The 57,671-nt window shown below is 39.4% G+C and carries 46 protein-coding genes (1 of these 46 running past the window's edge); 25 read left to right on the top strand and 21 right to left on the bottom strand.

Annotated elements, in window-relative coordinates; translation table 11 throughout:
- Positions 1 to 391 precede the first annotated feature (391 nt).
- The 5 genes from H5116_RS14695 to H5116_RS14715 all read left to right on the top strand — a co-directional run bounded on the left by H5116_RS14695 (position 392) and on the right by H5116_RS14715 (position 7,323).
- Positions 392 to 1,186 carry a VOC family protein gene (locus tag H5116_RS14695; protein ID WP_096792329.1) on the top strand — a complete coding sequence of 265 codons (795 nt, stop codon included), beginning with the start codon at positions 392 to 394 and terminating at the stop codon, positions 1,184 to 1,186.
- Positions 1,187 to 1,274: 88 nt separating this feature from the next.
- Positions 1,275 to 1,640 carry a hypothetical protein gene (locus H5116_RS14700; protein ID WP_002959878.1) on the top strand — a complete coding sequence of 122 codons (366 nt, stop codon included), beginning with the start codon at positions 1,275 to 1,277 and terminating at the stop codon, positions 1,638 to 1,640.
- The gene (locus tag H5116_RS14705) at positions 1,637 to 3,970 is read left to right on the top strand and encodes a fatty acid cis/trans isomerase (protein ID WP_182716513.1); all 2,334 of its coding nucleotides are present in this window, start codon (positions 1,637 to 1,639) and stop codon (positions 3,968 to 3,970) included. Before H5116_RS14700 ends, H5116_RS14705 begins: the two co-directional genes overlap by 4 nt.
- Positions 3,971 to 4,103: 133 nt before the next feature.
- Positions 4,104 to 5,834, top strand: coding sequence for a response regulator (locus H5116_RS14710; RefSeq protein ID WP_182716514.1), 1,731 nt, complete (start codon positions 4,104 to 4,106; stop codon positions 5,832 to 5,834).
- Positions 5,835 to 5,910: 76 nt separating this feature from the next.
- Positions 5,911 to 7,323, top strand: a complete 1,413-nt coding sequence (locus H5116_RS14715) for an ATP-binding cassette domain-containing protein (RefSeq protein WP_182716515.1) — start codon at positions 5,911 to 5,913, stop codon at positions 7,321 to 7,323.
- On the opposite strand, the gene H5116_RS14720 is transcribed toward H5116_RS14715, so the two are convergent.
- The 7 genes from H5116_RS14720 to H5116_RS14750 all read right to left on the bottom strand — a co-directional run bounded on the left by H5116_RS14720 (position 7,313) and on the right by H5116_RS14750 (position 14,634).
- Positions 7,313 to 7,504: a hypothetical protein gene (locus H5116_RS14720; RefSeq protein ID WP_182716516.1), complete on the bottom strand. Its 192-nt coding sequence runs from the start codon at positions 7,502 to 7,504 to the stop codon at positions 7,313 to 7,315. The two genes, H5116_RS14715 and H5116_RS14720, sit on opposite strands and share 11 nt — an antisense overlap.
- Before the next feature lie 70 nt (positions 7,505 to 7,574).
- Complete coding sequence (locus H5116_RS14725; RefSeq protein WP_182716517.1) at positions 7,575 to 8,453, bottom strand: TraB/GumN family protein; 879 nt, start codon at positions 8,451 to 8,453, stop codon at positions 7,575 to 7,577.
- Positions 8,454 to 8,503: 50 nt separating this feature from the next.
- Positions 8,504 to 9,940, bottom strand: a complete 1,437-nt coding sequence (locus H5116_RS14730) for a sensor histidine kinase KdpD (protein ID WP_182716518.1) — start codon at positions 9,938 to 9,940, stop codon at positions 8,504 to 8,506.
- The gene (locus H5116_RS14735) at positions 9,921 to 10,595 is read right to left on the bottom strand and encodes a response regulator transcription factor (protein WP_182712166.1); all 675 of its coding nucleotides are present in this window, start codon (positions 10,593 to 10,595) and stop codon (positions 9,921 to 9,923) included. The genes H5116_RS14730 and H5116_RS14735 overlap by 20 nt, the downstream gene beginning before the upstream one ends.
- 63 nt (positions 10,596 to 10,658) lie before the next feature.
- The gene (locus tag H5116_RS14740) at positions 10,659 to 12,605 is read right to left on the bottom strand and encodes an LTA synthase family protein (protein WP_182712165.1); all 1,947 of its coding nucleotides are present in this window, start codon (positions 12,603 to 12,605) and stop codon (positions 10,659 to 10,661) included.
- Positions 12,596 to 12,967: a diacylglycerol kinase gene (locus H5116_RS14745; protein WP_007582120.1), complete on the bottom strand. Its 372-nt coding sequence runs from the start codon at positions 12,965 to 12,967 to the stop codon at positions 12,596 to 12,598. Before H5116_RS14745 ends, H5116_RS14740 begins: the two co-directional genes overlap by 10 nt.
- A complete protein-coding gene (locus tag H5116_RS14750; protein WP_182716519.1) occupies positions 12,964 to 14,634 on the bottom strand; it encodes a phosphoethanolamine transferase in 1,671 nt (556 codons plus the stop codon). The genes H5116_RS14745 and H5116_RS14750 overlap by 4 nt, the downstream gene beginning before the upstream one ends.
- A 540-nt stretch (positions 14,635 to 15,174) precedes the next feature.
- Here H5116_RS14750 and ilvG point away from each other — a divergent pair.
- The 8 genes from ilvG (at position 15,175) to H5116_RS14790 (ending at position 24,292) form a co-directional block, all read left to right on the top strand.
- The gene (gene ilvG / locus H5116_RS14755) at positions 15,175 to 16,824 is read left to right on the top strand and encodes an acetolactate synthase 2 catalytic subunit (RefSeq protein ID WP_002959891.1); all 1,650 of its coding nucleotides are present in this window, start codon (positions 15,175 to 15,177) and stop codon (positions 16,822 to 16,824) included.
- Positions 16,821 to 17,066 (top strand): acetolactate synthase 2 small subunit, encoded by a 246-nt coding sequence (gene ilvM / locus H5116_RS14760; protein ID WP_002959893.1) that lies wholly within the window; start codon positions 16,821 to 16,823, stop codon positions 17,064 to 17,066. Before ilvG ends, ilvM begins: the two co-directional genes overlap by 4 nt.
- Before the next feature lie 103 nt (positions 17,067 to 17,169).
- Positions 17,170 to 19,026: a dihydroxy-acid dehydratase gene (gene ilvD, locus H5116_RS14765; protein ID WP_024596945.1), complete on the top strand. Its 1,857-nt coding sequence runs from the start codon at positions 17,170 to 17,172 to the stop codon at positions 19,024 to 19,026.
- Positions 19,027 to 19,028: 2 nt separating this feature from the next.
- On the top strand, positions 19,029 to 20,582 hold the full coding sequence (gene ilvA, locus H5116_RS14770; protein ID WP_039485942.1) for a threonine ammonia-lyase, biosynthetic: 1,554 nt from the start codon (positions 19,029 to 19,031) through the stop codon (positions 20,580 to 20,582).
- 97 nt (positions 20,583 to 20,679) lie between these two features.
- The gene (locus tag H5116_RS14775; RefSeq protein ID WP_182696389.1) at positions 20,680 to 21,714 is read left to right on the top strand and encodes an ABC transporter substrate-binding protein; all 1,035 of its coding nucleotides are present in this window, start codon (positions 20,680 to 20,682) and stop codon (positions 21,712 to 21,714) included.
- A 60-nt stretch (positions 21,715 to 21,774) separates the two neighbouring features.
- Positions 21,775 to 22,950, top strand: coding sequence for a methyltransferase (locus tag H5116_RS14780; protein WP_182716520.1), 1,176 nt, complete (start codon positions 21,775 to 21,777; stop codon positions 22,948 to 22,950).
- Between the two features lie 30 nt (positions 22,951 to 22,980).
- Positions 22,981 to 23,643: a carbonate dehydratase gene (gene can, locus H5116_RS14785; RefSeq protein WP_002959903.1), complete on the top strand. Its 663-nt coding sequence runs from the start codon at positions 22,981 to 22,983 to the stop codon at positions 23,641 to 23,643.
- 4 nt (positions 23,644 to 23,647) lie between these two features.
- A complete protein-coding gene (locus tag H5116_RS14790) occupies positions 23,648 to 24,292 on the top strand; it encodes an NAD(P)H-binding protein (protein WP_182716521.1) in 645 nt (214 codons plus the stop codon).
- Between the two features lie 218 nt (positions 24,293 to 24,510).
- On the opposite strand, the gene ubiK is transcribed toward H5116_RS14790, so the two are convergent.
- Entirely contained in the window at positions 24,511 to 24,774 is a 264-nt protein-coding gene (ubiK, locus tag H5116_RS14795; RefSeq protein ID WP_002959905.1) for a ubiquinone biosynthesis accessory factor UbiK, read from the bottom strand.
- A 161-nt stretch (positions 24,775 to 24,935) separates the two neighbouring features.
- Here ubiK and rep point away from each other — a divergent pair, with 161 nt between their 5' ends.
- Positions 24,936 to 26,954, top strand: coding sequence for a DNA helicase Rep (gene rep, locus H5116_RS14800; RefSeq protein ID WP_024605304.1), 2,019 nt, complete (start codon positions 24,936 to 24,938; stop codon positions 26,952 to 26,954).
- 15 nt (positions 26,955 to 26,969) lie between these two features.
- Here the strand turns inward: rep and H5116_RS14805 are convergent, their stop codons facing one another.
- The 3 genes from H5116_RS14805 to elbB form a co-directional block, all read right to left on the bottom strand.
- Positions 26,970 to 29,534 (bottom strand): diguanylate cyclase domain-containing protein, encoded by a 2,565-nt coding sequence (locus H5116_RS14805; protein ID WP_182716522.1) that lies wholly within the window; start codon positions 29,532 to 29,534, stop codon positions 26,970 to 26,972.
- Between the two features lie 161 nt (positions 29,535 to 29,695).
- Positions 29,696 to 30,091, bottom strand: a complete 396-nt coding sequence (locus H5116_RS14810; protein ID WP_002959908.1) for a cytochrome c5 family protein — start codon at positions 30,089 to 30,091, stop codon at positions 29,696 to 29,698.
- A gap of 233 nt (positions 30,092 to 30,324) precedes the next feature.
- Entirely contained in the window at positions 30,325 to 30,972 is a 648-nt protein-coding gene (elbB, locus tag H5116_RS14815) for an isoprenoid biosynthesis glyoxalase ElbB (RefSeq protein ID WP_182716523.1), read from the bottom strand.
- A gap of 524 nt (positions 30,973 to 31,496) precedes the next feature.
- Between elbB and polA the strand changes: the two genes are divergently transcribed.
- The 3 genes from polA to H5116_RS14830 all read left to right on the top strand — a co-directional run bounded on the left by polA (position 31,497) and on the right by H5116_RS14830 (position 35,824).
- Entirely contained in the window at positions 31,497 to 34,232 is a 2,736-nt protein-coding gene (gene polA / locus H5116_RS14820) for a DNA polymerase I (protein WP_138488411.1), read from the top strand.
- Positions 34,233 to 34,721: 489 nt separating this feature from the next.
- Positions 34,722 to 35,309, top strand: coding sequence for a YceI family protein (locus H5116_RS14825; RefSeq protein ID WP_182694000.1), 588 nt, complete (start codon positions 34,722 to 34,724; stop codon positions 35,307 to 35,309).
- Entirely contained in the window at positions 35,306 to 35,824 is a 519-nt protein-coding gene (locus H5116_RS14830; protein WP_182716524.1) for a DUF1285 domain-containing protein, read from the top strand. Before H5116_RS14825 ends, H5116_RS14830 begins: the two co-directional genes overlap by 4 nt.
- Positions 35,825 to 35,833: 9 nt before the next feature.
- Here H5116_RS14830 and yihA read toward each other — a convergent pair whose 3' ends face one another.
- Positions 35,834 to 36,502, bottom strand: coding sequence for a ribosome biogenesis GTP-binding protein YihA/YsxC (gene yihA / locus H5116_RS14835; protein WP_002959920.1), 669 nt, complete (start codon positions 36,500 to 36,502; stop codon positions 35,834 to 35,836).
- Between the two features lie 281 nt (positions 36,503 to 36,783).
- Here yihA and H5116_RS14840 point away from each other — a divergent pair, with 281 nt between their 5' ends.
- The 3 genes from H5116_RS14840 (at position 36,784) to H5116_RS14850 (ending at position 39,282) form a co-directional block, all read left to right on the top strand.
- Complete coding sequence (locus H5116_RS14840) at positions 36,784 to 37,416, top strand: cytochrome c (RefSeq protein ID WP_182682808.1); 633 nt, start codon at positions 36,784 to 36,786, stop codon at positions 37,414 to 37,416.
- A gap of 753 nt (positions 37,417 to 38,169) precedes the next feature.
- A complete protein-coding gene (gene yihI, locus H5116_RS14845) occupies positions 38,170 to 38,754 on the top strand; it encodes a Der GTPase-activating protein YihI (RefSeq protein WP_002959924.1) in 585 nt (194 codons plus the stop codon).
- A 12-nt stretch (positions 38,755 to 38,766) separates the two neighbouring features.
- Positions 38,767 to 39,282: a DUF2489 domain-containing protein gene (locus H5116_RS14850; RefSeq protein WP_002959926.1), complete on the top strand. Its 516-nt coding sequence runs from the start codon at positions 38,767 to 38,769 to the stop codon at positions 39,280 to 39,282.
- Between the two features lie 76 nt (positions 39,283 to 39,358).
- Here the strand turns inward: H5116_RS14850 and hemN are convergent, their stop codons facing one another.
- Complete coding sequence (hemN, locus tag H5116_RS14855) at positions 39,359 to 40,732, bottom strand: oxygen-independent coproporphyrinogen III oxidase (RefSeq protein ID WP_182716525.1); 1,374 nt, start codon at positions 40,730 to 40,732, stop codon at positions 39,359 to 39,361.
- Positions 40,733 to 40,855: 123 nt separating this feature from the next.
- Positions 40,856 to 41,389: a ribosome biogenesis factor YjgA gene (gene yjgA, locus H5116_RS14860; protein WP_002959930.1), complete on the bottom strand. Its 534-nt coding sequence runs from the start codon at positions 41,387 to 41,389 to the stop codon at positions 40,856 to 40,858.
- Between the two features lie 144 nt (positions 41,390 to 41,533).
- Here yjgA and pmbA point away from each other — a divergent pair, with 144 nt between their 5' ends.
- The 3 genes from pmbA to H5116_RS14875 all read left to right on the top strand — a co-directional run bounded on the left by pmbA (position 41,534) and on the right by H5116_RS14875 (position 45,933).
- A complete protein-coding gene (gene pmbA, locus H5116_RS14865; RefSeq protein ID WP_002959932.1) occupies positions 41,534 to 42,883 on the top strand; it encodes a metalloprotease PmbA in 1,350 nt (449 codons plus the stop codon).
- 72 nt (positions 42,884 to 42,955) lie between these two features.
- A complete protein-coding gene (locus H5116_RS14870; protein ID WP_002959934.1) occupies positions 42,956 to 43,435 on the top strand; it encodes a DUF721 domain-containing protein in 480 nt (159 codons plus the stop codon).
- A gap of 422 nt (positions 43,436 to 43,857) precedes the next feature.
- A complete protein-coding gene (locus H5116_RS14875) occupies positions 43,858 to 45,933 on the top strand; it encodes a M13 family metallopeptidase (protein ID WP_154903909.1) in 2,076 nt (691 codons plus the stop codon).
- 36 nt (positions 45,934 to 45,969) lie between these two features.
- Here the strand turns inward: H5116_RS14875 and H5116_RS14880 are convergent, their stop codons facing one another.
- From H5116_RS14880 to H5116_RS14895, 4 genes are all read right to left on the bottom strand, one after another.
- Positions 45,970 to 47,070: a phosphotransferase enzyme family protein gene (locus H5116_RS14880; RefSeq protein ID WP_182716526.1), complete on the bottom strand. Its 1,101-nt coding sequence runs from the start codon at positions 47,068 to 47,070 to the stop codon at positions 45,970 to 45,972.
- Positions 47,071 to 47,092: 22 nt separating this feature from the next.
- A complete protein-coding gene (mutT, locus tag H5116_RS14885; protein WP_007377262.1) occupies positions 47,093 to 47,491 on the bottom strand; it encodes an 8-oxo-dGTP diphosphatase MutT in 399 nt (132 codons plus the stop codon).
- Positions 47,492 to 47,559: 68 nt separating this feature from the next.
- Complete coding sequence (secA, locus tag H5116_RS14890) at positions 47,560 to 50,268, bottom strand: preprotein translocase subunit SecA (RefSeq protein ID WP_039485905.1); 2,709 nt, start codon at positions 50,266 to 50,268, stop codon at positions 47,560 to 47,562.
- Positions 50,269 to 50,639: 371 nt separating this feature from the next.
- Positions 50,640 to 52,667 (bottom strand): methyl-accepting chemotaxis protein, encoded by a 2,028-nt coding sequence (locus H5116_RS14895; RefSeq protein WP_182682813.1) that lies wholly within the window; start codon positions 52,665 to 52,667, stop codon positions 50,640 to 50,642.
- A gap of 116 nt (positions 52,668 to 52,783) precedes the next feature.
- Here H5116_RS14895 and H5116_RS14900 point away from each other — a divergent pair, with 116 nt between their 5' ends.
- Positions 52,784 to 53,554 (top strand): NADP-binding protein, encoded by a 771-nt coding sequence (locus tag H5116_RS14900; protein ID WP_182716527.1) that lies wholly within the window; start codon positions 52,784 to 52,786, stop codon positions 53,552 to 53,554.
- Here H5116_RS14900 and hutH read toward each other — a convergent pair.
- The 3 genes from hutH to hutC all read right to left on the bottom strand — a co-directional run bounded on the left by hutH (position 53,551) and on the right by hutC (position 57,536).
- Entirely contained in the window at positions 53,551 to 55,086 is a 1,536-nt protein-coding gene (gene hutH, locus H5116_RS14905; protein ID WP_182716528.1) for a histidine ammonia-lyase, read from the bottom strand. The genes H5116_RS14900 and hutH overlap by 4 nt on opposite strands.
- A 2-nt stretch (positions 55,087 to 55,088) precedes the next feature.
- Positions 55,089 to 56,762 carry a urocanate hydratase gene (hutU, locus tag H5116_RS14910; protein WP_182682815.1) on the bottom strand — a complete coding sequence of 558 codons (1,674 nt, stop codon included), beginning with the start codon at positions 56,760 to 56,762 and terminating at the stop codon, positions 55,089 to 55,091.
- Positions 56,763 to 56,828: 66 nt separating this feature from the next.
- Entirely contained in the window at positions 56,829 to 57,536 is a 708-nt protein-coding gene (hutC, locus tag H5116_RS14915; protein WP_182682816.1) for a histidine utilization repressor, read from the bottom strand.
- 119 nt (positions 57,537 to 57,655) lie between these two features.
- On the opposite strand from hutC, the gene hutI reads away from it, so the two are divergent.
- Positions 57,656 to 57,671 carry the 5' end (the start) of an imidazolonepropionase gene (hutI, locus tag H5116_RS14920; protein ID WP_165742855.1) on the top strand. The gene runs 1,232 nt beyond the window's last position, so only the first 16 of its 1,248 coding nucleotides appear in the window; the start codon lies at positions 57,656 to 57,658; its stop codon lies off the right edge, out of view.

Here is a 57,671-nt window from a genome sequence, read left to right on the forward strand (position 1 = left end):
GTGAAACGAAACAGCGCCGATGATAGTGTAGCATTTGCTATGTGAAAGTAGGACATTACCAGGCTTCAAATTGTAGAGAGCCCGACTAGAAATAGTCGGGCTTTTTTACGTCTGCAGAAAAGTGATTTAGGTATTCCTCTAAGCGAAGCGCTTCTTGGCGAATAATTTGTATCAATCAGCAATAATATTTAATCCATTTGAGGGATTAAATCTGACCCTAACTGCGTTAAAAACCTCAAATATGAAACAACTGGATAACGAATTTTTGTCCTTCTTTTATCGACTCCGCTTAGTTATTGCTCTAATCTCAATTTATGATCTGTTCAATTATGTAGTTTATAAAATGTGACAGAGTTCGTTTAGGTAAAATTAGAATAATAAGGGCTTAATCATGAGTAAAGTTGAAAACCACCCGCATGGTGTTTTTTGTTGGTCAGAGCTTTGTACGCACAATTGGAAAGACGGTAAGGCGTTTTATACATCATTATTTGATTGGGGGCATGACGATCAACCTATTGGAGAGAACATATACTACACCATGCTACAAAAGCAAGGTGATGATATCGCTGCAATGTACGAAATGCCTAAAGAGCAAATTAGTGCAGGTATCCCAAGTCATTGGTTGGCTTACATTGCCGTCGATAATATTGATGATTGTGCGCTAAAAGCAAAAGAACTAGGTGCTGAGGTTATTGCCGGTCCTCATGATGTTATGAATGCAGGACGAATGTTGATGCTAAAAGATCCAGTAGGCGCAACTGTTGCACTATGGCAGGGGAATGAGCATAAAGGTTGTAAGCACTTAGGTGAATTAAATACGCCTTATTGGCATGAGTTAGCAACAAGAGATAGTAAAGTAAGTCGAGACTTTTACTGTGCTTTACTAGGCTGGGAAAGCGAAATAAAGCCTATGGAAGGGATGGACTACATTTTATTTTTAGTCGATGGACAACCAATTGCCGGTATGCTTGAAATGACAAGTGAATGGCCTGATGATACCCCTGCTCATTGGATGATTTATTTTGCAGTAGAGAGTTGCGATGTAATTGTTAGTAAAGCCGCTAGCTTAGGTGGACAAGTATGTGTTCCTGCAACAGATATCCCCGATGTTGGTCGTTTTAGTGTTATATGCGACCCTCAAGGTGCTGTATTTTCGGTGATCGAATCTGTTATGGATGACGTTTAAACACAGTTAAATTAGCTTTAGCGTTAATTTGCTCGCTAGTTTGATATAATACTCGTCAATTAAATCGTCAGAAAGTGCAGAGAACGCAATGGAATTTGAACAAGATAGTAATTTAACCCTCCCTTTATTTCTATTAGATGAATCATTAAGTAATAGAGACTTAGAGCAGCCTGATTTTGAAATATCAATTGGACTTGATGATGAGTTACTTGCTCAAATTTGCCAGAACCCAAGTGAAGATAGCAGTGTCGCTATTACTGTTAGCGGTTATGAGTTGCTTATAACTAATCCTCTGTACTTAGCTATATTAGATCAAGAGCACGATGCGCAGATAACATTAACGCATGGCCCTCTTTTAAGTATTGTTTTGAATACTGAAGGTCAGAATACATTCGTTTCTCCTCAAATGGATATGATGCCCACCTTTGATTTAGGTGATGAGGACGACGAATGAGAAAAATACTAATAAGTACGATAGTACTCATTATTTTAAGTGGTTGTGCATATTTGGGAAATGCTCACTACGATGATCTTTTTGGACCTGAACAAACACAAGAGAGAATGGTGCCTCATACAACAGGTGCTGGTGCTGATTTTTTACAAAATGTAAAACCTGTACTCGATACCCGCTGCGTAGTTTGTCATGGTTGTTACGATGCACCATGTCAACTGAAGCTCTCATCCCCTGAAGGTATTGACCGAGGTTTGAGTAAAGAGCTCGTTTACGATGGAACTCGTTTATTGGCAACAACCCCAAGCCGTTTATTATTTGATGCAACTAATACTCAGCAATGGCGAGAGAAAAACTTTACGCCAGTGCTAAATGAGCGCGTGCAAAGTGAAGAAGCTAACTTAGCGGGCAGTGTGTTATTTAATAGCTTAGTGTTAAAGCAAAGCCATGAATTGCCAGTAAATGAAGTGTTAGGTGATGAGTTTGACTTTTCGTTAGCGCGTTCGCAAACCTGCGCAACAATGGGTGAGTTCGATCGATTGGCAAGTGATCAACCTCATGGCGGCATGCCTTATGGTTTACCTGGTGTTTCGCGTGAAGAGTTTAATCACTTACAGAACTGGCTTAAAGGTGGTGGTAAAATGTCACATATTCAGCCACCAAGTAAATATGATCAGAATAAAATAGCGGGCTGGGAAGCATTTTTAAATCAAGATAGCTTAAAGTATCAGTTATCAGCACGGTATATTTATGAGCATTGGTTTTTAGCACATATTTATTTTACTTCAGAAAACCCACAAAGCTTTTTCAAACTAGTTCGCTCAAGTACGCCTCCTGGTGAGGAAATAAAGTTAATTAACACGCGTCGCCCATACGATGACCCTAAAGTTAGCCGTGTTTATTATCGTTTTATGCAAGAGCGTACAACCATACTTTCTAAAACACATTTACCTCTTGAGCTTAATGAAGCTAAATTACTGCGTTTATATGAGCAATTTATTGCGCCAGATTATACGGTTACGCAAATGCCGAGTTATGAGGCTAAGGCAGCATCTAACCCTTTTAAAACTTTCGAAGTTATTCCAATTAATTCTAAGTATCAATTTATGCTTGATGAGGCAGAGTTAATTATTATGGGCTTTATAAAAGGGCCTGTTTGTCGTGGTCAGATTGCTTTAAATGTTATAAACGATCATTTTTGGGTGGCTTTTGCTGATCCTAATAAAGTAGCGACTCCGGCTGTAGGGGAAATGCTAATGCAACATGAAGAGGCATTAGAACTTCCTGCCGCTGAGGAAAGTAATGCCTTACCCATTTCTAGCTGGGTTAAATATTCAGTTCGCGAGAAAAAGTATTTACAGGCGAAAGTTGAGCTTGCTAACAAAATGTTCAAAGGTGGTGAGCACCTTACAACAGACTTACTTTGGAAAGGTGATGAGCATAATAAAAATGCGGCACTAACTATTTTCCGCCATTTTGATAGTGCAACTGTAGTTAAAGGTTTTATTGGTCAAGAGCCTAAAACCACCTGGATATTAGATTATGCTTTGTTTGAGCGTATTCACTATTTGCTTGTAGCAGGCTTTGATGTGTACGGAAATATAGGCCATCAATTAGTGACACGCCTATATATGGATTTTTTACGTTTAGAGGGAGAGCAAAACTTTTTAGCATTGTTACCTGAGGCTAAACGTAATCAAATTAAAAAGCAGTGGTATCGTAATTCACCACCTGACTTATCTAAGTTCTTTAAAAATAACCGAGAATTTAGTCAGCCAAGTGGTATTAACTATAAAACTGATGATCCACAGCATGAGCTATATACTTTGATGAAAGAAGCCTTAGCGCCAGTTTTAAGTGAAAGATACAACTACACTGAAGTACCAAAGCCGTTAAATGTAGTAAGTAATATGCCAGCAAAAGCGGTAAACTTGTTACCCCAGCTTTCTTTTGTACTTGTAAAGCAAAAAGATAATAGTCATAAGGGCTACACTATTATTCATCATAATGCGCACTACAATATATCTAGTTTATTAAACGAAGATGGCCAACGTGCTTATGATGAAGATACCGCGACTATTGTTCCTGGCTTTATCGGTGATTACCCAGCAGCTATTTGGTATTTAAATAACGAGCAGCAAGTAAATGCTTTTGCCGAGCAATTGCCTATGATGCAAATAGAAGCCGATTATGGTGCTTTGAAATCTAAGTTTGGTATTCGACGTACTCATCCACAGTTTTGGCAATACAGCGATATATTGCACGATACAGCTAAAAAGTATCGTGGGATAGAATATGGAATGTTCGATTATAATCGATTAGAGAATCGCTAATATAATTTTACTACTATGGCCCAGCTTGATGCTGGGCTTTTTTATTGGGTATTAATAATTCGCTTAATTATTTTGACTGATTCTTCGTTTTAAAAAAATTAGTCTACACTTATATAAAAAAACTGGTTTATACATGTTCAATATTATTAAAAGCGTGAGAACACGTTACCGATGGGCACTAATTGCAATAGCGCTATTAATAAGTGGCTCTGCTTTATTAATGCAGCATAGTTTTTCTGTTCAAAAGTTTGATGCAAAAATTATTAACATCGCTGGTAGCCAGCGTATGCTCTCACAGAAAATTGCTTGGCACAGTAATGCTATGATTAACATCAGTAATTACTCGCCCGCTCATACTGAGTCACTTGAGAAGTCCCTTAATACATTTAAAAAGTCCCATCAAATATTATTAACTAAAAACTCTGATGACGAATACATTTACTTAAATCCAGCGTTAGTAGACTTATATTTTGGTGAAACGATAGGGTTAGATAAAGCGGTATTTGACTATATAGAACAAACAGAGCGGCTTTTGTATCAGCAAGGAGAGATAAACCACTCAGTATTTTCTATTAAGCATGTTGAAACGTTATTAACAAAGCTTGATAAGGCAGTGAGCTTATTTGAATCTCAAGCTGTTAAAAAAGTAAATTGGGTCGCCAACCTAGAGATACTATGCTGGTTATTGGCAATGACATTATTACTTATTGAGTTAAGATTTGTTTTTATACCAATGGAAAAAGAGGTTTCAGACACGCTTTTAGAGCTACAAAAACAAAAAGATTTTGTTTATCAAACAAGTCAAAATAAAGAACATTTTATTGCCAGAGCTAGTCACGAATTTAGAACACCTTTGCAGGGACTTATTACGTCTATTGAGGAGCTAGAGGTTTCTGATAAACAGCAAAGCGTTAAAACCCAAGCTAACTATTGCGCGCTTAGGTTAATAGCCATATTAGATGAATTACAAGACTTGCAGGCTTTAAGTGCAGGTAAATGGGTACCGCATTTAAATGATGAAAACCTTTTAGAGTCGTGTAATAAAGTAGTAATAGCTTACAAGCATGCGTGTAAGCAAAAAGGCCTAAAACTAGTTAGTCGTTTAGATGAATCGTTAAATTGTGTATGTAAACTGGATCATCAACGTTTGCAGCACACACTTACAGAATTAATTAGTAACGCTATTAAGTTTACACAAAAAGGTGAAATTACTGTTTCAGCTAAGCTTTTAAATGATGAATTTCATTTAACGGTGAGTGACACTGGCAGTGGTTTTTCGAAGAAGATTACCAGTCTTGAATTTGACTCATTTAAACAAACCAATCACTTTCAAGGGTTAAGAACTGGCCTAACCCGGGTTCAATACGTTGTAAAAGCACTGCATGGTGAAATTACTTTTACAAATAATAAAACTCATGGTGCTTTGGTGTCTTTGTATTTACCAGTGACTATAAGTAAAGCCCTCCCAACACCTCTTAAAGTAAACGACAAGCTAACGTGTTTAGTCGTTGAAGATAACCCATTAAACACTATGTTATTAACCCGCATACTTAGTTTATTAGGTTTAAGCTATGATTGCGCAGAAAATGGTAAAGTCGCGTGTGATATGGTGAGTGAAAATCAGTACGATATTGTTTTTATGGACCTAAATATGCCTGTAATGGATGGGTTTGAGGCTATTAAAAAAATACGTTCCGATCTTAATAAAGTAATGCCAATTATTGTTATAACAGCAAATACCTCACAAAATGATATAGAGCGAGTTTATGAATACGGAGCTAACCTCCATATTCATAAGCCAATAAGCCAGCAAGCAATTAAAGACGCATTAAATAGTATTAGCGTTGTTAGTGAAATAAATTAATTTTGCGGATAACAAGCTTGCTAAGCACTTTTAATATACGTTAACTTGCTGTTTTAAGGTTTATTAGGAAAAGTTAGTGCAGTCAATTACGCTTGAGCAATTTAATGGTTACTTACAAGGGCAAGGTAAAAGCCGTTACGATATATGCAACCTAGATTGGCAAGTAAACCTAGGAGAACATTGGTTACTTTTAGGTGCTAATGGAGCTGGTAAATCTGCTCTGACAGCTGCGTTAATCGGTGAGGCTAAGTGCGAAAGTGGTAAGCGTATAAGTTGTATTAATAAGCTTATGCTCGTGTCTTCAGATTCACATAAACAGTTACTAGCTCAAGAATTAGAGCATGAAAAGCACACTCTCGTTAAAGACCTTATTTTTACAGGGCATAGTAATAATGATGAATTATTAGCGCAGCTAATAGAGTTATTTAAATTTAGCTCATTACTAAATAGGCATTTTAGAGACCTTTCAACGGGTGAAACTCGTAAACTCCTACTTATAAAAGGACTCAGCTCCCATAGTGAGTTAGTCGTGCTTGATGAGCCATTTCATGGACTCGACGTACAATCTTGCCAGCAGCTTAATAAAATACTCATAGAACTTAGCCAAATTATTACTTTTGTTTTTGTACTAAACCGCCTAGACGAAATCCCTTCATTCATTACTCACTATGGCTATGTAAACCAAGGTTGCTTGTTACATACTTTGGCAAAGCCAGACAGTGAGCAATTGAGTGATTTACTAAAACTACTTCATTTAGAACATACCTCATTGGATGTGCCATCTCCGGATACTGAACAAGAGCAAAAGGCATTCACCGGTAATACCTTAGTTAAATTGAGTAATGCTAAAGTTAGTTACAGTGATGTAAGCATATTCAAAAATCTCAATTGGACTATAAAAAAGCATCAGCATTGGCAGCTTAGTGGAGCGAACGGTTCAGGCAAAACATGCCTATTAAATTTAATAACAGGTGATAACCCACAGTGTTATAGCAATGACATTGAAGTGTTCGGTTTTAAACGCGGAACCGGGGAGAGTATTTGGGATATAAAACAGCATATTGGTTTTATATCTAACGCGCTACATATGGATTACCGCGTAAGTATATCGGCTTTAAATACTGTTATTTCAGGATTTTACGACAGCATAGGTTTATATCAAAAACCGAGCGACGCACAAATTAATATTGCTCAACAGTGGCTGGCATTTATTGGTTTAAGTGATAAACAAAATACCTCATTCACCCAGCTTTCGTACGGCGATCAACGTATGCTTTTAATTGTGCGAGCTATGGTAAAACATCCAACGTTACTTGTTTTAGATGAGCCTTGCTTAGGCTTGGATGAAGCAAACAGGCAACGTGTACTGCTACTAATAGAGAAAGTTTGTGCTGCTAATACAAGTACTGTGATTTATGTAAATCATCATGCGGCAGACAAAATTAAAGGAATAGAGAATTACTTAAAAATGGAAGACTTTAGTTGTTAGTTCGTTTTTTATATTTTTTATTAATGCTTTCTATTAAGTAAATAACAATTTCAATCGCAATAAAAATAGAGGCAAGGATTAACCCACCACTTGGTTTAAAATACCCCTCTTGGTAGTAATATATTCCATTGATAAAAAGCATCGTGAGAAAAAATAAAATCTCAAATTGAAAACGTTTCATAATTTACCTAAACATTATGAGCTTACTTAGCGAGTTTGTTTACGTAAGCTCTATTGGGGTCATTTTTATTTTAAAGACGAGTAACGCTAAAGCCTTTATCTCGAAGTTGTTTAAGTAACCCGTGTTTTTCAGGTAAATGCAGAGCGCCTACAGCAATAAATAGCTGCTCGTTTGCTAAACGCGGTGTGAGTTGTTTAACCCAATTATTATTGCGGTTAGTTAGCATTACTTGCTCGCTAATTTCACCGTAATTACTGTCATCAAAACTCATGTTGTAGTAATCGGTTAGTGTATCCATGTCACCGCTTTTCCAGGCATTAACTAACTTGATAAAGTAAGTATTAATATCGGCTAGTTGCTCAAAAGTTTCTTCAATCATTTCATTACTTAATAGCGCCATACCATCAAACATTTGTAGTTGTTGTTCTAGGGTTTCAAGCTCGCCAATTTTAATATTATGCTCTTTAGCATAACTAAGCACTTGCTTGTCTATGCCGGTTTTATCTGAATATCCTGCATTTTGAAATTCAATTTGCATCATAGTCACCATAACAGCCCAAGGCTTTAAGCCATTAAACATAGCAATATCAATCGACTTTTTAGCAAAGTAATTTTTTAGCTTGGTATAATTTTGCTTTGAAAGCTCAGTTTGCAGTGTTTTTCCATCGTTTAGCATCATAAGTGGCATTGAGCGTTGCTGCATTTCAAGGGGGGTAAGTTTGCTTATATCAACTTCAACAATGACTTCTTTGCTTGCGCTAATTGCATCGGTTACATTTTTAGGTAAGCCTTTCATGCTGGCATCACCAACGTGTACAGTGCCAAATAAGTAAGAGCTGACGCCATTTTTTTCTATTTTATATAAGGCGGGAGCTGCATAGCTGTTAAGGCTAAATGTTATAAGTAATGCCACAATAAAAAAGTGGCTAATACGGGTAAGAGCATTCATGGTTTGTCCTTAAAATCTCGAAGGTTAGTAGTGTAAATACTAACCTAAATTTACTTCAGAGGTAACGTTAATATAAACGTTAGCGTATTGTTTTCGGTATTACTGGCCTTAATAGTAAAGCCATTTAAGTTACATAAGCTCTGTACAATTGATAATCCTAAACCATGGCGCTGATTATTAGTTCTAGATGAATCTAGCTGATAGAGCGGGTCAAAAATAGCAATTAGCTGTTCACCACTTAGTGGTTTATTTACTTTGTTACTAACAGAGATGGTCATGTTTGTGCTGTTATTTACGGCAGTTAATTTAATTGGCGCCTCAGGGAGTCCATAAAATAGTGCGTTATCGATTAAGTTACACAAAATGGTATTTAAACTAAATTCGTCAACATTAAGCGTAAGTTCGCCACTTATTTCGTTATTTAAACGCGTTTTGATACTTGGATGCTTAAAGGTCAGCTCATCAATAATTTGATTTACTAAGTTATTTAGCATGATATTTTGTGCATTTAATTGCATTGCACTGCTACTTGAGCGCTGCAACAGTAATAGGTTACTAACAATTGTTTTCATGCGCTGTGAAATATTAAGTACATCACTGGTATAGGTGTCGCTAATACGTTTATCGTCAGGGTAGCGAATAGCCACTTCTGAAAGGCTTATGAGTTCAGCTATAGGGGTTTTAAGCTCGTGTGCAATGTCGCTTGTTAGGCGTTTTTCATTACTATAGAGTTGCTGATTAACGGTAATAAACTTATTTAGCTCGTTACGTATAGGTTCTATTTCTTCCACTTTAAAGTCGCTTTCTATTGTTTGCGCAACACCGGTAATATCGAGTAACTTAATTTGATCGTTTAAGTTGTGTAGTGGGTGCAGGCCTTTATTTACAATACGTGTCACTAAATAGCGCACACCAAACACACCAAGTACACAGGTTAAAATAAAAACCACATCAATAATAATCAGTACTTTATTAAGTTCGGAGGTGGGCGCTGCGATTGCAAGCGTCATGGTATTAAAAACAGCAGAGTGAGTGGGGTTTCTATCATCTTTTTGGGCTACAAAGTGACTTATAAGTGCGCGGCCATCACGCCCGTTAGGAAGCTCGTAATCTATAATTTTAGATTCATTTATCGGCATTTCTAAAAAAGGCAGGTTAGCATTTTCATAAAGCGCTAATGAGTCCGAGCGCTCAAAAACATCACTGCCATGCCATAACTGGTAAAACTCCGTGGCATCTGCAGCTTCATACTCCGACATAAACTCACCAGCAAAATCAAATTCAACCACGTTGTTGTCATCTTCAACTAAGGTTTTTAAGTAGTTAGCTTTATTAGTTAAAGACTGATTGAACTGATCTTCCACCCAAGTATCAACACTTAAATCAACGGTTAAAAATATGGTGAATAAAATAACTGAGATCACAGCGCTAATATTATTAACGAGTTTACGTTTTATTGAGTGATTTTTATTTTGTTGTTGCGACATAACCAAATCCACGTTTATTTTTTATCGGGAGCTCGCCATCAAACTGTCTTACTTTTTTACGTATGGTTGAGATGTGTGCTTCAAGCGCATTTTTAGAGAGCATATCAAACTGACCTACCACCGCTTCACTTATAAGCTCGAGCCCTAATACTCGCTCTGGGGCGTTAAATAAGCATTCTATTATTTTGTATTCATTGCGCGTGAGCTCAATGGCATGTTGCTCGTAATGAAGAGTTTTAAGGGAGAGATCTAATACGCAATCACCTACGGTTAGGGTATTTTGTTGGTTTTGCAGTGAACCGCGACGAAGTAATGCAAGGACACGAGCATGGAGTTCTTCAAACGAAAATGGCTTAGTTAAATAATCGTCAGCGCCTTTCATAAGGCCGCTAATTTTATCTTGAGGCTCACTTCGTGCCGATAAAATTAGCACACGGCTTTGGCTATTACTGCTGCGCAGTGCTTGTAAAATACTCATGCCATCAACACTTGGTAGCATTAAATCAAGTACGAGGAGGTCGTAGTTTCCACTCAGTGCCATACTCAACCCTTCTGAGCCATCACCAGTTTCATCTACGGTAAAACCAAGGTTGCTAAGGCCAACTTGCAAGCTGCGTCTTAGTGCTTCAGAGTCTTCAATAACGAGGATTTTCATGTTTACTCGGTTTATAAAAATAGCCTTGTTACTTTAACAAGGCTTTATTATCAAGTCACTTGGTTAATGATACCAACCATTTGTGTAGGCTAAATTACCCAAGTTCGCGTGGGCTAGGGCTTTTTTAACTAGTTGCTCATCGTTTTCACGTGGTACAAGCTGGTTATTGCTATACGTATAGGTGGTTGCTGGTTTTTGTGGTTGTAACACCACCACTTTATTATCGTGCATGTAGGCAAAGTTTTTGTCGTATTGCATCATTGCGCGTTGTTTGTTGTCGCTAATTGGCTTTGATAAATCATGACCTATCATTGGGTGCTTACCACTTGCGCCAATTAAAGACAGTAGAGTAACAGGAATATCGAGCTGACTGGCTAGTTGGCTATCTCGTTTATGGGTAATACCTTTTCCAAAAATAACGGCCGGAATTTTAAAGTGATCAACCGGTACTAAATTTGAACCCGATACGCGCGAGTCGTGATCGGCAATAACTATAAATACAGTATCATCCCAGTAGCTCGATTTTTTAGCTTTTTCGATAAAGGTGCCTAGTGCGTAATCGGCATACTTGGCAGCATTATTACGGGTTTGTTTTTGTTTATCGTACAGCGTTATTTTATCGTCAGGAAAGTCATACGGGCTATGATTAGAGCTTGAAAATATAAGGCTAAAAAAGGGTTTGTTTTGATTTTTAAGCTTAGTAAGTTCTATGTCGGCCTGGTCGTACAAGTCTTCGTCTGATGCGCCCCACGAGCCATTAAAGTCTATTTTTTTAAAGTTATTTGTATCTACGATACTTTTAAAACCGTTGCCTAAAAAGAAGCTGCGCATGTTATCAAAATGGCTTTCGCCACCATAAATGAACTGCGTGTTGTAATTTTGCTTCGCTAAAAAATCAGCAATGGTAAAAAAGTCACGTTGTGATTTATCAAGCTTAACAACTGCACGCGAAGGCGTTGGTGTAAACCCTGTAATTACAGCCTCAATTCCACGTACTGAACGTGTACCCGTGGCGTATAAATTATCAAACCCCCAGCCTTGTTTATAAAGGGCGTCTATATTAGGTGTAAGCGGTAAACCGCCAAGTGTGCCTACATAACGAGCACCTAAACTTTCTTGTAAAATAATGACTAAATTTTTGGGTTTACCTGTATTACTTGCGCCATGAAACGTTTTTGTAGGGGCGGTTACATCACTAAATGTGCCTTGCGTATTTTGCATGTTACTACGCACAATACTAAGTAATTCATCGGTGGGCATTTTACCGTAATAGTCTTGGCTCGATTGCTCATTAGAAAGTTGCTTAACTGCAAACGCGACGCTATAAAGTGAGTTAAGGGTTAAGTCGTTAAGTAAATGATCGGTAGAAAACGAGACCATGGCGGGGTTAAGTGGTCTGTGTCCTAATGAGTTGCGGGCGCCAAAAATAGTTAAGCATACTAAAACAAGCGCTAAAATTGATTGATTTAAACCTGTTAGTGATGACTTGCTTTGCCATTGATTGCTAAATATTTTACTTGCAAATTTACAGCTTAAAATAAGTGCTATAACAGCAATAAATACTTCTACCTTATAGCCTGAAAAAATCATTTTTGTGACTTCTTTAGGATAAATTAAATATTCTATAAATAAGCGGTTTGGGCGTAAATCGTACTCGTTTATAAACGTAGGCGTAATCACTTCAAAAAAAACAAGTAAAGCAGACATCGTCACTAAATAAATTTTAATGAGGCCGCGTACTTTATTTTGCCAACCTACGCTTTGCATCAGTAAAGTAAGTAGTAATGCGGGCATAATAATGTAGCTTAGAGTGGCTATATCAACTCTTAAACCACCTATAAATATAGATAACCACGCATGCAATCCAAATACACGCTCCCCTTGCCATACACTTAATCCAAAGCGAGCAAGTGTTAAAAAGCTAAGTGCCAAAACAGCAAATACAACAAAAATCCATACAGGGCCAAGTGCATTTTGTATTTTAGGTATAAAAGTTAGCTTTATGCCCATAACACAGCCCACCAAATAAGAGCGGCAATTAGCATAGCTATAAACACGCTTGCAGAGGCTATATCTTTAGCTAGCCCCGAAAGCTCATGGTATTCACTGCCAATTCTATCAACTACAACCTCTACTGCCGTATTTACCAGCTCAGCAAACAATACAAAAAGCAGGCTAGCTATAAGCAGTAATTTATCCCTTAGTGCAATTTCTTGTAGCCACACAAACACACCGAGTAATGAAAACAGTGCTAGCTCTTGTTGAAACGCCGCTTCAAATCGACTCATCCATTTTAAGCCGTTAAAAGAATGGCTTAAGGTAAAAATAAGGCGCATTAAGCCTTGGCGTTTTATAACGGTTTTATTACTCATAGTTTTATTTCGCTTGGTGTTGTTTGGCAGTTAGCAAGTAAATCAAGTGATGCCTGATACGTTTTGCTTTTAATGCCAATTAAATTTAAAAGGGTGTGAAAAATATTGTTGTGTGAGCGTGCAGCGCGGGTGTCTAAATTAGCTAAACAGGTATTAGTAATGCGCTGATTATGCTCATCAGCCCACATATAAAGAGGAACGTGCGTTTGTGTGCTAGGTGCAAAGCTATACGGAAAACCATGTAAATAAGCACCGGCTTCGCCAAGTGATTCACCATGATCAGAGACATATAAAAACTGCTTATCTATGTTGTTTGGCAGCGCTTTTAATTGCTCAATTACCTGGGCGTTAACAAAGTCGCTGTACGCAATTGTGTTGTCGTAGGTATTAACTAATTCATCGAGTGAGCAGTTTTGAATGTCGCTTCTGTCGCACGTGGGCGTAAATTGCTTAAATTTTTCTGGGTAGCGTTTAAAGTAGGTTGGTCCGTGTGAGCCCATCATGTGTAGGACGATAACGGTATTAGCTTGGTTTAAATTAGCGAGTTTGCGCTTAAGTGGAGCAAGCAGTGCTTCATCAAAACAATATTTTCCATCGCAAAGCGCTGATGGGGTGGTTGGGATATCAATGTTAACAACACGGGTGCATACGTTTTTACAGCCGCTGTTGTTATCAACCCACAGTACGTCGCTGCCAGCTTGTTGTGCTAAGTCAACCAGGTTTTGTTGGTTGTCGGCTGCTAATCGATCAAAGTTATCTTGTGTTTGCAGTGAAAACATACACGGCACAGACACTGCAGTAGCGGTGCCACAAGACGCCACATTATTAAAATACGTCACATTATGCTTTTGTGTATAAGGGTTGGTGTTGCGCTTATAACCTTGATAAGCAAAGTTTTCTGCTCGTGCGGTTTCGCCAACAACCATAACAGTTACGCTGGTGGTGTTAGGCGTAATGAGAGTGGGTGTTGTATCTATATTTTTAAATTCCATATTGGTATACAGCAGCTGATCGCGCATATATTTATAACCGCTAGAGAGATACTGAAATGGGATGAGTTCTTTTTTCAAAATGCGGTTATTGCGGCCAGTGGCTGCGTAGTCGGCGTAAAAGTTTACGACCACTAAAGCAATTAATGAGCAGCACGCTACAATAAGTTTTATACGACTAATCGCTTCTTGGTGAGGACGGGTAAAGTGTATTTTTACTTTGCTTAATATAAAAACAGGTAGCGCACAAAACAGTAGTAGAAAGCCTATGAGCTGCGGATTTAAATAGCTCAGCGCTTCGCTTGAATCAGTTTCGAACGTGTTTTGAATCATTGAATAGTCAAACACGACGCCGTAATTTAATGAGCCGTAAAGTACGGCACTCGAAATTATCAGTAAAAGGTAGTTAATTGGTTTTAGTAACCACCTGACCGACACTATTGAAAAGAAAATAATTAAAAGGCATAACAAAAGCAGTGGCACTGAAAGTAAAAATAGCCATGAAAAAGATGCAAGGGAGGTGATGGCGCTAAACGAACCTTGAATAAAAGGAATGTTTATAACTAAACAGTAATAACAGGCAATCATCACTACAAAGGCATTTGCACTACAGTGAATGTAAAACCGCTTACTACGATTTGGCTTTTTTTGTGCTGGTGTTTGGCTAGTTATGTTCATATTTAGGCTCGTTTAAAATAACAACGCCATGCTATGCAACAACACTTAAGAGTCGCTTAAGAGAACCTACGCATTACCTGAAGGAGATAAATAATTTTATTTATAAAAATATTCTCAAAAATTAATCAAACCTTAAATAAGGGATATAAGAATAGTGAATTTCTGAGATTAAAATTAGAGCATAAAAAAACCACTACCAGCTTGTATAATGAATTTTAAAACCTGATAAATTGCCTTTTAGTCTTTTTGTTAGATTAACTTTGGTGTTGACTTAAAGGGCCTAGCGCGGTACTAATATAAAAAGAGAGCGAAGGAATAACCTTCGCGATAATTGAACAAAATTTGGTATTAATTACATGCTTGCAAACGCACTTAACCTAGTCCTGATTATTATCGTGGTGATTATTCCCGCGAGGGCTTCGTAGTGCTTTAAAAACTTAAGCATTAAAAAAGCCCTCCGCACTTAACCGTTCGGAGGGCTTTTTAGTTTTAAGGGTAAAATTTGTAATTGGGTTGTCACTGAGGAATGAGGGTTTATTAATGACAGGCGCAGAACTAACAATCGACTTATTGGCCAAACACGGCGTAAATGAAGTATTTGGCTACCCAGGCGGAGCTATTATGCCAATTTACGATGCGCTGTATGGCGCGCCAGTCAAACACTACCTAACTCGCCATGAGCAAGGTGCAGGGTTTGCAGCAGTTGGTTATGCTCGCAGCACACGTAAATTAGGCGTATGTTTTGCAACATCTGGCCCAGGTGCAACTAATTTAATAACCGCTCTTGCTGATGCGATGATGGACTCAGTGCCATTATTGGCGATCACCGGCCAAGTGCCTACTGCAGCGATTGGTTCAGATGCGTTTCAAGAAATAGATGTACTAGGTATGTCGCTTTCGTGTACTAAGCACAGCTACATGGTAGAACGAGCTGAAGACTTAGCAGAGATATTACAAGAAGCAATTCATTTAGCGCAAAGCGGCCGCCCAGGTCCTGTACTTGTCGATATCCCAAAAGATATTCAAATGGCTCAAGTCCCTTTTAAACCTTGGCTAGCAGCTGATGAATACTTACCAGAGTTAGATTTAAAGCAAGTTGCTATTGCTAATCAATTGTTGAGTGAGGCTAAACAGCCTGTAGCGTATGTAGGTGGTGGTGTACAAGCCGCTGATGCGCAAGACGAACTAATGCAATTTTTAAATAAAACTCAGATGCCAGCTGTATCAACACTTAAAGCGCTAGGCAGTGTATTACCAGATTACGAACATTACTTAGGTATGTTGGGTATGCATGGTGGTCAAGCTGCTAATATCGCAGTGCAAGAATGTGATGTACTTGTATGTATAGGGGCACGCTTTGATGACCGCGTAACAGGCAACTTAGCTAAATTTGCAGCTAAAGCTAAAGTAATCCATTTAGATATAGATGCTGCTGAAGTTGGTAAGCGAAAACCTGCTAAGGCTTCATTAATTGCCGATTTAAAAACGTCGTTACCCGCACTTGAGTGCTTTGTAACACCTAAAGCTTGGTGTGACACAAATAAAGAAATGAATATTAAGCATGCGTGGCGTTACGACTACCCAGGTGAGAAGGTTTTTGCACCGTACTTATTAAACCAACTAAGCCAACGCATGCCAAAAACAGGGGTTGTGTGCTGCGATGTAGGTCAGCACCAAATGTGGGTAGCACAACACATGAAGTTTACTCATCCGAGTAATCATTTAAGCAGTGGTGGTGCAGGGACAATGGGCTTTGGTCTACCTGCGGCTATTGGTGCACAAGTAGCACGCCCTGATGACTTTGTTATCACTGTATCGGGCGATGGTTCTATAATGATGAATATTCAAGAGCTGGCCACTATTCGTCGTAACAATTTACCTGTAAAAATATTAATTTTAGATAACCAACGTTTAGGGATGGTTCGCCAATGGCAGGAACTATTTTTTGAAGGGCGTTATTCTGAAACTAACCTGTCGGATAACCCAGACTTTGTGCAATTAGCCGCTGTATTTGGTATTCCTGGGCAAACAATAACTCACGCTAACCAAGTTGATGATGCGATAACTGCATTAGTTAATAGTAAAGGGCCGTACATAGTACATGCCTGTATTGATGATAAAGAAAATGTTTGGCCACTTGTACCACCTGGGGCTGCTAACGACGAAATGATGACGGAGAAAGCAAAATGAAACACAGCCTAACTATTGCATTAAAAAGCCAAAGTATAGCGGTAGAGCGCTTTTTACGAGTGGTGCGTCATCGTGGTTTTGACCTTACGCATTTTCAGCTCAATATGGACGATGGTTTTTATAATGTAGACATGACGGTAGATAGTGATAAACCAATTCACCTTTTAACCAGCCAGTTAAATAAGCTGGTGGATGTCAAAGAAGTCACTTTACAAAATTTACAGCAACAACAGGCTGTGTAATTACGAACTGAAAAACAATTTACGAGTAACTGAATCACTCGGTTACTCACCAATTTTAGAATGAGGAATGCCCGCTTATTTTGCGGCAAAAACTGAGGTAACTATGGCTAAATTAAGAAGTGCAACAACAACTGAAGGGCGTAAACGCGCAGGCGCTCGTGCATTATGGCGCGCAACAGGTATGACCGACACCGATTTTGGTAAGCCGATTATTGCCGTAGTTAACTCGTTTACACAATTTGTACCAGGGCATGTTCACCTTAATCAGTTAAGTGAACTTATGGCTGAAACCATTACACAAGCCGGTGGCGTCCCTAAAGAATTTAATACTATTGCGATTGATGATGGTATTGCAATGGGTCACGGCGGCATGCTTTATTCGCTGCCTTCACGCGACTTAATTGCTGACTCAGTTGAGTATATGGTAAATGGTCATTGTGCTGATGCGATGATTTGTATTTCAAACTGCGACAAAATTACTCCAGGAATGATGCTTGCAGCACTACGCTTAAATATTCCGGTAATATTTGTATCAGGCGGCCCAATGGAAGCAGGTAAAACTAAGCTTGCTAACATCGATATTAAACTTGATTTAGTAGATGCCATGGTTAAAGGCGCTGATGAATCGGTAAGTGATGCAGATTCAGAGCAAGTAGAGCGCTCTGCGTGTCCAACATGTGGCTCGTGTTCAGGCATGTTTACTGCAAACTCAATGAACTGTCTGCTAGAAGCGATTGGTTTAGCATTGCCAGGTAACGGTACGACGCTTGCGACTCATAAAGACCGTAAACAACTTTATGTTGAAGCGGGGGCTCGTATTGTTGATTTATGTCGTGAGTATTATCAAAAAGATAATCAAGATGTATTGCCACGTGCTATTGCTAACAAAACAGCCTTTATGAATGCAATGGTTGTTGATATTGCAATGGGTGGCTCGTCAAATACGGTATTGCATTTACTTGCTGCAGCGCAAGAAGCGGGCGTTGATTTTGATATGTCGCACATTGATGCGCTCTCTCGTAAAACACCATTTTTATGTAAAGTTGCACCAGCTACACCTGAATATCACATTGAAGATGTGCACCGCGCAGGCGGCATGATGGCAATCGTACGTGAACTTGGCAAAGCAGGCTTAGTTGATATGTCAGTTAATCATGTTGCAGGGTCAACTATGGCTGAGCTCGTTAAAAAATGGGATGCAACAGATCCTACTAACGAAGCAGCGCGCAAATTTTACCGTGCTGGCCCTGCGGGCATTCGTACCACTAAAGCAATGAGCCAAGAGTGTCGTTGGGACGAGGGCGATAATGACCGTGTTAATGGGTGTATCCGAAGTGTCGAACATGCTTTTCGTCAAGATGGTGGCTTAGCTGTACTTTCGGGTAATTTAGCTGTTGATGGCTGTATTGTTAAAAGCGCTGGCGTTGTTGATGAAATGCTACATTTTGAAGGTACTGCAGTCGTGTACGAGTCACAAGATGATTCTGTAGAAGGTATTTTAAACGATGAAGTAAAAGCCGGTGATATCGTGGTTATTCGTTACGAAGGCCCTAGAGGAGGCCCTGGTATGCAAGAAATGCTATACCCAACTAGCTACTTAAAATCAAAAGGCCTAGCTGAAAAATGTGCACTTATTACTGATGGTCGCTTTTCGGGTGGTACTTCGGGTTTATCAATTGGTCATGTGTCGCCAGAGGCGGCAAGTGGTGGTGCAATTGCTTATGTTGAAAATGGCGACAAAATCATTATTGATATCGCAACACGTGAAATCACATTAGCGTTAAGTGATGAAGAGCTTGAAGCACGTAAACAAAAACAATTAGCACGCGGAAAACTGGCGTACAAACCAGTTGATCGTGAGCGCTATGTATCGTCTGCTTTAAAGGCTTATGCATTACTTGCAACAAGTGCTGATAAAGGCGCAGTGCGTGACTTAGCTAAATTGGAGGCGCTTAGTTAATTATGGTCTCTCAAGAGCTCGATTATTTTCGCGCTATTATTCAAGCAAACATGGAGCCTTTGGCTAAAGTTACCGAGGTCAGCGAAATGGCTGAGCTCGGTGCTAAATTAGGTAACCATGTTTGGTTAAAGCGTGAAGACCAACAGCCCGTGTATTCATTTAAATTACGCGGTGCGTATAACAAATTAAATAAATTACCTAAAGGCTCAGTGGTTATAACTGCTTCAGCGGGTAATCACGCTCAAGGGGTTGCACTAAGTGCTTCTCACTTAGGGCATCAAGCTACAATTGTAATGCCAGTAACAACGCCTGAAATAAAAGTCAGTGCGGTACGTGCGCTTGGCGGTGAAGTTGTGCTACATGGACATCATTTTGATGCCGCAAAAGCACATGCGCTTGAGCTTACAGAGCAACGAAACGGTATATTTGTTCCACCATTTGATGACCCAGACGTCATTGTTGGTCAAGGTACTGTAGCACGTGAGCTTATGCAGCAATTAAACGAGCTCGATGCGGTGTTTATTCCTGTTGGCGGCGGCGGTTTACTTGCTGGGATGGCGGTTTATATTAAATCGCTGCGTCCAGATATAAAAGTAATTGGTGTAGAAGCCGACGAAAGTGCATGTTTACAAGCGGCACTTAAAGCAGGCAAACCGGTAGAGCTTGAACGCGTTGGTAGTTTTGCTGATGGCGTAGCGGTTAAAATTATTGGCACTGAAACATTTCGCTTAGCGCAAAAGTTTTGTGATGAAGTTATAACCGTCACCAGCGACGAAATATGTGCTGCCATGCAGGATATTTTTGTATCTACCCGTGCAATAGCAGAGCCTTCAGGTGCACTTGCAACGGCAGGGCTTAAAAAGTGGAGCCAGCAGTCGGGTTTAAAAGGGTTACATTTAGCGGCTGTTTTATCCGGTGCTAATTTAAACTTTGATCGCCTGCGTTATGTTGCAGAGCGCACTGCGCTGGGTGAAAAAAACGAAGCGTTATTAGCGGTTACTATTAAAGAAGAAAAAGGCAGCTTTAAACAGTTTTGTGCTTCTTTAGGTGGCCGTGCTATTACTGAGTTTAACTACCGTTATGCAGGACCTGGTGAAGCACAAATATTTGTAGGTATTGCCCTGCGCCAAGGCGAGCAAGAGCTTAATGAGCTAAAGCAAGACTTAACAAATAATGACTACCAATTTTGCGATCTGTCGGATAACGAACTCGCTAAATTACATGTGCGCTACATGGTTGGCGGAAAAGCACCCGAGCAATTACATGAGCGCTTACTTCGCTTTGAATTTCCAGAGTATCCAGGTGCGCTTGCACGCTTTTTAGATACTTTAGGTAGTAATTGGAACATTACCTTATTTCATTATCGTAATCACGGTGGTTCGATGGGGAATGTACTGGCAGGTTTTGCTATTGAGCCGAGTCAGTATGAGATGTTTAACGAGCACTTAAATCGTTTAGGTTACAGTGTACAAGATGAAACACAAAATCCGTGCTTTAGCCAATTCTTAACATCAAAGCCCCAAGCAGAAAAAGCCGAAAAACTCGCCTCAGTATAATCCTACTTTATAGGCAGGCACCTAACTAGGGTGCTTGCTTTATTACACGTTTTACATATAGTTACAGGTAATCGTCATACTTTTTGAGGACACCTAGTTGCTATTTAAAGGATTAATCATTGGATTGTGCTTTTTTTGTAGCCATATCGCGGCGCAAGAATCAGTCACATTACAGCTAAAATGGACACATCAGTTTCAGTTTGCTGGCTACTATATGGCAAAGCAAAAAGGCTTTTATAATGAAGCGGGCCTTGATGTAACCATTAAACAAGCTAATCCAATGAAACCTGATACCTTTGCTCCTGTCGCCAGTGGCGAAGCACAATTTGGAGTAGGGCACTCTGGTATTTTACAGCAACGTATTAATGGACAACCTCTTGTTGCTATGGCTGCCTTATTGCAATTTTCACCTTACTGCTGGATGGTTAAAGACACGTCTGATATTTTTCATCCACGTGACTTTGTTAATAAACGTATCACTGCGGTAAGCAAAAATGATGGTACCGAACTACTTATTATGCTTAAACGCAGTGGCGTTGATGTGGATAAACTCAAAGTTTACGATGGCGAAAATCCAGGCCAGGCTTGGATTGAAAACAAGCTAGATGCTATGCAAGTATATGTTACTACAGAGCCTTATTATATGACTCAACAAGGTGTAGCTCATCGACTTGTTTGCCCACAGCGTTATGGTATGGATGTATATAGCGACATTTTATTTACCAGCGAAAACATGCTTAAGAAAAATCCTCAAACGGTCGAAAAATTCTACCAAGCGAGCCTAAAAGGGTGGCGTTATGCAATGATGAACATGGATGAAGCCATTGCAGTCACCCAGCAAAACTATGCACCGGGTAAAAGCTTTTATCAGCTCGCTTTTGAGGCTGAAGTACTAAAAAGTTATATAACCCCACCCACTACCAGTTTAGGGCATATGTCGATAGCAAAGTGGCGCTTAATTGCGGACTTATATGGCATACCGCAAAACGAATTTGACGAAGTGAAATCTCACTTTATTTATAAATATCAAGAGCCTGAAAAAATGCAGTTATCGTGGATGCTCATGGCAGCTATTTTGGTAAGTATTATTTCAATACCTTTGTATTTACGGCTGATTTTTAGTAAAAATTAACTGCTTAGGTAATTCACGAAACTGATATAATTAATTGTCTTTTTTATTTTTTAAGCTGTTATGACTTTAGCTGAGCAATTTTTAGCACTTGATTCTCTTTTAATACATCATCGTCAGTATTGGCAGTGCACTGCATTTGATTTTGACACTATACCTTGGCCAGAGCTACAAGGCATACTTAGCGAACTAACTGATGATCAGGTAAGCGTTCTTGATAACGATCAAAACCAGCTATACCAATTTTTTAGCCAGCACATAAACCAACTTGATGAACTTGCAAAGTTATGCGAGTTACCTAGCACAGCCCACTCTCGAGCTGATTATCCATTTTGGATAAGTAACGGCATTAAAGGTCGTAAGTTTGCACAGTTACAAGATTTTGTATCTGCACTACCTAATACCAAGCAACCTGTTTTAGAGTGGTGCGCGGGTAAAGGGCACTTAGGTCGAATGCTTGCGTTTAATGGCGCAAGTAATGTGCATAGTATTGAACTGCAACAAAGCTTATGCGAGCAAGGACAAAAAAGTGCACAGCAACAAGGCTTAGCAATGCACTTTAGCCAAGCCGATGTATTAAAAGACGATATCACTCAATTTTTTAATACAGATATGCATGCTGTAGCGCTACACGCATGTGGTGGTTTGCACCAAGCATTTATGCGCCAAGCAAGTTTAGCGAAAGTACAGCAAATTAGCTTTTCACCTTGTTGCTACCATTTATTCACGGCTAATGAGTACCGTGCAATGAGTGAGGATGCAAATAAAAGTGAGCTTAATCTAACGCATCGTGATTTAAAGCTCGCATTACAAGAAACTGTGACAGCGCCTTCTCGTCTGGAAAAAGTACGTAAAACAGAACTTGAGTGGCGACTTGGTTTTGATGCACTAAGAAAGTCGATCACTGGCGAGCAATATTACGTAAGCGTACCTTCGGTCAACAAAGCTATATTCTCAGATTCGTTTAAATCGTTTTGTGCATGGGCTGCAGATAAAAAGGCATTAAAATTACCTCAAGACACTGATTATATTAAGTATTTAGAGGTTGGGGTGGCTCGAAAAAAAATAACTGACCGAGTTGAACTGGTTCGACATGTGTTCAGAAGGGCAATTGAAGTTTGGCTTGTGCTCGATCGTGCTTTATATTTGCAACAGCAAGGTTATCAAGTAAGCGTTAAAACGTTTTGTAAAAAGCAGTTAACGCCTCGTAATATTTTGATTCTTGCTAATGTCCATTAAATTTCCGTCCTCGACTTAATAAGAGATGCAATGAGAAAGTTAAAAAATTTATTCGATAACAACAAACGTTGGGCTGCTCGTACAAGTGAAGCAGACCCTGAGTTTTTTAAAATTTTATCTATGCAACAAAATCCAGAGTATTTATGGATTGGTTGTTCAGACTCTCGTGTACCTGCAAATCAAATAGTTGATTTATTACCAGGCGAATTATTTGTACATCGTAACGTTGCTAACGTGGTTGTACACACTGACCATAACTGCTTATCGGTTATGCAGTACGCTGTAGAGGTTTTAAAAGTAAAACATATAATGGTAGTAGGTCACTATGGTTGTGGTGGCGTACAAGCCGTTTTAAACAATGCTAAATTTGGCTTTATTGATAATTGGCTACGCCATGTAGGAGATGTAAAAGAAAAGCATCTTGAACAACTCGACGCAATGCCAGAAAGCGAACGCTTAAGCCGCCTTATTGAGCTAAATGTAATTGAGCAAGTACGTAATGTGTGTCGTACTAACATTGTGCAAGATGCCTGGGAGCGAGGCCAAGAACTAAGCGTTCATGGTTGGGTTTATGGTTTAGAAAACGGCCATCTTCATGATTTAGAATCTGTAGTAACGTGCGCGAGTGAAGAAACGCAAAGCTACAAAAAAGCAGTGCAACACGTATTTAAAAAAGTGGGTGAAAATAAATAAATCCATGACTAAAACGGCGGTGTTAATAGGTGCTACAGGCTTGGTCGGTAATGAGTTGCTCCATAAGTTACTTAATAGCGACCGTTATACAAAAGTAGTTACGTTAAGCCGTCGAGCTCTGCCTGTCACACATGCAAAGCTAGTTAATCACGTTATTGATTTTGAAAAATTAACTCAATATGTTGAGCTTTTTAAAGGTGATGTATTGTTTTCGTGTTTGGGCACAACCCGTAAACGAGCGGGCTCGATATACGCTCAGCGTAAAGTTGATTTTGATTATCAGTTTATAGCGGCGCAGTTAGCGGCATGTAATGGCGTTACGCATTATTGCTTAGTGTCATCAAGCGGGGCGAATACGCACAGTAATAGTGCTTATTTGAAAATGAAGGGAGAGCTTGAGCAACATATTAAAGCACTCCCTTTTGATAAAATAAGTATTTTACAACCATCTTTATTATTAGGCGATCGTGAGCAATTTAGAGTGGCAGAAAAGATAGGCAGTATTATTTTTCCTGTTATTACACGATTTGCGTTTTTAAAGCGTTACAAACCAATAACTGGCGAGCAAGTTGCGCAAAAAATGCTGAGTGTGAGTTTAGCTCAGCAGGCTAAGTTGTCTTATTATGTACTTGATGAGCTATTTGAATAAACTTGGTAAAATGCAAAAGGCAGCCTAAGCTGCCTTTTTTGTACATTAAAATTAATACCAATCTTATTAAAAAAATGATCATCTTAGTGTATTAAATAACTCACTAACTACGTTAAAAATTATTTATATAGCACAACTACGTACCATAATTTTAGCCTTGTTATTGAGCTATTTTCTTATCGCTATAATAGAACACTAATTTAATGCAATTGGTATAATTATTCAGCGTCAGTTTTAGCGCTAAGTTGTTGCTCAAGCAATGAAACTTTAGCTTCAAGTTCGGTTAACTTTTCGCGAGTACGAATAAGTACTTGGCTTTGCACATCAAATTCTTCACGGCTCACAAAGTCCATCTCAGCAAGCTTGTTTTGTAGAACTTGCTTTGTTTTACCTTCGAGTGTGTCTGCTAGGTTTTTTACACCTTGCGGCATATTGCTAGTAATTTGCTTAGCAATTTCTTCAAGTTTTGCTGGGTTGATCATATTTGTCCCTTCGGCATTGCCTAAATGATAATAACTAATATTACCTTATACCCACGGCATTTAACACATGATCATCTTTACCTTAATTAATTAAGGCAATTGCTATGCTCGCTGTAATGGTTACGTTAAAATTGCGCGTCTTTTAAATTTCTTTGGTCGTTATGAAACTCAATCCTAAACAAGATGAAGCCGTAAAATATATTAGTGGTCCCTGCTTAGTACTCGCGGGCGCAGGCTCTGGTAAAACCCGTGTTATTACGAATAAAATCGCTTATTTAGTGAAAAAATGTGAGTACAAAGCGCGAAATATAGCCGCTGTTACTTTTACCAATAAAGCAGCCAAAGAAATGCGTGAGCGAGTACTGCAAACGCTCGGTAAGCAAGACGCTAAAGGTTTATGGGTATCAACGTTTCATACACTCGGTTTAGAAATAATAAAAAAAGAGTTGAGTACATTAGGGTTTAAGCCCGGCTTTTCGTTATTTGATGATCAAGATACCAATCAGCTTCTTAGTGAACTCACCGAAGATGAGCTAAAAAAAGACAAGGACTTACTCAAACTACTTAAAATGGAAATTGGTAGTTGGAAAAACGAATTAGTACTGCCAGAGCAAGCAATACGCGAAGCGCGTGATGCGCAAAAGGCATTGTTTGCACAGTTGTATGCTCGATATCAAAACCAGCTACGTGCTTATAATGCACTGGATTTTGATGATTTAATTATGATCCCTACTTTGTTACTTACTAATAACGCCACATCTCGTGAGCGCTGGCAGCAACGCTTTAAATACTTGCTGGTGGATGAGTATCAAGATACCAATACAAGCCAATATCAACTTGTTAAATTGCTAGTAGGCGAGCGTGCCCGTTTTACTGTGGTAGGTGATGACGATCAATCAATTTACTCATGGCGTGGTGCTCGCCCGCAAAACTTAGTGTTATTAGGTAAAGACTACCCAGGGCTTAGACTTATAAAGCTTGAACAAAACTATCGAAGTGCAGGGCGAATACTAAAAGCGGCTAACATTTTAATTGCCAATAACCCACATGACATAGAGAAAAAGTTATTTAGTGAACTAGGTTATGGTGAGCCGATTAAAGTAATAGGGTGCCGCGATGAAGAGCATGAATCTGAGCGTGTGGTTGCTGAAATAATTTCACATAAGTTTATGAAGCGAACCAGCTATAAAGATTACGCGATTTTATATCGTGGTAATCATCAAGCACGTGGCTTTGAAAAATCACTAATGAGTAACCGTATCCCTTATAAAATTAGTGGCGGTATGTCGTTTTTCGCTCGCTCAGAAATTAAAGATATTATGGCGTACTTACGCCTATTAGTTAATCAAGATGATGACAATGCGTTTTTACGTATCGTAAATACACCGCGACGCGAAATAGGCACGGTTACCCTTGAAAAGCTTGGTACGCTTGCTAATGAAAAGCACGCGAGCTTGTTTGCTACCTGTTTTGATAACGATTTAGGCTACAGACTAAAAGGGCGTGGCTTTAATGCGCTTGCTGGATTTGCACGCTGGGTTGTTGAGCTATCTGATAACGCAGTACGCGGTGATACGCTCGAAGCTGTTAAAGACTTAGTGCGTAATATTAATTACGAGGCATATTTGTACGAGTCGTCACCGAGTGCAAAAGCGGCTGAAATGCGTATGAAAAACGTATCAGAGCTGTATCGTTGGATAACAGATATGTTGACCGGTGATGCCGACAACGAACCAATGACATTAGCCGAGGTTGTTAGCAAGCTAACCCTTCGCGATATGCTTGAGCGTAACGAAGAAGAAGATGAAACCGATGCAGTGCACTTATCAACACTACATGCATCAAAGGGCTTAGAGTACCCGTACGTATTTATGGTGGGTATGGAAGAGGGTTTACTTCCGCATCAGGTAAGTATTGATGAGGACAATGTAGATGAAGAACGTCGCTTAGCTTATGTTGGTATTACTCGCGCACAGCAGGAGTTAACACTTACTTATGCAAAGATACGTCGTCAATTTGGTGAAACTTCACAAACTGAATTAAGCCGATTTGTACAAGAGTTACCGCAGGACGATCTTGCGTTCGAAAACAAAAAGGCGCCAAATACCCAAGCAGAGCGCATGGAAAAAGGCCAAGCAAGAGTCGCTAACTTACGAGCGATGTTTAAAAAGCCTGAGTAATACCTCAGGCTAACTTTATAAAGACTGGGTTGCTTGCACTTTAGGTAACTCAGAGCATACTAAAGCGTGTTGTTTACCTACAAAAAATGCCAAACCGTGTTTATCTAATAAAGCTCTAAAATTAAGTATTGATGGGCCTTTAGCAATGACCTTCATTGCTTTGAGCTTTGTAATTGCAAGCACGCCCTGTAGCTGAAAATCGTATCTTTCTTGTTGTAAAACACGTTTACTAAAGGTCGAGCTAAGTAGTAAATAATCAAAATTAATATCGGTTAGTAAATTAAGTTCGCACCTGTCTTTAGCAAAATTGTTTAAACCAATTGAATAACCAAGTTGTGATAGCGTTTTGAGGTTTTTTATTTGCGTTGCACATGCGTGGCGAATTTCTTGTTCATCAAACAATAAACAGAGTTGGCTTTGTCCTTGTTGTTTATTTAGCGTATCGGTAAATAAAACAAATTCGTGTTCCTCAAGTAGCAAACCAGAGCAAGGAACCAATGCCATAGCTACATTTGCAGTAATTGCTTGTGCATAGGCGCGTTGTAATAGTTGTAACTCTACTTGCAGATGCTGCTCTTTATCTGATGCAAACTTTTTCAAAATATCAAAGCTAGTAAAGCCAAGTATTGGGTGTTCACCAAATGCTTCAAATAAAGATTCAGACTGTTGTTGCTCATCAAGCGTAATTATTTCTGAGCTTCTAAAACTCATAGGTAATATATCAAGGTGATGTTGTGCTTTTAGAGTCTGCGCAGGTATTGATTGCGTTAATAGCGGATGAAATAACTCGTAACGATTTTTTCCTGAGTTTTTGGCGTGATACATGGCGGCATCGGCATCACGAATAATTTCATCTGTATGCGTATAGCTTTTCTTTGAGTAGGTTATCCCTATACTTGCGCCACTTTGTAAAGACTCACCTTTAAGATAAAAGGGTTTTTTCATTAAATCTATAATACGATTTGCAACATCTTCTGCTTGTTGAGGCTCAGTTAAATGGGTTAATAAAATAACAAATTCATCCCCGCCTAAACGTGCTAGTAAATCATGCTCGCGTATACATTGGGCAAATAACTCACTTACGTTAATTAAAAATTGATCGCCTGCATGGTGGCCAAGCTGATCGTTAATATCTTTAAATTTATCTAAATCGATAAACAAAACAGCAAAGTGGTGCTCAGGAAAACGTTGATAATGTTGTAGCGTTTTTTCGAGCTGAGTTAAAAATAGACTACGATTAGGCAAGCTCGTAAGTGAATCGTGATGTGCATCATGATAAAGCTGCTGCTCTATTTTTTTTCGCTCATCTATTTGCATTTGTAAGTGCAGATTAGTTTGACGCAATTCTTTGGTTTTTTCGTTTACTCTAAATTCGAGTTCTTGATGGCTTTTTGCAATTGCTTGATTGACGAGCTTTGTTTGTAAAACAGCTGCAATTTGATGCGATACAAAGGTAATTAACTCGCAATCATCTCGGCTGAAAATATGTTTGTTATCGTAGGCTTGGCAAACAATAAGGCCGATAACACCTTGAGCTGTTTTAAGTGGAGCGCCTAACCAGCTAGTGGCCATTTGCTCTTTTGGTACAGGTGCTGAACGTTGTACCACACCGCTTACTATTAATTCTTTTGCTCTACATGGGTGTATTAGTTGTGTTTCTTCGGTGCTTATTACCAGTTCGCTATAACCTTTAGCAAAGCGTCTTGGCTGTGTATTTTCTTTAAATTCATCTACGCAATAAGGAAAACTAATCCACCCTGTTTCTTTATCATAAAGCGCAATATATAAGTTTTCTGCGTAGGTAATTGTTTTTATTATTTCGTGTATCTTAAAATAAGCGTCATCAAGGTTTTTAGCTTGTGTTGCTATCTCAGATATTTTAAATAGAATTTGTTGGCGTTGAAGTGCGCGTTTACGCTGCTCTATTTCAAGGTTTAGTGCATCGTTACTTTGAGTGAGTGCGCGGGTGCGAATTTTAACTTCTGACTCAAGAAGCTCTCGTTTTTTTACACGCTCTATTGCTGTTGCCAAATAAAGCGACATAAACTCAAGTAATTGTATTTGCTGTGAGCTATAGCCTTGTTTTGTATCGTAACTTTGAGCTGCTAATACACCGATAATATTATGTTCTTGGTAAACAGGTACGCCTACCCAATGTTCGGCAGGAGTGCCTAATGCTTTAAATAAACCTTCTGCTGCAGCATCTTGCATTTGCTGCTTGGTAAAACATGTGGTTTTACCCTGTTTAAATACATAACCCGTGGCGCCTTCATCAAAGCTATTTGATTGGTTAAGGGCGACGGCAATACCATCTTTTTCATCTGAAAAGTAAGAAAGCTCTAGTGATTGGCTGTATTGATTTAGCAGCACCACATAAAAACTTTTACTAGGTACGTACTTTTGTAAAATGTCATGGATGGCGGGGTATAGCAGGGTTAGCTCGGCCACAGTACTTGCCTGCTCTGATAATTGGATCAGGGCATTTTGTAAGTGATGTGATTGTTTGTATTTTTCGAGAAGCGCTCTAAGGCGTTTATTTTGATACGCCAATTTACTCGATACTGATAGTTTATCTTCCAATGATCTAACCGGCTATTTTATTGTATAGTTATTAGCCTTATACTTTCACTTTTAGTGCTTATCGTCAAGTTGATATTCCTACTAAAGCAGTAGCTAGATACACTATTTTAGGCATTAAAAAAGGCTTACAGAAGTAAACCTTTTTTATATTTCAATCGAGCTTATTTAGATGTCATAAAGTCGATAGCAGCGCTAATCTCATCATCAGAACAATCCATACACGTGCCTTTTGGAGGCATAGCATTAAAGCCATTTAGCGCATGCTCAAGTAAAGTATCTTTACCTTTAGCAATACGTGGAGCCCAATCGTCAGCTGATTTAGGCGCGCCTAGTGCACCAGTGCCGTGACATGCAAAACATGCACCTTGATATACTTGCTCACCAGAACGAGGACCTGTAGGCGCCGCTGCAACTGCAGCTTTATCGCCTTCAAGGTATACAGCACCAACCGGCGCGAGACGTGCTTTAATTGCATCTTCAGTCATAGAGTTATCATATGGCTGTGCGTATGCAGTGGTTGCTAGCAATAATAATGCTGCAGCTGTTAATTTTTTCATTTTGCCTTGCTCACTTCGATTTGAACGTGATCAATCACGATTAAAGATGACGGAAATTAAACCGATTATAACTCTCTGGGCCAATTTATAAAATGCTAAGAGCCGTTTTTATTAATAAAACTGACTACTTTTTGCGTTAACGCAATAAAATTTAATTATTTACTGTTTTTTGTTAAGCAATTTAATAAGCGTAATCAGTCATACAATTAACTTTTTAGATCCTAAGATCAAAATCAATTTATTGATAATACGCTACTAACTAGTTTTGCGATCCCTGCGTTGGCTTCAAGAATCGATTCTGCCAACATGTAAGCAGGGGTGGTAACTAACTTATTTGGTTCATCGATAACTACACCGTCAACAGCACAATCTATATGTTTAGCGCCTAATGTGCTTAGCGCTTGTGCTGTCTCTACATCGTTACCAATAGTAAGTGCGGCGTTATCGTAAATAAATGGGATCAATGCGGGTGCAATACACATATAACCTGCAGGCTTATTCGCTTTTGCAAATGATTTACAAGCATTAAGGACGTCCTGATTGATATTTGCTTTTGCGCCTTTAATTGCAAAATCGCATAAGTTTTTTGCAGCACCGAAACCGCCAGGTACAATTAATGCGTCAAACTGAGTCACGTCTAGTTCAATCAGCGATTTAATGTCACCTCGTGCAATGCGAGCAGCTTCTGTTAATACATTGCGTTTATCAGGCATTACTTCACCTGTTAAATGGTTAATGGTATGAAGTTGTTCAATATCTGGTGCAAAACACTGATACGTTGCGCCATTTTTGGCTATATGTAATAAAGTTAAAATTGCTTCATTAATTTCACTACCATCGTACACACCAGACCCTGCTAATATTACTGCTACGTTTTTCATGCTTTTGTGCCCCTAAAGTCTTTTTTATAAGTCGATCGGATGGAGTTTAACATGCTCAAAATTTCTCGCGAAAATAAATTTTTAGTACAAAAATCATTCGCAGTGCAAGTCGTTTTGCGGTTTATGCCATTTGCGATCACTTTGCCTTTAAAAAAATTATAAAGGATCGCTATGATCTTCGATCCATTGTGCTAGAATACTCCTCCGGTTATTTAAATGGACGCGAATAATCAAAGTGAATAACAACAGAAGCAGTCGTTAGAAAACCTTTTTCCACATTGGTTTAAAATAATAAAAAAAGAACCTCGTATTATCTTTTTTAAATTAAAACATACAGTTAAAGTATTTTCTAGGCATTTTATAATGCTTTGGAAGAATAGCTCGTGGCTGTTATCTACACACTTATCCACAGCTTGCTCTAGTTTTAATAACACGATAAACAGTAATTCACTGTCGTTTTATTTACTACCTTATGGCATGCTTATAATTACCTTAATTTTTTGCATTTAGGATCCAAATTCACCATGGCTCAGATCCCCGAAAACCCACTTATTTTAGTTGATGGCTCGTCATATTTATTTCGTGCTTATCATTCTCCGCCGCATTTAACTAATTCTAAAGGTGAGGCTACGGGCGCTATTTACGGCGTGATCAACATGCTTAAAAGCTTGATCAGACAATATGATCCCTCACACATGGTGGTTATATTTGATGCTAAAGGCAAAACGTTCCGTAACGATATGTATAGCGAATATAAGGCAAATCGCCCGCCGATGCCGGATGACTTACGTACGCAAATAGCACCAATACATAGCATTATCAAAGCGATGGGTTTTCCGCTAATTAGTATCGAAGGCGTTGAAGCTGATGATGTTATTGGCACATTTGCACGCATTGCAACTGAGCAAAAACGGCATGTCCTTGTCTCCACTGGTGATAAAGATATGGCGCAACTTGTAAATGAACACGTTACATTAATAAACACGATGACCGACAGTATTTCAGATCCTGTTACCGTAGTGGAAAAGTTTGGTGTAGGCCCCGAACTTATTATCGATTACTTGGCACTAATGGGCGATAAGGTCGACAATATCCCAGGTGTTGAAGGCTGTGGTCCAAAAACGGCCGTTAAGTGGTTAGAGAAATATGGCTCGTTGCAAGGTGTAATGGATCACGCAAGTGAGATTAAGGGTAAAATAGGTGAAAAGTTAGCTGCAGCTCTCGATCATCTGCCTTTAAGCTACGAGCTTGCAACAATTAAGTGCGATGTTGAAGTCGAATCAGATCTTGATACGTTCAAACTACAAGAGCCAAATAAAGACGAATTAATTGCACTATATGGTGAGTGCGAATTTCGTCGTTGGTTAGCTGAGTTACTAGATAACCCCAAAGATGCAGAAACACATCTAGCTGTACCTACCGAAGCCACTGAATTACCAAAAGTAGAAGATGCTCATTACGAAACTATTTTAACGCAAGCGCAATTTGATACGTTAATAGAGCAATTAAATAGTGCCGAGTTATTTGCATTTGATACAGAAACTACCAGCCTTGATTACATGAAAGCGCAATTAGTGGGTATGAGTTTTGCCGTAAAAGCGGGTGAAGCTGTGTATTTACCTCTAGCGCATGACTACCCGGGTGCGCCTGAGCAATTAAGTCTGGAATTTGTAATGCAAAAGCTAGGCCCAATTTTGGCCGATGAAAACAAAGCTAAAGTAGGGCAAAACCTTAAATACGACAAAAGTGTATTAGCGAATGCAGGTTTTGCGCTAAACGGTATTAAGTTTGACACCATGCTTGAGTCATACGTATTTAATAGTGTGGGTACACGCCACGATATGGACTCGCTAGCACTTAAATATCTAGGTCATAAAAATATTAGCTTTGAAGATATTGCTGGCAAAGGTAAAAAGCAACTTACCTTTAACCAAATTGAACTTGAAAAAGCTGCGCCTTACGCTGCAGAAGATGCCGATATTACTTTACGCCTACATGAAGTGCTTTGGCCAAAAATAGCGGCTGATGAAAAGCTAAAATCTGTATTCGAAGATATAGAAATGCCACTTGTTAGTGTGATTTCTGATATTGAACGAACCGGTGTTGCAATTGATAGCAATATGCTTGCAGCACATAGCCAACGATTAGGCGAGCGTTTAATTGAGCTTGAAAAAGAAGCATTTGAAATAGCAGGCGAACCATTTAATTTAAGCTCTCCTAAGCAACTACAAGTATTGTTGTTTGAAAAGCTTGGCCTGCCTATTATCAAAAAAACACCTAAAGGTGCACCTTCTACCGCAGAAGAAGTATTGCAAGAGCTTGCTCATGATTATCCACTACCTAAAGTAATTATAGAGCATCGTGGTTTATCAAAGCTTAAATCGACTTATACTGATAAATTACCATTAATGGTGAATGAGAAAACCCAGCGTGTACATACGTCATATCATCAGGCAATTACAGCAACGGGGCGCTTGAGTTCAACCGATCCTAATTTACAAAATATTCCTATTCGTTCAGAAGAAGGGCGTCGAATTCGTGAAGCGTTTATAGCTGCAGATGGTTACAAAATTGTCGCTGCCGATTACAGCCAAATTGAGCTGCGTATTATGGCGCACCTTTCACAAGACAAAGGTCTATTAAATGCATTTGCTAACGGCTTAGATGTACACAGTGCAACTGCCGCTGAAGTATTTGGTGTAGAGCTTGATGATGTAACTACCGATATGCGCCGCAAGGCGAAAGCAGTAAACTTTGGCTTAATTTACGGTATGTCTGCATTTGGTTTAGCACGTCAACTAGATGTGCCGCGCCACGAAGCGCAGCATTACATAGATAAATACTTTGAGCGTTTTCCTGGTGTATTAGAGTACATGGAAACAACACGCGAAAAAGCAGCTGAAAATGGCTACGTTGAAACAATATTTGGTCGCCGCCTACATTTACCAGAAATAAACGCACGTAATGGCGCGCGCAGAAAAGGAGCCGAACGTGCTGCTATAAACGCACCAATGCAAGGTACTGCTGCTGATATTATTAAAAAAGCAATGCTGAGCGTTAACCGCTGGGTACACGAACAGGCGCCAAATACGATTAAGCTACTAATGCAAGTACACGATGAATTGGTATTTGAAATTAAAACAGACTGCGCACCTGAATACACAAAACATATTTGTGAGCTGATGTCGCAAGCTGCAGCGCTTGATGTGCCGCTTATTGTTGAAGCCGACGAAGGTGACAACTGGGAACAAGCCCATTAATGCAATTTGAGCATTTTAATTAAAGCGCCTTTTGGCGCTTTTTTTATGTTTAATAAAAATGAGAATAACAGCTATTTAATTAGCTATATGCAAGCTTTAGTTAAAATAAGGTTAATTTAAGCAACTATTTGTATTAAATAGTTATATGTTCGTCAATTCGAGCTGTTTTACAGGAATATGATTGTATTTTAATGCGTGCTTTTGTTAAAGTCCCGCCTGTCCTATCCTGTAGGACATCCTGTTGATGATGCATCTGAAAGGGTGCAACAAATTGATAGCTTCTCCCCAGTTTGCTATACCGGCCTACCAACTTGTTTGGTGGGCCGTTTTTTGTTTTACGCCTAAAAATCCTATCTAATTAATTCTTTTTTGCGCTATACCAATTGTATTGTGCATTCGTCACTTCGAGGTGGTTTGGGTACATCGCAGGTGATACCATCGAAGTGCTATCATTTTTATTCTTTTCATTTTATTACTAAGGAGTGCGTTATGTTTAAAGCATTAGCTATTGCAGGTTTTTCTTTATCAAGTTTAGTTATTTCTAATGTTGCTCAGGCCAATTGGCAGCTAGTGAATGATAAAAGCCAACTAAGCTTTGTTTCAATTAAAAAAGATTCGATTGCTGAAGCTCACCATTTTACTAACCTTGAAGGTATGCTTTCTGATAAAGGTGAGTTTAGCGTTAATGTTGATTTAACATCAGCCGAAACTCTAATCCCTATTCGTAATGAGCGTTTAGCTACATTTTTATTCGAAGCGGCTAAATTCCCCAATGCTGTTTTAACTGCAAATTTAACTAAAGAGCTAAGTAATATCAAAAAGCCTGGTCAATATGTATTGAAGGGTATTACAGCTGAGCTTGATTTTCATGGTAATAAAAAACCATTGGCAATTGATGTACTCGTTAACAGCACGCAAAGTGGTGATTTAACGGTATCATCATTAACACCTATTATTATTAATAGTGATGATTTTGGTGTAACCGAAGGCGTTAAAAAGCTGCAAGAGTTAGCGGGCTTGCCTTCAATTGCAACAGCTGTGCCTGTTACATTTGCAATAACACTTAAAAAACAGTGATTTCTTTAAGTGAGCTTAGCAAGCGATTAAGCGAGCCAAGCAAACCTTTTGATAGTTGGCAGCCTAACCATTGTGGGGAGCTGCCAATTGTTATTAATAATGAAGGGAAATGGTTTTACGATGGCAGCCAAATAACACGCCCAGCCATGGTGAAGCTGTTTGCTTCTGTATTGTGTAAAGAAGGTGAGCAATTTTATTTAAAAACCCCTGTCGAAAAAATAACAATAACGGTTGAAGATGCGCCGTTTATTATTGTTGATTGGCGCTTTGAAAATACAGCGCAAGGGCAAGTGTTGTGTTGTATTGATAATTTAGCTAGGCAGTGGTTAGTGAGCGCTCAGCAGCCCTTGCATATAAAAGACTACAATGGTTCAAAGGTGCCTTATTTAAAGCTACCGTATGGTTGTAGTGCGCGAGTTTCACGCAGTGTATTTTATCAGTGGGCTGAAAAAGCCGAGTCTGATAAGCTCGGCTATTTTATTAAATCTGCAGGAAAGCAGTTTTATTTATCGTAACGCCAGCGTTTAAGCCTCTGGGTTGGTTTCGTCTGTGATTGTTTCATCGCTAGGTGGTACAGCAATAACAGGACCTAAAAACCATTCATCTAGCTTTTTAGCTACTTCTGGTAAACCGGTGCCCTTTAATGATGAAAACGCATGAACTGTAATATCCCCATCAAGCGTGCTTAATTCACGGCGAACTTGCAGTACTTGTGATTTACGAGGGCCTTGCTTTAGTTTGTCGGCTTTAGTTAATAGTGCCAATACTGGAATCTCACTACCAATTGCCCAGTTAATTAAATCACGGTCTAAATCTTTTAATGGATGACGAATATCCATTAAAATAACAATACCTTTTAAGCTTTGACGCTTTTGCAGATATTCACCTAACGACTTTTGCCATTTCTTTTTCATTTCGATTGGTACTTTAGCAAAGCCATAGCCTGGTAAATCGATAAGGCGCATATCGTCAACATCCGCTAAATCGAATGTATTGATTAGCTGAGTACGTCCAGGTGTTTTACTTGTACGTGCTAGCTTCTGATCGGTTAATGCATTTAATGCACTCGACTTACCTGCATTGGAGCGACCGGCAAACGCAACTTCAATTCCCGTATCAGCAGGTAATTTAGTAATGTCGGGAGCGCTTGTTACGAAAGACGCAGTATTATATTTGATACGAGATTTGAGCACAGGCTCTCCTAAAACTTAAAAAAATAACATTGAGTAAACCAAATTCACTCAGGGCGCGTATTTTATACTATAAAGGATGTATTAAAAAGCGTATTTAACCACCTAAAAACAGCACCTATGGTACATTTAAAACATGTTAAAGCTTAATCTAAGTCAAAACCCTGTAAATTATAAGCTTAATATGTGTAGAAAACGTGCCAGAGAATTTATTATCGTGTAGAATATATGTATTACAACATCACGATTGTAGATGATACAGGGTCGGAAACAGAGAATTCACCATGAAAAAAATAGCACTATCTTTAACAATATTGCTTGGTGCGTTGTCAGCAAGCAACGCAACAGCATTTGATGGCGATGTAAACGCAGGTAAAGAAAAATCAGCAACGTGTGCGGCTTGTCACGGCCCAGACGGTAATGCGCCGGTTAATATTTACCCTAAAATTGCAGGTCAACATCCAGATTATATCCTTAAGCAACTTCAGGATTTAAAATTAGGTATGACGTCAGGCGGCAAAGAAGGGCGTATGGATCCAGTAATGAGCGCTATGGCTATGCCACTTAGCGAGCAAGACATGAAAGATCTAGCTGCTTATTTTTCTTCAATCAACATGACTGAAGGTGCTACACCTAAAGATGTTGTTGAAGTTGGCGAAATGCTCTTTAAAGCAGGCGATGCGGAGCGTGGGATTCCATCATGTGCAGCATGTCATGGTCCACGTGGTAACGGTTCATCACTTGCTAAGTTTCCAAAAATTTCCTTTCAGCATCCTGGATATATCAAGTCTCAACTTGAAAAATTCCGTGATGGAACTCGTCACAATGACTTAAATGGCATGATGGGCGATATAGCGAAGAAATTAACAGATAAAGATATTGAAGTACTTTCTCAGTACTTAGGTGGTTTACACTAAAGTCGTATTTATTTAGCAATTAATAATAAATACACTACAATGTTTTACAAAAAGCAGCCCAGGCTGCTTTTTTTGTGTGCAAAATTAACGATATCACCCGTTTAAATGTAAGACATTGACCATGCGTTAGTGTGAGAAAAGTCTTCTTTTTATTTCTTATTCATCATTAACCTATTGTATTTTATTGTTTATTTTGTTTTAAAATGTAATAAGTATAATAAAAGTTATATAAACCAGTTGTAACAAAATCATTAACGAGTAAATTAACCACTGTCGCAAAAGAACAATAACAAAACGGAAACAAGCTATAAGGAAAGTGGCGCGGCATGACTACATAGCACAAGATTGGTGCTACTAAAGGAAATAATAAAAAAGTGTCATGATGACCGAAAATAATAAAATACTCATGGAAGTTTAATAACAAAAACAAAATGGAATGTAACAAGGAACGTAAAAATAATAACAATACGGACTGATAATAATAAAAATAATAAAGACTAAAAAAAGTCGAAGGGAGAAGTGTCCAGATAATGGCGCTCAGATTAGCAGGCGGTAGAGATGTTTTCTCTACCGCCTTTTTATTTGTCCTGTTACAATACCCACCGTTTAAAATTAGCGATTAATTAGCTAAGGCGCTTTTAAATGAGAAACCCAACCTCTATAGCGCAAACTGAATTCTTCTGGCTAGGCCAGCACTGCGATGCCCATTAATTTGCGCTTCGCTCAAAACCTCTTAAGTGAGATGATCAAGATATGAGTAGAACTAAAAAGTCACGCAAAAGCCCAGCAAACGGACCTGTTCGTTTAAGCCAAGATAAGCTTAAAGAAATGCGCGCATTAAAAGAGCAGCGAGTTAAAAAAACCAAAGGCGCAAAGCCCGGTTCTCGTAATGCGCCAGATTTACTAGATAGCGAAAGCCAAAATAGTAATCACGCGCCTAAAGATAAGCGTGTAGGCAGTAAAAAGCCTGTGCCGTTAATCGCAACCGCGCCAGAGCCTAAAGTTGAAATGAAACGCAACTTAAAGCCAACTATTGAGCTGAAAAAAGTAATCGAGCCTGAATTTACACCTGAACAAGAGCTAGAAGCACTTGAGAATGATGAACGTTTACTTAAATTAGTAGAGCGTCATGAAAAAGGTGAAATGCTAACAGGTAAAGATGCTAAGTACTTTAATAGTCGCATTGCTCGTCATCAGGCGTTATGTGAAATTCTTGGTATTGAAGATGAGGACGAAGACGAGTTTGAAGATGACCTTGAAAGCCAAGGCAATTCTGATTTCGATCAATACTTATCTGATGATTTAGCCAACGAATGGTTAGATGAAGACGACAAATAGTAAGGATAAATAATGAGTACCTCGGTAATTTTAGCCTTACTTTTAGGCGCTGCTATCATAGCTGGTTTGGCATTTTATGCGGGTCAGTTGCTGTATAAGTTAAATGCGCAAAAAAAGTTAATTGCTAAAACGCAGGCTGAACAAAAGCAAAAGCTTGAAAAGTCGCGTTTAAAGCGAAACGCAAAACTAGCCGATAGTATTCATTTAATCGCACGTGCAATGAATGAAGAGCAGTGTGAGTTTTCTGAAGGCTGTTTACGTATTTGGGTACTTATGTCTCAGTATGCCTTTGAAAGCGAGCGTGATTTAACGACGCAGTATCCTGGTATTTATAAAATGTATCAGGTAGTTAAAGAAATGCCGACGCACGATGCACGTAAAAAATACTCTAAAAAAGAGATTTTTAAGCTAGATAAGGCTCGCTGGCAAGCTGAAAAAACACTTAAAGATGAAGTTAAAGCGGATTGCGCTAAAATTATTATCGAGTTTAAAGCCGCTCCAGGTAGCGATAAAGTTGTTTTTAATTAAAGCTACAACTTAAATACAAAAAGCAGACCTAGGTCTGCTTTTTTTGTGCCGATGTATTTATTATCCAGAGTTCAGGCTAAATCACCCTTGAAAAGCGCGTTGCGTTAATTTGTTTTTGTAAGTGAGCATCGAAGCACATACAAATAATACGAATGAATAAGTTCCCGCGTGGTGTTACGCTAATTTTATTATCAATTATAGTGACTAGTTCATCTTTTATAAGTGGCGCCAGCGCTACTAATGCATCCTCAAAGTAGTCATTAAATATAAGCGCGTGTTTTTCACTAAAGTCTTGTATATCTAATTCAAATTGGCAAATGAGCTGTTTAATTGCATCAGCACGAATTACATCATCATGTGTTAAGTGCATTCCTTTATTAAGAGCACTACCGCTTTGTGTTTCTACGTTGTGGTAATAATGTTTTAATTCTTTTTGATTTTGTAAAATGGCGGTGCCAATTTGTGAAATTGATGACACGCCTAAACCTAATAAATCACAATTTCCATGGGTTGTATAACCTTGAAAGTTACGATGTAACTTGCCTTCATTTTGCGCAACAGCTAGTTCATTATCAGTTTTTGCAAAATGGTCCATACCAATAAATTGATAGCCTGCTTGCGTCATCTGCTCCAGCGTATTTTTAAACATGGTGAGCTTATTATGAGCACTGGGTAAATCTGCATCTTTAATCTTACGCTGTGCAGCAAAGCGCTCTGGTAAATGCGCGTAGTTAAACACTGATACTCTGTCAGGGCTTAACTCAATAAGTTGCTCTATAGTTTTCTTAAAGCTCTCTGGCGTTTGCAGAGGTAGCCCGTAAATCATATCTGCATTAATAGATTGAAATCCTAGCTCGCGAGCTTGTGTAATTAATTGCTTAACGGTATCTGCATTTTGCGGGCGATTAACAGCAAGTTGCACGTCGTCGTTAAAGTCTTGAATCCCAAATGAGACACGGTTAAAGCCAAGCATTCTTAAATCAACAAGCATATTATCGGCAAGTGAGCGTGGGTCTATTTCAATACCGCGCTCTGTTGTGCGTGTAAAATTAAAGTGTTGTTCTAAAAGTTTAATTAAACGGGTCATTTGTTTTGCGGTTAAAAAGGTGGGAGTACCGCCACCTAAATGCAATTGCTCAACCGTGTAGCTTTTAAATAAAGGCGCTTGGGCAGTAATTTCTTTTGCTAAAAAGTCGAGATACGTATCTGCCTTAGATTGATGACGGGTAATTATTTTATTACAGCCACAGTAGTAGCAAAGCTGACTACAAAACGGGATGTGAATATATAAAGAAAGAGAGCGACTTGTTGACGATTCTATAGCGCTTAGTAGGTCTTGTTGCTGATATCCGTCACGCAGTGATAAAGCCGTGGGATAAGAGGTATAACGCGGACCAGACACATTATATTTGTTTATTAGGGTTTCATCCCATTGTGGAAGTTTAATCATCACGCACACCTAAGTATTTATTTATTGGGGATTATAAAAAAGTACTCAGGAAGGCGGTTTGATCTATAACAAAAAAGGTGCCGAAGCACCTTTTTTAATAAAATATAACTTAATACGACCTAATTAATACGTAATAGTATGAGCATCTTTAAGGTATTGAAATAATTCTTTATAACCTTTACCCGGCTTTTCAGCTTTCGCTTCTTTTGCCGCATTTCGAACCAATTGGCGCATTTGTTGACGATCAAGAGATGGAAACTGCTCAATAGTCTCATTGATAAGGTCATCACCTTGCTCAATTAAATCTGAACGTAATTGCTCAATTTTTTTGACCAATACTTCAGCTTGGTTATTTTTATTAAGCATCACATCGATAATCGCTTTAATATCATCAATGTTTTCTACAGTACGCAGTGTTTTAGCGATGTAATTTAAGTGGCGGCGATACGCGTCGCTTTTGTTACTTATTTTATCAGCAACAACCATCGCTTCTTTTAAATCGTCATTTAATGGCAGGCGTTCGCGCTGTTTTTTACCCATTTTGGCAATTTCAGTACCTAACTGATGAAACTCTTGCGCTTCGCGTTTAAGCTCCGTTCTTGATACATATTCAATTTCTTCTTCAATTTCAGCAGGCTTGCCTTTTTTCTTTGCCATGGGGTGCTCTTAAATAAAAATAACTTTTGCCATTATACATGAATATGATACTTAGGAATATTAGCTGATGTGATGCATTGAGTGTGTTAGCATTTAAATATAAGAAATGCGTGCATTATGCCTCTAAGGCTCAGGACTTAATTTATGAAAAGCCAACAAAACGATCCAATTTATTCTCAAATATCGCAAGTTAAAGATGCGGTAGCAGAAGTACTCGAACATGCTAAAAAATTAGGCGCTACAGCTGCAGAAGCTGCGATGTCTAGCACGTCTGGTTTATCGGTTAGTACACGAATGGGTGAAGTAGAAACCATTGAGTTCAACCAAGACGGCGGCTTAGGCATTAGTGTATATGTTGGTAATAATAAAGGCTCGGCGTCAACGGCTGATTTAAATCCAAAAACATTGCGCACGGTAGTCGAAAAAGCGATTGATATAGCCAAATTTACATCTGATGATCCATTTAACGGCGTTGCTGATAAAGAGTTACTTGAATTTAATCCTAAAGATTTAGATTTATATCATCCTTGGGATGTAAGTCCTGAGGAAGGCATTGAGCTTTGTCATGCTGCTGAGCAAGCTGCATTAAATGCGGACGAGCGTATTGTTAACTCTGATGGTGCGAGTTTTTCATCGCATCAGGGATTACGTGTTTATGGTAACAGCCACGGTTTAATTGCAGGTTTTCCGCGCACTCGTCATAGTATTAGTACTATGGTAATAGGTAAAGATGGCGAACACATGCAGCGCGACTCTGCTTATACAGTTGCTCGCGATCAGGCTGGTTTAAATGATGCTGCGGCAGTGGGTCTTGAAGCGGCAGCTGAAACCTTAGCTAAATTAAACAGCCAAAAGTTAGGCACAATGAAAGTGCCTGTTATTTTTAGAGCAGATATTGCAAATTCATTGTTTGGTCACTTGGTGTCGGCAATTGGTGGTGGCGCGCTTTATCGTAAATCAAGTTTTTTACTTGATAGCTTAGGCACTCAGGTATTTAGTAATTGTGTGAATATTGCTGAGCGCCCACATATTTTAAAAGGGTTGGCATCGTCACCGTTTGATAGCGAAGGTGTTAAAACATTCGATAGAGAAATAATTCAAGGCGGCGAGTTACAAACTTATTTATTAGCAAGTTATGCTGCGCGTAAAATGAACATGACCCCAACAGGACATGCTGGCGGTATACATAACTGGCTTGTTGAACAAACTCATAACGATTTAACTGCACTATTAAAAACCATGGGTACTGGCTTATTAGTTACAGAGCTAATGGGGCAGGGCGTAAATACCGTAACGGGTGACTACTCTCGTGGTGCTGCAGGTTTTTGGGTTGAAAATGGTGAAATTCAATATCCGGTAAGTGAAATTACTATTGCTGGTAATTTAAAAGACATGTTTAAAGGTATTTCTGCCATTGGTGGTGATATAGAACGCCGTGGTGGTATTCAAACAGGCTCAGTACTAATAGAGCAAATGCAAATAGCCGGCGCGTAGTATTAATACGCAGTGTATACTTAGACCCAGAGTATTATCTCTGGGTCTAAGTGAGTTTTTACGAGGTGTAAAATGGCTAAAGATAGATATGCACCAAAACCGCTAACCGATATTATGGCGGGGTTAAATAATCGTTTATCGGCTTATGCAGGCAAAAGCCAAGCACTTGATACACAGCAAACCTTATTAAAAGATTTTTTAGGCCCTAAATTGGGTGATAAATGCCGAGTTAGTAATTACCGAGACGGCACGCTAATGATAGAGGCGGTATCTGCGCCTATCGCGCTTAGGCTTAATTATTTAAAAATGGATATGCTTTCACACTTTAGAGCAGCTGGAATGGCAGAGCTCGGGCAAATAAAAATAACTGCAAACCCTCAAGCAACTCAGCGATTAAGTACCGCTAATAAATCGGGCAGCCCTACAGTTACCAACTCACGTAAAATGAGTGAGCAAACCGCTAATTACTTAAATGCGATAGCGGCTTCTGCCCCCCCTTCATTAAAAGAAAAACTAGAGCGTTTAGCGCTCCACGGGAAGAATAAAAGTTAGCCTTAGCCACCCGCTATATTGTTATTGGTAGGGCTATTTTTGCAGCTCACCGCATTCAAAATACTTTGTTACATATTCCATTTTATTGTTGGTCTAATGAGGTTTATGATACTGCGTGGTGTGCTTTATTATTTAAAGCTCCCTTGATACCCATTCCATTAAGTAAAAGCGTACAGGCAGTGCTATTTTTACTCCTGCTATATTCAAGAATTTAATGGAGTTGGTATGTGATACCAACCTGCATAAATCTTTGATCAATTTAACGAATTAAATTGCACTATAACGTCGTTAAAAATTTTTTATTTAGAACAACTAGATACAAAAACTTTTGCTTAGTTCTAGCGTAATTTTCTTAACGTTAATTAGACCCCATACATAAGCAGATTGGTATGATTTAATTCTAACTAACAAACGGAATCATTATGAATAAAGTAACAATGGCCGCTGCGAGCATAGCGCTTGCACTTGGTCTAGTAGGTTGTGGTGAAAAACAACAAGAAGCTAAAGTAACCGACACTCCTGTAGTAACAGCACCCGCTGAAAAGCCACTAGAGCTTGGTATTGAACTAGCGAATATGGATAGTTCAGTACGCGCACAAGACGATTTTTATTATCATGTAAATGGACAGTGGTTAGCAAAAACTGAAATACCAGGTGATAAGTCTAACTACGGTTCTTTTTCGCAGCTATATGATGAGTCACAAAAAGCGATGAAAATTGCCCTTGAAAACGCAGCCGCGAATAAGGCCGCTAAAAAAGGCAGTGATGAGTATAAAATTGGCGCATTTTATAAAAGCTACATGAATCAATCTGCGCGTAATGAGCTAGGTATTACGCCATTACAACCGTCATTAGATACAATTGATAGCGTTAAATCTAAAGCTGACTTAGTGGGTTTAATGGCTAAAATTCAAAAACAAGGCGGTACTTTACCGTTTGGTTGGTTTGTAAATAACGATGCTAAAAACTCGAGCGAGTATGCATTGTATTTATCTCAGTCGGGTCTTGGTTTACCAGATCGTGATTATTACTTAAACGATGACGAAAAATTCACTAAAATTCGCGCTTCTTACGAGCAATACATCACAGATGTTTTAGCAAAATCAGGCGTTAAAAATGCAGCAGAAGCTGCCAAGAGCGTACTTGCATTTGAAAAAACACTAGCTGATGCTCAATGGAGCCGTGTGCAAAGCCGTGACGCAACTAAATCTTACAACAAGATGACAGTAGCAGACGCAAGCAAGTTGATGGGGGAGCTTGATTTAGCTGCATTCTTTAAAGATGCAGGTGTGAGTGCAAGTGATATTATTGTACGTCAACCAAGCTACTTAGAAGCACTTGCTACTATTTATAAAGATACTGATTTAGCGACGTGGAAAAACTACTTAAAATTTCATTTTGTAAGTGGTTATGCAGAGCTACTTAGCGAAGATTTAGTTAACCTTAACTTTGACTTTTACAGCACAACACTTCGTGGCGTAGAAGAACAAGCACCTCTTTGGAAGCAAGCGGTTGATGCATCTAACAGTGTACTAGGTGAGATTTTAGGTAAGGTATACGTTAAAGATAACTTCCCCCCAGAAGCTAAAGCACGCATGGAAGAGTTAGTTGATAACGTAATTAAAGGTTATGGCGTTGCTATCGAAAATCTTGAGTGGATGAGCCCTGAAACAAAGCTTGCAGCGAAAGAAAAATTAGATAAATTTACGCCTAAGATTGGTTACCCAGACACGTGGAAAGATTACTCAGAGCTAGAGATTAACTCAGATGAGCTAGTAGGTAATTACATCCGTTATAGCGAATGGGCATACGCAGATATGATTGCTAAATTGGGTAAACCAGTTGATCGCTCTGAATGGCACATGACTCCGCAAACGGTAAATGCGTATTACAACCCAGTAAACAATGAAATTGTATTTCCAGCCGCTATATTACAACCACCATTCTTTAATTTAGAAGCGGATGATGCTGTAAACTACGGCGCAATTGGCGCGGTAATTGGGCATGAGCTTGGCCACGGTTTTGACGACCAAGGTGCTAAATACGACGGTGACGGTAACTTACGTAACTGGTGGAGTGAGACTGACCTTAAGCAATTTGAAGAGCGTACAGCGGCTTTAGTTGCACAGTATAACGAATATAAACCATTTGAAGATGCAAGTGTTAATGGTGAGCTAACGCTTGGCGAAAACATTGGTGACTTAGGTGGTTTAACCGTTGCGCATAAAGCGTATATGCTATCTTTAGGTGATAAAAAAGCACCCGTGATAGATGGTTACACAGGCGATCAACGCTTCTTTATGGGTTGGTCACAAATCTGGCGTCGTAACTACCGCGATGAAGAGTTACGTAATCGTTTATTAACAGACCCTCATTCACCAAGCCACTACCGTGTAATCGGTATCTTGTCGAACATGCCTGAGTTTTACGAAGCGTTTGACGTAAAAGAAGGTGATAAAATGTATATCAAACCAGAAGATCGCGTAAAAATCTGGTAATTGCATTGCTATAAATAACAAAAAACCAGTAAGTTTTTAGCTTACTGGTTTTTTTGTATCTTGAATTTGTTTATCGACTAAGCACGCGTGCATCCATTCTTCGTTACTCAGTATGTTTTTATAAAGCGCGAGTTGGTTTTGTGCTCGCTCTAAATTATGCTCTGCATGAGATACTTTAAAGTACACATCGTTATTTAAGTAATCAGTTAAAAAGCGCACACTTAACATGAGCGGCATTATTTTAGCGCCTAATAATAAGCTTTCTTGCTCTAGTATACTCATGCTATTTTTTAATGGCGTTACATAGCCTTTTACAATGGCTGAAAATATATCTTTTCGAATAACAACGTTGTGTAAGTTTGTTGAATCCTCGGCTTCGGGGGAGCAAAATGTACGTACCATGTCGCCAAAGTCATAAAGCCAAAATCCTGCCATGCAGGTGTCTAAATCAATAACTGCTTTTGCTTTGTGAGTTGTATTACAAAACAGCATATTATTTATTTTTGTATCGTTATGACACACTCTAAGCGGTATGTGTTTAGCTACCTGACTAAGCTCAGTAATTAAATGCTGCTGCGTTAAGCAATATTCTATTTCGTCAGCGCAGTGCTTTACTCTATTAACTACGTTGTTAGTGATTGCGGTATCTAATTGCTCAAAGCGCATCGCTAAGTTATGAAAATCAGGAATTACAGTGTGCAGCTGTTGCGCATCAAAATCTTGTAATGCATGAGCAAATACGCCAAAGGCGTAAGCCGCTTGCTCGCTCTGCTGGGTATTTTTAACAACGTCTTCGCTGTAGCTATCACTAATATAGTTAAGGACGCGATAATACGCATTATCAATTTTTATTAAGTGTTCATCGTTTTGTGTAGCTATATGTTTGATTATTTCAAGCGGGTAATTATTTTGCAGTTGTTTAGCATTTAAATGCTGCTCAATCAGTTTTGCATTACTCACTAACTGAGCAGGGTTTTTAAATACCTCAGTATTAAGTTTTTGCACAATAAATTGTTTATCAATACTTGTAAGTAGCCATGTACTATTTATATGACCGCTACCAATCGCACTAACTTGAGTTAACTCAGGGGGCAGTGCTAACAGTTCGCTTAGCTTATTTTGTATTGAGATATTCATTGTGCTCACTTATGCCCTTTTTTTATGCGTATCGGGCAACTATTTTTTCGATAATTTCAGCATTCGCTTCAGGAAAATCATAATTTTCTAATTCAGTAATTGCTACCCATTCGCTAGGTTGCCCTTCAGCGCCATGTGCTTCACCGCTAAAGTTACTTACTACGTGTACATCTAATTTAACGCATTTATCGCCGTAGTCATGTTCAATCACCATCAATTGGCTAGAGCTGTGAATGGTTAGTCCAACTTCTTCAATAAGCTCGCGTTTAAGTGCAACAAACACACTTTCTCCAGCTTCAACTTTACCACCAGGAAATTCCCATAAACCGCCTTGATGTTGTTCATCTGCACGTTTACAAATGAATATAGCGTTATTTTTCTTAATAACACCAACAGCTACATGTACAATTTCTATAGTCATTACTTTAAAACTCCATAAAAAAAAGCGACGCTAGCGCCGCTTTTTAATAAGCTACTGACAATATTGGGTTACTTTAATTTACCGCAACACTGTTTGAATTTTTGACCTGATTTACAAGGACAAGGGTCATTACGACCTACTTTTGGTTCTGTACGAGCCATTACTGTCGCTGTTTCTGGCGCTTCGCCACCTACGTGCTCAGCTTCTTCATGTTGGTATTCGCGAGGAGCATTTTCACTTTTACGGTGTTGCTCTTCTACTTTTTCAACATCTTCTTCTGCGCGTACTTGTACTTTACTTAGAATGCTTACAACATCTACTTTCAAGTTTTCAAGCATTTCGGAGAACAGCTCAAACGATTCACGCTTGTACTCTTGCTTAGGATTCTTTTGCGCGTAACCACGTAAATGAATACCTTGGCGTAAATGATCCATTGCAGCAAGGTGATCTTTCCAATGCTGATCAAGGCTCTGAAGCATAATCGCTTTTTCGAATTGACGTAATACAGAATCGCCAACTTGCTCTTCTTTTTGCTTGTATGACTGCTCAACCGCCTGCTCAATACGCTCACGAAGCTTTTCTTCGTATAGTTTATTGTCATCTGCTAACCACTGAGTAATAGGTAACTCAATTAAGAAGTCTTGTTTTAAACGCTCTTCAAGGCCAGGAATGTCCCACATTTCAGCAAGGCTTTGCGGTGCAATGTACTGATCAATTGTATTGCTAAGTACGTCACCACGAATTGCAGTAATAGTTTCTGAAATATCGCCTTCTTCAAGTAGTTCGTTACGCTGAGAGTAAACAACACGACGTTGATCGTTTGCTACATCATCGTACTCAAGTAGTTGCTTACGAACGTCGAAGTTACGTGCTTCTACTTTACGCTGTGCATTTTCAATCGCACGGTTAACCCATGGATGTTCAATTGCTTCACCGCGTTGCATGCCTAATTTACGCATCATGTTAGTCATGCGCTCACCGGCAAATATACGCATTAGCGCATCGTCCATCGATAAGTAAAAACGGCTTGAACCAGCATCACCTTGACGACCAGAACGACCACGTAATTGGTTGTCTATACGACGAGATTCGTGACGTTCAGTACCAATGATATGTAAACCGCCGGCATCAATTACTGCATCATGGCGAATTTTCCAAGCTGCTTTAATTTCAGCAATTTGCTCATCAGTTGGGTTTTCAAGTTTTTCAACTTCACTGTTCCAGTTACCACCTAACACGATATCGGTACCACGACCGGCCATGTTTGTTGCAATTGTTACTGTTCCTGGTAGGCCAGCATCTGAAACGATGTCAGCTTCTTGCGCATGAAATTTAGCATTAAGTACATTGTGCTTAATTTTTTCTTTGCGTAAAAACTGCGATAAATACTCAGAGCTTTCAATTGAAATAGTACCAACAAGCACCGGTTGTCCACGGTCTTGGCAGTCTTTAATATCAATTAAAATAGCTTCGTATTTTTCTTCTTGCGTTAGGTAAACTAAATCGGCGCGATCATCACGAATCATCGGCTTATTAGTTGGCATAACAACGGTATCAAGGCCGTAGATTGACTGAAATTCAAATGCTTCAGTATCGGCTGTACCAGTCATACCTGCTAACGTTTCGTATAAACGGAAGTAGTTTTGGAACGTAATAGAGGCAAGTGTTTGGTTCTCGTTTTGAATTTTTACACCTTCTTTTGCTTCAACAGCTTGGTGTAAACCTTCTGACCAACGACGACCTTCCATTGAACGACCAGTATGCTCATCGATAATAATTACTTCGTTTTCTTTTACAACGTAATCAACATCTTTTTGGTATAGCTTATGAGCACGAAGGGCGGCATAAACATGGCTTAGTAGCGTAATGCTTGCTGCTGAATAAAGCGAATCGCCTTCTTCAATTAAGCCGCGCTCAGTAAGTAGCTCTTCTACTTTAATTTGACCACGTTCTGTTAAATGAACTTGCTTAGACTTTTCATCAATCGTGTAATCGCCATCGCCTTCAATACCTTCTTCGTCTTCTTTTTCTTGAAGCTCAAGTAAAGGAACGATGGTGTTTATTTCAGTGTATAGCTCAGAGCTATCCTCAGCTGGGCCTGAAATAATCAGCGGGGTACGAGCTTCATCTATTAAGATTGAATCCACTTCATCGACTACAGCATAGAATAATGGACGTTGAACTCGTTCATCAATGCTAAAAGCCATGTTGTCACGAAGGTAGTCAAAACCAAATTCGTTATTAGTACCGTATGTAATGTCGGCAGTATAAGCGAGCTTCTTTTGCTGCGGCATCATACCTGGTACGTTACAGCCTACTGTAAGGCCTAAAAATTCAAATAACGCACGGTTGGTTTCAGCATCACGTTTAGCAAGGTAGTCATTCACGGTAATTACGTGAACACCTTTGCCTGTTAAGCCGTTTAGATAAGCTGGTAGAGTAGCTGTAAGTGTTTTACCTTCACCGGTACGCATTTCTGCAATGCGACCTTGATGTAAAACCATACCACCTAATAACTGCACGTCGAAATGACGCATGCCATTTACACGCTTTGACGCTTCACGTACCACAGCAAAAGCCTCTGGTAGAATGTCGTCAAGGCTTTGTCCGTTATCGTAACGTTCTCTAAACTCAGCTGTTTTAGCTCTTAAATCTTCATCAGAAAGCGCTTCAAGTTGCGTTTCTAGCGCATTGATTAGCGCGACCGTCTTTCTTAAGTTTTTAATAGTGCGGTCATTGCGACTACCAAAAAGCTTGGTAAATAAATTAGATATCATGATAAAACCGTTACAATGTATTCTTTGTCAGCCGAGTATCGGCTAACCCATTTTTAACAATTGGTAATTAATATGTGCTTTTAAGTAACACTTAGAACATATTAATTAGCAATTTTGTATTAAACCGTTCAAAAAGCACTGTTTATTACGTGCGCTACTATACCAGACTCTGCCAAACAACAAACTATCTCAATAAAAAGATCGGTGTATAAAATCGAAAAATTTGATCTGGTTCGTAAAAATCACTTTGTATTACTCAATTACAGTAAAAATAGCAGCGAACTGTAAAGATATGGTGCTAAATAAATTAAAAACAAGGGTTATAGTTGCGCTTAAGTTTTACGCTTAAACACAACTATTAAATACATGTTTTATAATTTAAATTGATTAACCGTTTTGTTAAGCGCCGCAGCTAAATCACTTAAGTCACGAGCTTCGTCAGCGAGGGTGTGCGCATGGTCAGCGGTACTGTTCACTAAGTTATTAATTGCCGAAAGGCTCGTATTAATATCTTCAGCAACAACAGTTTGCTCCTCGGTAGATGTGGCTATTTGATGACTTTGGTCTTGTACTTTAGTAACCGACTGCGCAATATTGTGAAGTGAGCTAAGCACTTCTTTAGTTTGAAGCACTGAGCCCTCGGTTTGATCTTGTCCTTGTTGCATCATTACTGAGGCTTGTTGAGCTATTTGCTGCAAGCGCGAAATCATATTTCGAATATCGTCTGTTGATTCTTGTGTGCGACTTGCTAGTGAACGTACTTCATCAGCAACAACGGCAAAGCCTCTACCGTGTTCACCGGCACGAGCAGCCTCTATAGCCGCATTAAGTGCAAGTAAGTTGGTTTGATCAGCAATGGAATTAATTACATCGACTAATGCACCAATGTTATTACTTTCTTGCTCAAGACCTGCAACCACTTTAGATGCTTCGCCAATATGTAATGCCAGTTCAGTCATTACTGTTTGCGCCTGTGTAGAACGGCTAGCTCCTTCAGCTGTAATTGCTTGTACTTCTTCAGCTGCGTTATTTGTGTGTTGTGCGTTACGTGATATTTCAAGCACAGTAGTCGCCATTTCAGTTACCGCTGCGCTCACGCTATCAACTTGCTGCTTCTCTTGCTGAATTTCAGAATTTGTTTTCTCAGAAACACTTCTTAGCTGGGCCGCTGCATTACTTAGTTGTTCTGCTTGCGCTGCGGTATCAAGCATCATGGCGTGCAACTTATCAATAAAAGTGTTCATGTGGTTGGCCAGCTGTCCCACTTCATCTTGACTATTAATATAAATTTTTTGAGTAAGATCGCCTTCGCCCGATGCTATATCACGCATAATGTGCGTAAGCGTTGTAATGGGTTTTGAAATCATGTGGGTAGCCCATAAAATCATGGCTAATATAATGATTAAGATAATAATTACCGCCGTTGTTGTAGCGGTTACTGCAGCATTTACGGGCTCTTCAATCATAGTAGTTGGGATAAGTAGACCTACATACCAATCTATATAAGGCTGCTCTAGCTGCAGACGATGGTAAACCACATAAAACTGCTCACCTTTAAAAGTAACCATTTGGCTGCCTTCAAGGTTATTTCGCATTTGTGTATTTAACTCTTTAAAGCCTGCTGTATTTGTAAATTGTTGCTCAAGCGCATCGAGCCCTTCTTTACCGTTTGCACCTTCATCTGTAATTGAAAGTTTATGCCCAGTGGCCTTTGAAAAATGAACTACTTTTTGATTACCATCGAGTAAAAATCCATAACCTTGGCCGTTAAAGCGAATATTTTCGACCATGTCGTTAATTTTGTTTAATTGTAAATCAACACCGCCCATACCAATGAGTTTTCGCTGAGCGTTATAAACAGGTTGTTGTACTACTGCGGATGCTACGCCTGTGGTTAAATCAACAGAGATTGGACCTACGTAAAGCTTGTTAACTTGCATGGCTTCTTGCCACCACCCACGCTTGTAAGCGTAATAAGGCTGGCCGTTGTAGTGACTTGTACGCTCGTTTTCTTTAAAGTATTCACCGGTGGTTGCTGAGGCAAAAAAGGCCGATAAAATGTTTTCGTCATTTGAGCTTAAACGCACAAAGTCTTGGTTTACTTCGTTGTAACCTGGCGCGCTTTCGAGTGCTTGATCGCGTGTATCCCAATTTTCAAAAAAGTTGATTAAATGTGGGTTATTAACAAAGGTTGATACCATTTTACCGTACATCGCGAAGTAACTTTGCATTGAAAGTTGCTCGGTCTGTAGATAACTTTGTGCTTCGTTTTCTATGTTTTCTCTAGAGAGATTGGCAATGTGTTTAACAAAAAATGTTGAGGCGATAATTAGTAAAACGGTAATTGTTCCACCAATCAATAATAATATTTTCTTCCGTAATGATAAATTATTTAGCATGAGTACACATATTTTTATTATTTATGAAATTATATCTAATCATATCTTACTTAAAATCTCTATAAAGTTAGATAGAAAGAACTAATTATGCGTTTAAAATAAAGGCTTATACAAAAATGACAAATAAAAGTAATAAATTAGTAGTATTAGGTGCAGGCTGGTTAGGACATGCTTTATGCGTAAGTGCACAAAAAGCTGACTGGCAAGTACAAGGAACGCATAGAACAGATATACACGAGTTTGACTTTGAGCGTCAGTTTACACTTGAAGATGGACAATTAAGGCATCAAGTTGATTTACAAGGTGCTTATTGGGTATGTGCTATTCCACCACGTAGCAGGCACAGTGAAAGTAATTATCCTGAAACACTCACCGCAGCGCTTAAGCTTTCAAAGGAGCTAAACGCAAAGGGCTTTTTATTGTGCTCATCAACCGGGGTGTACGATCAAGAGCCTGGTGTATATAGTGAAAGTAGCGATATTTCATGCACAAACGAGCGCCAAATAAAGCTTTACGAAGCTGAAGAGCTAGTGCTTGAACAAGATGGCAAAATACTTCGTTTAGCTGGCTTACTAGGGCCTAATAGAGAACCGGGGCGTTTTGTGGCAGGTAAAGAGCTCAATACATCAAGTGAGCAAGTGGTAAATATGGCGCATCAACAAGATGTAATTAATGCTATTTTTGCGGTGATAGAGCACTGGCAAGTAGGGCAAAATATTTATAATGTGGTTAATCCTGCGCACCCCACAAAAGCTGAATACTACGCGATGAAGTGTCAGCAACATGGTGGTGAAATGCCAACGTTTACAGGAACTGATTCGGCTGAGCGAAAAATATTAGGCTCAGCCATTGAAGCCTTAGGGTTTAGCTATCAGCACGGTATTTAATATGCTGAAGGCAGGGGACTGCTCTCTATAAAGTCGCATAGCTTACCTTCACTTAGTAATGTATTAGCAGCTTCGATATCGGGAGCAAAGTAGCGGTCTTTATCATAATAACTTACATGCTCGCGTAACAATGCTTTAGCGCTTTGCACTTTATCTGATGGTTCAAGCGGCTTTCTAAATTCTAGCCCTTGAACCGATGCTAACCATTCTATTGCCAAAACACCTTGGGTATTATTGGCCATTTCATCTAAGCGCCTTGCTGCAAAGGTTGCCATAGAAACATGATCTTCTTGATTTGCAGATGTAGGCAAGCTATCAACCGAAGCCGGATGCGCTAATGATTTGTTTTCTGATGCAAGCGCTGCTGCGGTAACTTGGGCAATCATAAATCCAGAATTTACCCCGCCGTTTTCAACTAAAAATGGCGGTAATTTGGATAGGTTTGAATCGATAAGTAATGCAATTCGCCTTTCTGCTAATGCGCCAATTTCGGCAATTGCGATTGCTAAGTTGTCAGCGGCCATCGCAACGGGCTCTGCATGAAAGTTTCCTCCCGATATTATGTCGCCTACATCGGCAAAAACTAGCGGATTATCGGTTACACCGTTCGACTCGCATAGCAATACTTCTGCGGCTTGCCGTATCTGAGTTAGGCAAGCACCTAGCACTTGAGGCTGGCAGCGAAGGCAGTATGGATCTTGTACTTTTTCACAATTGGCGTGGGAACTACTAATTTGAGAGTGCGTATCGAGTAGCTCTCTAAATACTTGAGCGGTGTCTATTTGTCCGCGCTGTCCGCGAATTTCATGAATACGTGCATCAAATGGCGCGCGACTGCCCATTGCAGCTTCTATGCTTATTGATCCGATAACGCAGCTTTGTGCATATAGGTTCTCGCTTCTAAATAGGCCTTGTAGTGCAAACGCAGTCGACGCTTGTGTGCCATTTAATAATGCTAAGCCTTCTTTGGCTGCAAGGGTAAGGGGTTCAAGTCCCGCTATTTTTAACCCTTGTGCTGCGCTAATTATTTCTCCTTTATGTCGCATTTGACCTTCAGCTAATAAAGGTAGACACATATGCGCAAGAGGGGCTAAATCTCCCGATGCCCCCACGGAGCCTTTTTTAGGCACGCATGGATATACTTCGCTACTAAGCAGCTGCATAAAAAATTGGATTACTTGCAGGCGAATGCCCGAATAGCCACGTGAAAGCGAGTTTACTTTTAAGGTGATCATTAACCTTACTGTGCTGTCATCCATGTATTCGCCAATACCCGCAGCGTGTGAAAGCACAATGGAGCGCTGTAATAATTCAAGTTGGTCGTCGGCAATTTTAGTATTGGCTAATAATCCAAAGCCGGTGTTAATTCCGTATACAGTGCGGTGTTCATTAATAACATTTTGAACGGTTTGCGCGCTGGCTGCTATTTGCGACTCGGCATGCTTTGCAAGGCTTAACTTTACCGGTGAATTATTAATTTTTCTTAGTGTGTTTAAATCAAGTGATCCGGGTGTGAGAGTAAGTTCGAACATGATCATTCCTCGTTTAACATAGGTAGGTCTAAATTTTGTTCTTTAGCGCAGTTTTTTGCTATGTCGTATCCGGCATCAGCATGGCGCATTACACCTGTTGCAGGGTCGTTCCACAGTACGCGAGCAATACGCTCTTTAGCTTCATCAGTACCATCGGCAACAATAACTACACCAGAGTGCTGACTAAATCCCATGCCTACACCGCCACCATGATGAAGCGACACCCAAGTAGCGCCACTTGCGGTATTAAGCAGTGCGTTGAGTAATGGCCAATCTGATACTGCATCTGAGCCATCTTTCATGCTTTCTGTTTCGCGGTTAGGGCTGGCAACTGAGCCAGAGTCGAGGTGATCGCGACCAATAACTATAGGGGCTTTAAGTTCGCCATTTTTAACCATTTCGTTAAAGGCCAGTGCAAGGCGTGCTCTATCTTTTAGGCCAACCCAGCAAATGCGTGCAGGTAAACCTTGGAATTGTATGCGTTCCCGCGCCATATCAAGCCAGTTATGTAAATGTGCATCATCAGGAATAAGCTCTTTTACTTTAGCGTCGGTTTTATATATATCTTCAGGGTCGCCTGATAATGCTACCCATCTAAATGGTCCAATCCCTTCACAAAATAAAGGGCGAATATATGCAGGCACAAATCCAGGAAAATCAAACGCGTTGGTAACACCCTCATCAAACGCCATTTGACGAATATTATTACCGTAATCAGTAGTGGCGGCACCGGCTTTTTGTAGTGCTAGCATAGCTTTAACTTGGACTGCCATTGATTGTTTAGCGGCTTTTACTACGGCTTTTGGATCTTGCTCACGCATTTTTGCTGCGTACTCCATTGTCCAGCCTTGTGGTAAGTAACCATTTAATGGATCGTGAGCAGATGTTTGATCTGTGACTACATCAGGGGTAATGCCTGTTTTAACCAGTGTACTAAATACATCGGCAGCGTTACCTAGTAAACCCACTGAGAGGGCTTTACCTTTAACACATGCATCGGTTATTAATTGCAGTGCGTGTTCAAGACTTGTTGCTTTTACATCAACGTAGCCTGTTTTTATACGAAAATCGATACGGCTTTCATCACATTCAACAACCAGTGCACTAAACCCAGCCATTGTAGCTGCAAGTGGTTGCGCACCGCCCATACCACCAAGACCACCTGTTAATACCCATTTACCACTAGCGCTACCTGCAAAATGTTGCTTTGCCATAGCTACAAAGGTTTCGTAAGTTCCTTGTACTATGCCTTGCGAGCCAATATAGATCCAAGAACCCGCCGTCATTTGCCCGTACATCATCAAGCCTTTTTTATCGAGCTCGTTAAAGTGCTCCCAATTTGCCCAGTGTGGAACAAGATTTGAGTTAGCAATAAGCACGCGAGGAGCATTACTGTGGGTTTTAAATACACCAACGGGTTTTCCTGATTGTACAAGCAGGGTTTCGTCGCTTTCGAGTCTATCGAGGGTTTCTATAATTTTGTCATAACTTGGCCAATCACGAGCTGCTCGGCCAATACCACCATATACAACAAGTGCATGAGGATGCTCTGCAACGTCAGGGTCTAAGTTATTCATTAGCATGCGCTTAGCAGCTTCTGTTTGCCAGCTTTTAGCACTTATTTTATCTCCATGAGGTGCACGTATTACGCGACTTGTGTCGAGTCGGTTGTTCATGTTTTGCTCCTGTTGTATATACAAGGTGATTTGTTATAAAAAAAGCGCAGTAAGCGCTATTGTTTGTTATTTTTTAAATGTTAAGTGGCCGCCTAAGCGATATTTACTGCCAGGTGATACAAGGCGCGCAAAGCTTACAATGCCTTTAACAGACCAGGTGCGTCGGATCACTTGTAAGCATGGCTCTTCATTATATAAATTTAACCATTGGCACATTTCGCTGTTTGGCATAATGGCCTCTACTGTATGCCTTGCTTGGGTAAGTGGGGCAACACTAGATAGATATTCATGTGGTGTAAGCGTGCTGAAGTCTTGTTGTAAGTAGCCAGTCGCAAGGGCAGGATTTACAAAACGCTCTTCTAGCTGCAAAGGGCTGTCATTTTCGTTATGCACAAGTACACTTCGATATACAACACTGTCAACCTCAACACCAAGTGCAATGGCAATAGGTGCTACTGCATTTATTGATTCGAGTATGAGTACACTACAGGTGTAGTTGCCGTTACGCTCTTTTACTTCATCAGCAATATTTTTTATTTCAAGTAACGATGACTGCGATTTAAATGTAGCTACAAATGTACCTAACCCTTGGCTGCGGGTTAAAATACCTGCCTCAGTTAATTCGCTTAGTGCTCTGCGGGCTGTCATCCTGCTTACACTAAATTGACTACTTAGTTCGTTTTCAGAGGGAACACGTTGGTTTTCTTGCCACGTACCGCTGCGTATTTTATCAACAATGAATTGTTTTATTTGCGCAAATTTAGGTGTCATCATTAAATTTATGGTTACATTAAAAATAAACTATATAAATAAGATGACACAATTACCTTGTATATACAAGATGGGTTGTTAGACTATATTTTCATCACTCGCGGCGTAAAAAGGGCTAAAAAATGCAAAGCACAACAC

It is taken from the genome of Pseudoalteromonas sp. SG45-2 (assembly GCF_014164115.1).
Classification (GTDB): domain Bacteria; phylum Pseudomonadota; class Gammaproteobacteria; order Enterobacterales; family Alteromonadaceae; genus Pseudoalteromonas; species Pseudoalteromonas distincta.

What these genes read in the sequence shown, in the direction of transcription:
- H5116_RS14725 (WP_182716517.1), bottom strand. Translation starts at nt 8,453, where the DNA reads ATGAATGCTCTTACCCGTATTAGCCACTTTTTTATTGTGGCATTACTT.
- can (WP_002959903.1), top strand. Translation starts at nt 22,981, where the DNA reads ATGAGAAAGTTAAAAAATTTATTCGATAACAACAAACGTTGGGCTGCT.
- H5116_RS14880 (WP_182716526.1), bottom strand. Translation starts at nt 47,070, where the DNA reads ATGAATATCTCAATACAAAATAAGCTAAGCGAACTGTTAGCACTGCCC.
- H5116_RS14780 (WP_182716520.1), top strand. Translation starts at nt 21,775, where the DNA reads ATGACTTTAGCTGAGCAATTTTTAGCACTTGATTCTCTTTTAATACAT.
- ilvG (WP_002959891.1), top strand. Translation starts at nt 15,175, where the DNA reads ATGACAGGCGCAGAACTAACAATCGACTTATTGGCCAAACACGGCGTA.
- H5116_RS14705 (WP_182716513.1), top strand. Translation starts at nt 1,637, where the DNA reads ATGAGAAAAATACTAATAAGTACGATAGTACTCATTATTTTAAGTGGT.
- hemN (WP_182716525.1), bottom strand. Translation starts at nt 40,732, where the DNA reads ATGATTAAACTTCCACAATGGGATGAAACCCTAATAAACAAATATAAT.
- H5116_RS14870 (WP_002959934.1), top strand. Translation starts at nt 42,956, where the DNA reads ATGGCTAAAGATAGATATGCACCAAAACCGCTAACCGATATTATGGCG.
- H5116_RS14840 (WP_182682808.1), top strand. Translation starts at nt 36,784, where the DNA reads ATGAAAAAAATAGCACTATCTTTAACAATATTGCTTGGTGCGTTGTCA.
- secA (WP_039485905.1), bottom strand. Translation starts at nt 50,268, where the DNA reads ATGATATCTAATTTATTTACCAAGCTTTTTGGTAGTCGCAATGACCGC.
- H5116_RS14710 (WP_182716514.1), top strand. Translation starts at nt 4,104, where the DNA reads ATGTTCAATATTATTAAAAGCGTGAGAACACGTTACCGATGGGCACTA.
- H5116_RS14735 (WP_182712166.1), bottom strand. Translation starts at nt 10,595, where the DNA reads ATGAAAATCCTCGTTATTGAAGACTCTGAAGCACTAAGACGCAGCTTG.
- ilvD (WP_024596945.1), top strand. Translation starts at nt 17,170, where the DNA reads ATGGCTAAATTAAGAAGTGCAACAACAACTGAAGGGCGTAAACGCGCA.
- H5116_RS14825 (WP_182694000.1), top strand. Translation starts at nt 34,722, where the DNA reads ATGTTTAAAGCATTAGCTATTGCAGGTTTTTCTTTATCAAGTTTAGTT.
- pmbA (WP_002959932.1), top strand. Translation starts at nt 41,534, where the DNA reads ATGAAAAGCCAACAAAACGATCCAATTTATTCTCAAATATCGCAAGTT.
- H5116_RS14695 (WP_096792329.1), top strand. Translation starts at nt 392, where the DNA reads ATGAGTAAAGTTGAAAACCACCCGCATGGTGTTTTTTGTTGGTCAGAG.
- ubiK (WP_002959905.1), bottom strand. Translation starts at nt 24,774, where the DNA reads ATGATCAACCCAGCAAAACTTGAAGAAATTGCTAAGCAAATTACTAGC.
- hutU (WP_182682815.1), bottom strand. Translation starts at nt 56,762, where the DNA reads ATGAACAACCGACTCGACACAAGTCGCGTAATACGTGCACCTCATGGA.
- elbB (WP_182716523.1), bottom strand. Translation starts at nt 30,972, where the DNA reads ATGAAAAACGTAGCAGTAATATTAGCAGGGTCTGGTGTGTACGATGGT.
- rep (WP_024605304.1), top strand. Translation starts at nt 24,936, where the DNA reads ATGAAACTCAATCCTAAACAAGATGAAGCCGTAAAATATATTAGTGGT.
- H5116_RS14875 (WP_154903909.1), top strand. Translation starts at nt 43,858, where the DNA reads ATGAATAAAGTAACAATGGCCGCTGCGAGCATAGCGCTTGCACTTGGT.
- H5116_RS14895 (WP_182682813.1), bottom strand. Translation starts at nt 52,667, where the DNA reads ATGCTAAATAATTTATCATTACGGAAGAAAATATTATTATTGATTGGT.
- H5116_RS14810 (WP_002959908.1), bottom strand. Translation starts at nt 30,091, where the DNA reads ATGAAAAAATTAACAGCTGCAGCATTATTATTGCTAGCAACCACTGCA.
- yihI (WP_002959924.1), top strand. Translation starts at nt 38,170, where the DNA reads ATGAGTAGAACTAAAAAGTCACGCAAAAGCCCAGCAAACGGACCTGTT.
- hutH (WP_182716528.1), bottom strand. Translation starts at nt 55,086, where the DNA reads ATGTTCGAACTTACTCTCACACCCGGATCACTTGATTTAAACACACTA.
- H5116_RS14745 (WP_007582120.1), bottom strand. Translation starts at nt 12,967, where the DNA reads ATGAGTAATAAAACCGTTATAAAACGCCAAGGCTTAATGCGCCTTATT.
- H5116_RS14740 (WP_182712165.1), bottom strand. Translation starts at nt 12,605, where the DNA reads ATGGGCATAAAGCTAACTTTTATACCTAAAATACAAAATGCACTTGGC.
- yjgA (WP_002959930.1), bottom strand. Translation starts at nt 41,389, where the DNA reads ATGGCAAAGAAAAAAGGCAAGCCTGCTGAAATTGAAGAAGAAATTGAA.
- H5116_RS14850 (WP_002959926.1), top strand. Translation starts at nt 38,767, where the DNA reads ATGAGTACCTCGGTAATTTTAGCCTTACTTTTAGGCGCTGCTATCATA.
- mutT (WP_007377262.1), bottom strand. Translation starts at nt 47,491, where the DNA reads ATGACTATAGAAATTGTACATGTAGCTGTTGGTGTTATTAAGAAAAAT.
- H5116_RS14720 (WP_182716516.1), bottom strand. Translation starts at nt 7,504, where the DNA reads ATGAAACGTTTTCAATTTGAGATTTTATTTTTTCTCACGATGCTTTTT.
- H5116_RS14730 (WP_182716518.1), bottom strand. Translation starts at nt 9,940, where the DNA reads ATGTCGCAACAACAAAATAAAAATCACTCAATAAAACGTAAACTCGTT.
- H5116_RS14900 (WP_182716527.1), top strand. Translation starts at nt 52,784, where the DNA reads ATGACAAATAAAAGTAATAAATTAGTAGTATTAGGTGCAGGCTGGTTA.
- ilvA (WP_039485942.1), top strand. Translation starts at nt 19,029, where the DNA reads ATGGTCTCTCAAGAGCTCGATTATTTTCGCGCTATTATTCAAGCAAAC.
- H5116_RS14790 (WP_182716521.1), top strand. Translation starts at nt 23,648, where the DNA reads ATGACTAAAACGGCGGTGTTAATAGGTGCTACAGGCTTGGTCGGTAAT.
- H5116_RS14750 (WP_182716519.1), bottom strand. Translation starts at nt 14,634, where the DNA reads ATGAACATAACTAGCCAAACACCAGCACAAAAAAAGCCAAATCGTAGT.
- polA (WP_138488411.1), top strand. Translation starts at nt 31,497, where the DNA reads ATGGCTCAGATCCCCGAAAACCCACTTATTTTAGTTGATGGCTCGTCA.
- hutC (WP_182682816.1), bottom strand. Translation starts at nt 57,536, where the DNA reads ATGATGACACCTAAATTTGCGCAAATAAAACAATTCATTGTTGATAAA.
- H5116_RS14700 (WP_002959878.1), top strand. Translation starts at nt 1,275, where the DNA reads ATGGAATTTGAACAAGATAGTAATTTAACCCTCCCTTTATTTCTATTA.
- ilvM (WP_002959893.1), top strand. Translation starts at nt 16,821, where the DNA reads ATGAAACACAGCCTAACTATTGCATTAAAAAGCCAAAGTATAGCGGTA.